This is a genomic window from Collinsella sp. TF10-11AT, assembly GCF_003437565.1.
Classification (GTDB): Bacteria; Actinomycetota; Coriobacteriia; order Coriobacteriales; family Coriobacteriaceae; genus Collinsella.
Genome location: NZ_QSQW01000016.1, coordinates 1 through 46,784, shown reverse-complemented (window position 1 = coordinate 46,784; position 46,784 = coordinate 1). Strand labels below are relative to the sequence as shown.

Here is a 46,784-nt window from a genome sequence, read left to right as displayed (position 1 = left end):
GCCATTGTGGCCCTTGACAGTGGATTGGGTCATATGAGCGAGCGGGCTCCGGGTGCCCCAGGTTGCCGCGAAAGAGGAGGGAAGCGTACTCTATGTACGCGACCGACGATTGAGGGGCAAGATGGGGTGCCCGGGGCTCGCGCAGCGTCAACAAAAAACGCGGTTCGTTAGAACCGCGTAAGATAGTTGGAGCGGACAACGGGGCGTCTGCGTATTCGCTTCGCGGATCCGCACCGGCTTCGGCCGCCTGCCGGCGTCCTCGCCAGCTCGCTACAAACGCTCCGCGTTTGCTTAACGCTCGCTCCCTCTCGGGTTCGAGCCCAAGCGATGGGTACGAAAAAGCCCGGCTACCGTAGTAGTCGGGCTGCTGCGTTTGGAGCGGACAACGGGGCTCGAACCCGCGACCCCAACCTTGGCAAGGTTGTGCTCTACCAACTGAGCCATGTCCGCATATGTAAAACAAAACGGGCGCCGGAGCGCCCGGATGTTGCCTGGAGGCGAAGCCCGGATTCGAACCGGGGGTAAAGGCTTTGCAGGCCTCTGCCTTACCACTTGGCCACTTCGCCGAAAAAGGACCGCCTAAACGGTCCGGAAATGCAATGGAGCGGACAACGGGGCTCGAACCCGCGACCCCAACCTTGGCAAGGTTGTGCTCTACCAACTGAGCCATGTCCGCTTGCGGGTTATTAATTTACGCGAGTTGTCCAAAAGACGCAAGTACTTTTTTCAAAAAACTTGTCTGCCGCATGTTCTTAGTAGCTAAACGCGCTAAAGCGATTGGCTAGGCACACGACTCCAGCGCTCCGCTAAACAGCTTCACCATCTGCACGCGCGTGCCGGCGCCGTCCGTACGACGAGCAACCTCCACGTTATCGACGAGCATACGCATAAGCTTGATACCACGGCCGCGCTCCTCTGATGCGACCGGTTCGCTCGTTTCATCGATAGAATAGCCGGCACCTCGATCAAGCACCTCAACCACAACGCGATCGCCATAGGCCTGAACCGTCAGGACGCACCCGATACCGCCCGCATGGTCATAGGCATTACCCAGCGCCTCCCCCGACGCCAATGCGACATCGTACCGCTCGTCACGGCGCAACGGAAGCGATTCAAGGAGTTCGGCGATGCGATGTCGGTAGTATGGAAGATTCTCGATACCCTGACGGACCTCGACGCTCTTACTCCAGCGAGGCAGCTCCCCCACCGGAATGGCGGGAATAGACTCCCGTGCCGGCCCCGCGACATGAAGAATATCGACAAGACGAGCAATCTCCAAAAAGCGAACAACTTCACCTGATGCATTGACGAGCGAAAGCAGGCCTTCTCGCCTCATGAGCTCACGAGCGCGCGTAAGCAGGAATGCCAAGCCCGTCGAATCGATAAAGCTGACAGCCTGACAGTTGATGACGACACGACGCACGCCGCGGCCAATCAAAGCATCCAACCGCCGACGCAGCGCAGGCACCGTGGCGATGTCGATATCGCCTGGTGGCGTCAAAACCGCTATGTCATTCCACTCATTCATACGACCATGGTTCCCCAAAAAAGCCCACTCGATGCATTCGTTTCCCCAACCGTACGGATTCAGCCCGCCCAGCGTCGTCTATGAACGACCCCGTAAAAACTCAAGGGACACCAATGCAATGTCATCGTCCAGCGCCGATTCGGTAAATCGGTCGAGCTCGCCCAAGACCTTGCCGCAAATGCCCGACACGCCCTCACCCGAGACAGAGAGCAGAAGGTCGCGAAGGCGCTGCTCGCCAAAGAAAGCACCCGAGCGGTCACGCGCTTCGATTGTTCCGTCGGTGTACATAAATAGCATGTCACCAGGAGCGAACGTAAACACGCCTGTCTCGTACACCATGCTCTCAAAGGCACCGATTACCCCCGATTGGCATCCAAGCAGCTCGACCTCTCCCCCACGAGCCTCGCCGCCACCCAGCGGCATCGACTCTGGCCTGATGACCATGGTCGGAGGATGGCCCGCCGAACAATACGTTGCGCGTCCGGCTTTAAGGTCAATCTTGGCGATAAAGGCCGTCACGAACGTCTCGACCCTCGAAAAGCCCATAAGCATGCTATTAAGGGAGCGTGCCATGCGGGCCGGTCCAGCGCCCTCCCAGGCATATGCCGTCAGGGCCGTCTTGACGAGTGCGGACATCGATGCAGCCTCAATGCCTTTGCCAGACACATCGCCCAGAATCATGACGGCGCAATCGTCGGGAAGACGGATGAGCGTATAGAAATCGCCGCCGACCAACGCCGAGTTCGTGGCCGACAGGTACACCGAATCGGCGGCGATTCCCGGAACATCCCCCAGTGAATTTCTCATGCCAATCTGGAGGGTCTGAGCGATATGGCGCTCCTCACGCTTTTGAGATTCGCCTTCATAGATCAGTTCAAAGTCATGAGCCAAGTGCACCAAGTAGTCATATTCAAGGTCATCAATCGGCTCTTGGCTACCATCACGAAGCAGCAGCGCACGCGTCGTCGGCCCCTTCGCAACAGAAGCAGGAACGATCGCGTCGTTACTGTGCTTGCCATCGCCCTCAGGGCGCGGGCGCCCCGCCTCGATGCCGGCGTCGACGTAGAGACCCTGGCAAGGCAGGCCATGCGCCCTAAGCCAGCCTCCCATAGGCATCGATTCGTCAACGCGAGTTATACGGACGTGTTTAAGGTCCTCGGCGCTCGTGCCGCCCAAAACAGATGCCTCAAAGCCATCAGGGCCAGCCCCCAGACGTGCCGCTGGCGCCGTCGTGGAAAAGAAAAGCTTCTCGGGATCGTCCGGCAAAGCAACGCGACTGCCGCCTTCAAAATCTATGACGTAGGAATCCAGACTGGCGTCATACTCAATAGGGCAAAAATGGCAGTTGAGCATATTGCAGATCTCGGACGATACCGCCTGGGTAGCCGCGGCGGAATCGTCTAGAAAGGTAAACAACTCGTCACGCAAGACATTGAGCGAGCGGCCAAGCTCGGCCGTGCGACGGGAGCGAAGGCTCGATGCCATGCCGACCAGCTGGATAGACAGGTAATCGCAAATGACCTCGAGCACATTAACGTCATAGGCGAGCGGTGCCTGAGGGCGTTTCCAACCAACTTCCAGCACGCCAAGGATCTGCGTACCGTAAAAAACGGGAAGACAGATCTCGCTGCGGTACGGAGGCATATCCTGCATGCGCAACAGGTGCTTAGAACGATTGTCCAGATCCATGAACATACCGGAGGCGACCTTATCACCCTCAAGGTCCTGTTGAATCGACAAGCGACAGGCACGCGACTCACGAAGAACATACGTCGGAATGCCAGCGCCATACGGCAAAAACTCAGGCAGGTAGCTGTCGTACAGCTCCTTGGAAACACCGCGAAGTTTAAAACCACCGCTCTCAGAAAAATAGATAGCGGCACCCGAAGCATCGAGCGTTCCTACAAGCTGGTTCAAAACGGTATCAAGTAGGCTGGGCAGCTCATCGGAGCCCACGGTACTCATAATGACCGAGAGCGTGCCAGAGAGGCGCTTGTTCGCCACTCTAAGCTCCGAAAGCGCACGCTTGAGTTGCCGGTCGTGAGAATACTGTTCCTCGATACTGTGAAGCGCCACCAGGACACGTGGTGCGCGGCGCCCAAAGATGTGTGGAGGCGTTACGGAGCCCGCACGAACCAAGACGGGAATAAAAGAGCCGTCACTCAGCTTGAGCATCAGTTCGTTCTCGGAGCCATCAGTTTCAAATGGCAGACGATGTTCCGTCGCACGTTCAAAAGCGGACGAGTACAGGACGTCTTTAACATCTCCGCCGATGACGTCGGCGCGTTCCTCGCACATCAAACCAAGTAAGCGATTATTCACATGCAGAATGGTTCCGTCGAGCTCGCAGATGATGACAGCATCGCTCGTGATCTCGACTAGTTGGGCAACGTCTGCCCACTCGTTGCGTTCAAGCGTTTCCATCGTGGACCTCACCGTCTATCGGTAACAAAAAAGCCTCCGAAGAGGCTTCTCAAATGCGATGGTGTCGGAGGCGGGACTTGAACCCGCATGACCAAAAAGCGGTCACTAGCACCTCAAGCTAGCGCGTCTGCCAATTCCGCCACTCCGACATGCTATGTTGTTGATTCGCGGTTCGTTTTGTTGGACCCGCGCGTTCAACGAGGAAGATAATAACCTATGATTCGAGAACTGTGCAAGCACTTTTTTCAAAAAAGTTTACGAATTTGTAAATGCGCAGGTAGACTGACCTGTTCGGGCCGGAATGAGGTTGCTTTCCAACGCGTCCTCGGGCATGCGACATTATTTTGATCCGCGCTTCGCGCTACAAAATAATGCCGCCCCCTGCGGAATGCGTTGGAAAGCAACCTCATTCCGGCCCTAGGAGTATGCACTCCGGGCACAGTTCTCAAATATGTTCTGGGGCTAATACAAAATTTAGTGGCTCGGCTTTGCCGAGCCCTTATATGGGGAGGCCGGAGCTAAAGCTCCGGCCTCGCTCAATTTCCTATTAGATTAAGTGAGCGATCGAGGAATCGCACTCCCTCTCTGCCGCGTTAACGTAGGGCCCGCTCTGGAGTTGCCTTTCAGAACATTCCGCAGACCAGGAAACCCCCTTATCCGCAGCTCCGAAGGAGCAGGATAAGGGGGTTTCCATGGTCGAGGACGTTCTGAAAGGCAACTCCAGAGCGGGCCCGGACGAAAACAACCGACTACAGGTCGATGTGCGATTCCTTGATCGGGAACGGCTCGGCGAAGTGGCACGCGCAGCAGTGGCCCGGGGCAACTTCCTTAAACTCAGGAAGCTTCTCGGAGCAGATGCCCTGCGCGATCGGACAGCGCGTGTGGAAACGGCAGCCGGTCGGCGGATCTAGCGGCGACGGCGGATCGCCAGCGAGGATGATGCGCTTGCGGGTCTTCTGAATATCCGGATCGGGCACCGGCACGGCAGACAGCAGTGACTGCGTGTACGGGTGGTGCGGCTCGCTATAGAGTGTCTTCCAGTCCGAAACCTCGACCATCTTACCCAGATACATAACGGCAACGCGATCGGAGATGTGCTGCACGACGGACAGGTCGTGGGCGATAAACAGATACGCCGTACCGAACTTGTCCTGAAGTTCCTTGAGCAGGTTCAGAACCTGGGCCTGAATGGAAACATCCAGAGCGGAAACGGGCTCGTCGCAGATGATCAGCTTGGGCTTCAGAGCGAACGCGCGGGCGATGCCGACACGCTGACGCTGACCGCCCGAGAACTCGTGCGGATAGCGGTTGATGTGCTCGGGGTTGAGGCCGACGACGTCCAGCAGCTCACGGACACGCTCAATGCGCTCCTCCTTGGTGCCCACGCCATGAATAGTCATGGGCTCGGAGACGATCTCGCCGATGGTCATACGAGGATTGAGCGAAGCATAGGGGTCCTGGAAGATGAACTGCATCTCACGACGCATGTCCTTGATCTCATGCTTGCTCATCTCGGCAACGTCTTTGCCCTGGAAGAACACCTTACCTGCCGTCGGCTTGGTCAGGCGCATGATGGTGCGGCCCGTGGTGGACTTACCGCAACCAGACTCGCCGACCAGGCCAAAGGTCTCGCCCGGATAAATCTCGAACGAAATGTCATTCACAGCAGAGACGACGCGCTTGGAAAAACGCTTGGCGAACATGCCGGACTCTGCGGGGAACTCCTTAGAAAGATGCTCGACCTTCAGCAGCGGAGTGCGCTCGTTATTGTCTGCCATTTACGCCTCGCCTCCCTTCTTGGAATCCTTGCGCGTGCGGGACGTCTCAGGGGCGTTCTTGAGGAACTCGGGGTCACCGGAATAATGGCACGCAGAATAGTGGCCGGACTCGGTGACAACGCGCTCGGGGCGCTGCTTGCGGCACTTGTCGGTCGCATAGGGGCAGCGAGGAGAGAAGACGCAGCCCTCGGGCAGGTTCATGAGCGAAGGCGGGTTGCCGTGAATCGGCGTCAGCGGCTTCTTCTCATCGATGGCCTGCTCCGGGATGGAGCGAATAAGACCCCAGGTGTAGGGATGGCGGCTCTCGTAGAAGATTTCCTCAGCAGTACCGAACTCGACGGGACGGCCGGCGTACATAACCATAATCTTATCGGCCATATCGGCGACGACGCCCAGGTCATGGGTAATCATAATAATGGCGTTGCCGTTCTTCTCCTGCATCTCCTGCATGAGCTCGATAATCTGAGCCTGAATGGTAACATCCAGAGCCGTCGTGGGCTCGTCGGCAATCAGGATATCGGGATCGCAGGCAAGAGCCATAGCGATCATGACACGCTGACGCATACCGCCGGAGAACTGGTGCGGATACTCATTGACGCGCTTCTCGGGCTCGGGGATACCCACGAGGTCCAAAAGCTCGGTAGCGCGCTTGAGCGCCTCCTGCTTGGAGTAGCCGCGGTGCAGACGAAGGCCCTCGCCCACCTGCTTGCCGATCTTATAGACCGGGTTCAAGGAGGTCATAGGATCCTGGAAGATCATCGCGATGTCGTTACCGCGAATGTGCTGCATCTCTTCCTCGGTCATCTCGAGGATAGAACGGCCGCGATAGCGAACGTCGCCGCCCTCAATCTTTCCCGGAGGCATCGAGATAAGACCCATGATGGTCATGGCGGTCACAGACTTACCGGAGCCGGACTCACCGACGACACCGAGGGTCTCGCCGCGATCGAGCGTGTAGGAGACACCGTCGACAGCGCGAACAACGCCATCTTCGGTGTGGAAATACATCTTAAGGTCATCGACCTCGAGCAGATGCTGGCCCTCGGGAACCGGCTGGTCCTTCAGGTCCACATAGTTCTTGTTCTTCTTCATCCTTATGCGTCCTTCATCTTGACGTCGAGGGCGTCGCGCAAACCGTCACCCAGCAGGGTGAAGGCGAGCACCGTCGAGAGAATTGCCAGACCGGGCATGATCATCATCCAGGGAGCAGTCAGAAGATACTGCTGACCGTCCTGAATCATGGAGCCCCACGAAGGCGTAGGCGGAATAACGCCCATGCCGAGGAAGGACAGAGCGGACTCGGTCAGAATAGCGCCGCCGATGTTCATGGTCGCGTAGACCACGATGGAAGCAACGGAGTTCGGGAAGATATGGCGCATAACGATACGGGCATCGGATGCACCCATGGCGCGGGCGGCGTCAACATAGTCGTTCTCTTTGACCGTGAGGATCGCGGATCTAAAGACGCGCGCAATCGAAGGCCAGCCGAGAATACCGATGGCGATAAAGACGTTCTGAAGGCCACGGCCGATAACGGCGATCATGGCGACGACGAACAGCACGTACGGGAACGCCAGGAAGATGTCCGCGCAGCGCATGATAATCGTATCCCAGATGCCGCCATAGAAACCGGCAAGGGCGCCCATGACCAGACCGATCACCGTGGAGATGGCGGTGGCCATAATACCGACGGAAAGCGAAACACGTGCACCGTAGATAACACGAACGAGAATGTCGCGGCCAAGGGCGTCGGTGCCAAACGGGTGCTCGGCACACGGAGCCAGCAGCGACGTCTCGGCCATGGTGGTCGAGTCGGAAGCCGTCGGCGAACCGAGCCAGGGCTTAGCCCACAGATCTGCGGTCAGGGCAACCAAAACGACGACGATGATCCAGCAGACACCGATAACGGCGAGCTTGTTCTTGCGAAGACGCTTAAAAGCGTCGCCCCACAGCGTGCGGGACTTGGCGGGAGCAGATGCGGCCTTGGTGGCGGTAGCCTGCTCCTGAGACTGAGAATCAGTTTCCTGCATGAGACGTACCTCCCTTAGGCCTTATCCGACGGACCGCCAAGGCGGATGCGCGGGTCGAGGAATGCATAGCTAATGTCGACGAGCAGGTTGATCACCATGACGACGACGACGATGAGCGTAACGCCGCCCATAACGATGGGCCAGTCACGCATGCTAATGGCGCGATAGACCTCATAGCCGATACCGGGCCAGTTAAAGACCGTTTCGGTCAGGATGGCACCCGAAAGCATGCCGCCAAAGTCGACACCAATATAGGTAACGACGGGGATGAGTGCATTCTTAAGCGCATGCTTGATGATGATCGCGCGATTGGAGAGACCCTTGGCCTTTGCCGTACGGATGTAATCTTGGTTCATGACGTCAAGCAGCTGTGAACGCATAATGCGGGCAGCATAAGCGGTCGAAACCGAAGCCAGCGTAATGGTCGGAAGCACATAGTGCATCCAATCCTGATACTGAGAGCTGGAACCGCCGGCACCCGAAATCGGCATGGAGAATGCGCCGCCGGTGAGATCCTTAAGGATGACGCCGAAGAACAGCTGCAGCAGCATGCCGAGCCAGAAGGCGGGAACGGCAACGAGGATCGACGTGGTGAGCGTTACCAAAATATCCCAGAAGGAATAACGCTTTACCGCCGAAATGATACCCGCACCGATACCCATGATCGCCTCGAGCACGATGGCGCACGCGGCGAGTTTGACCGTATACGGATACTTCTGGGCAAAGATTTCCGTAACCGGCAGCTTGCGCTGGTACGAATTACCCAGATCGCCATGAAGCAGACCGTTCATGTAATACAGATAACGGTCTACAAGCGACGTCTGAACGGGATCGCCGTTCTCGTCAAGGATCGCGTTACCGTCCTCGTCCGTCTGGACCAGGTGATAGCGTACGCGAAGCTGAAGCTCTACCTCGGGGGACAGAGCCTTGTCTCCACCGATCAACTTGATCGGATCTCCCGGCACGATATTCTGGAGGGCGAACAGAATCAGCGTGACGCCCAAAAACACCGGGATGAACTGAAGCACACGTTTAACGATGTACTTACCCATACCACTCCCCTATCTAGGGATTAACCTAAATGGGATGCCGATCGCCAGACCGGCATCCCAAAATTACCATCAGCCAGTTTACCCCAGGTTAGGGGGAACTGTATGTTTCCCATGAGGTCTACGTAAATACTTGACCCTCACGGAAGCTGCAAAACTCTTAGGCGAGCTCAGCGGTACCCAGATCGGCGTGCTTCTGCGGATCAACGTAGAGGTACTTGACGCGGTCGGAGCCAGCGATGGTGTGCGTGTAGAACATCACCGGGATGACCGGGCAGTCGGCGGCGACCATGGCGTCGGCCTCCTGCATCTTGGCGATACGCTCGTCGTCGTCAACCGTGGCACGGGCCTCGTCAACCTTGGCGTCAAAGTCGGGGTTGCTGTAACCGGAGCGGTTGTCGCCACCCAGGGAGTCGGAGTGGAACAGCGGATACAGGAAGTTGTCCATGATCGGGTAATCGGCGATCCAGCCCAGACGGCCGAACTGATAGTTGAAGTTCTGATACTGCTCGAGCAGGGCAGACCACTCAGGGGTATCGGAGACGGCGGTGACGCCCACCTTGGCGAGGTCGCCGATGATGGACTCCATGATCTCCTTGTGGCCGCCGTCCTGGTTGTAGGACAGGGTCACATTGATGCCACGATCGCCGTTAGCGCCAGCGGGAGCGACCTTGTCGAGGTACTCGTTAGCCTTGTCGACGTCGTAGGCGCAGAACTCCCATGCGCCCTCCTTGTAGCCGGCGATTCCCGGAGGAACGATGCCGTCAGCGGGGGTACGGGTGCCCTTGAAGATGGTCTTGCAGATGGCCTCACGGTTGATAGCCAGGGAGATGCCCCTACGCAGGTCAGCGTTGTTGAACGGCTCGGCCGTGGTGTTGCACGTCAGATAGTACGTGGAAGGCTCGGAACCGAGCAGCATGCGCGCACCATCACTCATGGTGTAGCCATCCTTGGACTCGCCGCGGTCCTTCTTGGCGGCGTCGATCTGAGCAACGGGAACGTCGCAGACATCAAGGTTACCGGCCTGGAACTCCTTGTAAGCGGTCTCCACGTCCTTGATGACCTGGAAGTGGATGGCGTCGATCTTGGCCTTGTCGCCATAATAATCGTCGAACTTCTTGAGGTTGATCTCCTGACCATCCTCCCACTTACCGTCCATCATGAACGGGCCGTTGCCGACCGGGGCAAGATAGAAGCTCTTGACATCGGTCTCGGCGCACTCGGGAACCGGGGACAGAGCCGGGTGAGAGGCGACGAAGGGGAAGTCGGCGTAGGCGGAAGTCAGCTTGACGACGAGGGTCTCGTCATCCGGGCAGGTAACGCCGGACAGCTCGGTAGCATTACCGGCAAGCAGATCGTCATAGCCCTCGACCATGGAAAGGTGGTAGGAGACCTCGGAAGGACCATACTCGGTAGCGATGGCCGACTTAGTGTTGACCAGGCGCTCCCAGCCGAGCTTGAAGGACTTGGAGGTAACGTCGTCACCGTTGTGGAACTTGGCCTTCTTGATCTTGAAGGTGAACTCGGTGGCGTCGTCGTTAGCCTCAAAGGACTCGCAAGCCAGCGGAACGATCTCGCCCTTCTCGTTATCGTACTCCGTCAGAGCGTCGAAGAGCTGGTACTCGACCTGAGTGCCCTGATCCTCCTGGACGTTGTAGGGGTCGATGCAGACCGGGTTGTTGATGTAGAAGTTCAGCGTCGAACCGGACTCAGAACCGGAAGCGTCGCCGCCCTTCTTGCCGCATGCGGCAAGAAAAGCCATGGAGCTCGCAGCGAGGGTGCCGCCAACAAAGGCGCGACGACCCATAACGGGCTGGTGGAACATAGAATCAGCCATGCCATCCTCCTTATGAGATAGGACAAAGTGAATTCGGCCGGGCAACGTCAAGACAGCCCGATCGAACCATTCAAACGCGGTCCGCCGTTATGGCTGGTTATGCAGTGCGGACCAACGTTTCGCAATACAGTAGCGCATTTTATGCACAATATGGCGCTAATTCCGGTTAACGGTCGAGAATTTCTTTAGTTAGGCGAAGTATGTGGGGATATTTTGACTCTATTACAAGTCTGTAAACAAAAAGGGCCCCGCACATGCGGGACCCTTTACAAACGTATATACGCCGATGCTTAGTAGCCGACGATGCCCTGCGGGAAGAAGAACATGCACAGAACGACACACACAGCAAAAACGACGGCCATAATTACCGTCAGGCGATCGAGGTTCTGCTCCATGACGCCCGTGGCAGAGCTGGAGTTATACAGCGAGCTAGCGATCATATCCGAAACGCCGGTGCCCTTACCGGAATGCATCAGAACGAGAATCGTCAGCGCCACGGCAGAAACAGCCCAAACGACAAACAGAAGAATCTGGAACGGACCCATAGATAAGCTCCTTAATAGAACAATTCAAACTCCAGTACTGTACCACAACCTTCAACACTCCCCCACCTGCCATTTAGGGACGGGGTAGAAATGGCAGAAATACCAAAAAGGGGGTCGTCCGGTTGTGGACAACCCCCTTACTAGAAAACGGTATTTGTTTTCTATTAGGCCTCGGTGGCGAGCACGCGACCCGTCATCTCGGCGGAAGGCTCAATACCAGCCATGGTGAGCATGGTCGGAGCGATATCGGAAAGACGGCCGTCCTCGATACCGGTGAGCTTGGCCTTATCATCAACGATGATGAACGGCACGCGGTTGGTGGTGTGAGCCGTAAACGGATGCTTGGAACCGTCGGAAGCAACGTCAAACATGTGATCGGCGTTGCCATGGTCGGCGGTAATCAGCGCAAAGCCGCCCTTGGCGAGAATCGCCGGGACAACCTTGGACAGAGCATCGTCAACAGCCTCGACGGCCTTAACGGCGGCGTCGAAGACACCGGTGTGGCCAACCATGTCGCAGTTCGCGAAGTTCACGATGTAGAAATCAGCGCGATCCTCGTTAATAGCGGCGACGAGCTTCTCGGTAACCTCGGGAGCGCTCATCTCGGGCTGCAGATCGTAGGTAGCAACCTTGGGGGAAGCGACGAGCACGCGCTCCTCGCCCTCCTTGGGCTCCTCGATGCCGCCGTTGAGGAAGAACGTCACATGGGCGTACTTCTCGGTCTCGGCGGTGTGCAGCTGCTTCAGGCCATTGGCGGCGATAACGTCGGCCAGAACGTTCTCGGGGAACGTCTTGGGGAAGGCGACCTCGACGTCAAACGTCGGATCGTACTCGGTCATCGTCACAAAGTGCGAAAGCTTAATCTGCTCGCGCTCAAAGCCGTCGAACTCCTTGTCCGTGAACACGCGAGTCATCTGACGAGCGCGGTCGGGACGGAAGTTGAAGAAGATGGCCGCGTCGCCCTCGTGAATGCCCTCGTTGTGGGCAGCAAAGGGCTCGACGAACTCGTCGCCGCGCGGATCCTTCTCGTAGTAGGCCTTGATACCGGCAACGGGGTCGGTATCGGCATCGGACGCGTTGACCATGACGTCGTAGGCACGCTGGATGCGCTCCCAGCGGTTGTCGCGGTCCATGGCCCAATAGCGGCCCGAAACGGTGGCAACGCGAGCGTCGCAACCGGTCTCCTCGGAGATCTTAGCCAGAAAAGCGCAGAACTCGCTCATGTAGCCGGCACCGGACTGCGGGTCGACGTCGCGGCCATCCATGAAGGCGTGGACGCGAACGGTCTTGACGCCATGCTGGGCAGCCATCTTGACCAGAGCCTCGACGTGGTTCATGTGAGAATGAACACCGCCAGGGCTCATAAGGCCCATAAGGTGGAGAGTCTTGCCGTCAGCCTTGACGTCGTCCATAGCCTTGACGAAGACCTCGTTCTTGGCGATGGAGCCGTCCTTGATGGCGTTGTTGATGCGCGAAAGCTCCTGGAACACGATGCGGCCGGCACCGATGTTGAGGTGACCCACCTCGGAGTTGCCCATCTGGCCGTCGGGAAGGCCCACGTCCTCGCCCGAAGCACCGAGCGTGGTGTGAGGATACTTCTCGTACAGGCTATCAAGGAAGGGCGTCTTGGCAGCGGCGACGGCGTTCTCGCCATCAGCCGGAGCAAGGCCGCAGCCATCCATGATGATCAGGAGTGCAGGAAGATGACGCTGTGCCATATGTCCTACTCGCCTGCCTTGACGACCATAGAGGCGAAGTCGGCAGCCTTGAGCGAAGCGCCGCCCACGAGGGCGCCGTCAACGTCGGGCTTGGCGACGAGCTCGGCAATGTTGCCGGGCTTAGCGGAACCACCGTACAGGACGCGGATACCGTCGGCGAGCTCCTCGCCAAACATCTCCTTGAGGGTCTCACGGATAGCGCCGCAGACCTCCTGAGCGTCCTCGGCGGTAGCGGTCTTGCCGGTGCCGATGGCCCAGATGGGCTCGTAGGCGACGACGACCTGCTTGGGGCAGGTGATCTCAAGACCAGCAAGGCCAGCTTTGACCTGGTTCACGACGTGCTCGACATAGGTGCCAGCCTCGCGGACCTCGAGGGACTCGCCGCAGCAGAAGACGGGAACAAGACCGGCGGCAACGAGGGCCTTGGCCTTCTTGTTCTGGTCCTCGTCGGTCTCGTGGAAGTAGTCGCGACGCTCGGAGTGACCGATGATGCAGTAGGTGCAGCCAGCGGACTTGAGCATGTCGCAAGAGGACTCACCGGTGAAGGCACCCTTGGCCTCCCAGTACACGTTCTGTGCACCGAGGGCGATGGGGGCAGCCTGAATGCGGTCATGAACCGTGGTGATGTCAATGGTCGGAGGGCAGACGAGCACCTCGACGCCAGCCGGAACCTCGGGCAGAGCCTGAGCCAGCTCGTCGGCGAGCTTGGCGGCCTCGGCGACGTCGTTGTTCATCTTCCAGTTACCAGCGATAAGAAGGGTGCGATTAGGCATCGAGAAGCGCCTCCACTCCGGGCAGGGCCTTACCCTCGACGAGCTCCATGGAAGCGCCACCACCGGTGGAGATCCAGCTCATCTTGTCGGCCAGGTTGAACTTGTTGACAGCCGCGACAGAGTCACCACCGCCGATGATCGAGGTGCAGTCGGCCTCGGCGACGGCCTCGGCGATAGCCTGGGTGCCGTGAGCGAAGTTGTCGAACTCGAAGACGCCCATGGGGCCGTTCCAGAACACGGTCTTGGCGCCCTTGACGGCCTCGGCGTAGAGCTCCTCGGTCTTGGGGCCGATGTCCATGCCCTCACGATCGTCGGGGATAGCGTCGGAAGCGACAACCTCGGGGACAGCGTCCTCGCCAAAGTGATCGGCAACGCGGTTGTCGATGGGGAGCAGGATCTTGACGCCCTTCTCCTCGGCCTTCTTGAGCATCTCGCCGGCGCGCTCGACCCAGTCCTCTTCCTTGAGGGACTGACCGACGGTCAGGCCCTGAGCCAGGAAGAAGGTGTAGGCCATGCCGCCACCGATGATCAGGGTGTCAGCGGAGTCGATGAGGTGATCGAGAACGCCGATCTTGGAGGAAACCTTGGAACCGCCGACGATAGCGACGAAGGGGCGCTCGGGCTCGGCGAAGATGCCGGTCAGCGTGTCGACCTCCTTCTCGAGCAGGAAGCCGGCGACGGCAGGCAGGTAAGCGGCGGGGCCCACGACGGAACCCTGGGCGCGGTGAGCGGTGCCGAAGGCATCGAGAACGAAGACGTCACCATAGGAAGCGAGCTTCTTGGCGATCTCGGGATCGTTCTTCTTCTCACGCTTGTCGAAACGGACGTTCTCGAGAACGAGGACCTTGCCCGGCTCGACGGCGGCGACAGCCTCAGCAGCCTTCTCGCCGTAGGTGTCGGCGACAAAGGCAACATCGAGACCAGAGAGCTCAGCGAGCTTCTTGGCGACAGGCTCAAGGGAGAGCTCAGGCTGGAAGCCGGTGCCCTCGGGACGGCCGAGGTGGCTCATGAGAATGACGCGAGCGTTGTGCTCAACGAGGTAGTTGATGGTGGGCAGGGCAGCCTTGATGCGGGTGGTGTCGCCAACGACGCCATCCTTGATAGGCACGTTGAAGTCAACGCGGACGAGAACGCGCTTGCCGTCGACATCGATGTCGCGGACGGTCTTCTTGGTAAAGGCCATGTTTGCTTCTACCTTTCGTACGTGTCTGCCTCCCATTACGGCAGACGATTTCCTATAAAAAGGGCGCGACCCTAGGGTGTAAGCCCTATAAGGCCGCGCCCTTCTTTAGACGCTCAACGAGCTATTCGCTAAAAGCTAAATTAAGCAACGAACTTCTCGAAGTACTTGATGGTGCGGACCATCTGAGAGGTGTAAGAGTTCTCGTTGTCGTACCAAGAGGTGACCTGAACGAGGGTCTGGCCGTTGCCGAGATCAGAGCACATGGTCTGAGTGGCGTCGAAGATGGAGCCGTGGGTCTCGCCGATGATGTCGGTGGAGACGATGTCGTCCTCGTTGTAACCGAAGGTCTCGGAGATGGTGGCAGCGTAGGCCTTCATAGCGGCGTTGACCTCGTCGACGGTGACCTTCTTGTCAACGACAGCGTAGAGGTTGGTGATGGAGCCGGTCGGCGTCGGGACGCGCTGGGCGGCACCGATGAGCTTACCGTTGAGCTCGGGGAGAACCAGGCCGATAGCCTTGGCAGCACCGGTGGTGTTGGGGACGATGTTGACGGCGCAGGCGCGGCTACGACGCTTGTTGCCCTTGCGCTGCGGGCCGTCGAGCGGCATCTGGTCGCCAGTCCAGGCGTGAATGGTGGTCATGATGCCGGACACGATGGGAGCGAAGTCGTTCAGACCCTTGGCCATCGGGGCGAGGCAGTTGGTGGTGCAGGAAGCAGCAGAGATGATGTTGTCCTCAGCGGTCAGCGTCTCGTGGTTGACGTTGTACACGATGGTGGGCAGATCGCTGCCGGCCGGAGCGGAGATGACGACCTTCTTGGCGCCAGCGTTGATGTGGGCCTGAGCCTTAGCCTTGCTGGTGTAGAAGCCGGTGCACTCGAGAACGACGTCGACGTCGAGGTCGCCCCAAGGCAGGTTGTTGGCGTCGGCCTCCTTGTAGATCTTGATCTCCTTGCCGTCAACGGTGATGGAATCCTCGCCAGCAACGACCTCGTGATCGCGAGCGTAGTTGCCCTGCGTGGAGTCGTACTTCAGCAGGTAAGCGAGCATATCGGGAGAGGTGAGGTCGTTGATAGCGACGATCTCGGAGCCCTCATGACCGAACATCTGACGGAAAGCCAGACGACCGATGCGACCGAAGCCGTTAATAGCAACCTTTACTGCCATTGTGTCTCCTTTCGTAAGGCCCCCGCAAGCTACAGCGCCCGCCGTTGAGGCCCACAAACTAACCACTCGCCTAATATACCTTTTTTTTGACTTGAATTTCACGAGAATAGTCGAAATTGAAAATCAAATTTACGTTAAAACGTTTTAAAGAATAAAATAGCAGCTAAATCCGTATATAAGTCGATACTTTAAACTACCGGTTTGCTTCAATGAGCTTTTCAAGCCTCAAAACTCGATGGTAGAGGGCCGACTTCGACAAGGGAGGGTCAGCCATCTCACCTAAATCACGCAGCGACAGATCGGGATAGCGCTCGCGCAGGTCGCAAAAGACCGCCAAGGCATCCGGAAGCGCATCGCGAAGGCCGCGCTGCTCGAGCTCATCGATAAGCGCAAGCTGATGTTGGGCAGCACCGGCGCTTCTGGTCTGGTTGGCGAGCTCGGCGTTCACGCGACGGTTCACATCGTTCTTAACCAACTTGACCGCGCGCGCCTCCTCAATCTCGGCAACGCTGCGCTTGGCACCAATCAGCTTTAATAGATGCTCGATTTCCTCGGCGCTCTTAATGTACACGGCATATGACCCCCGCCGTGCATTAACACGAGCATGGACCCCAATCTGCCCCAACAGGTCGCAAAGCCCCTTAGCATATTGCTCGCCCTGCACCGCGATCTCCAAATGAAAATCGCCGCGTGGATCGGCCACGAAGCCGCCCGCGATGAGCGCGCCGCGGATGTAGGCAAGCCTGCAGCAGGGACGGGCAACGATGTGTCGGGGAACACCAGCGACGAGCCCTCCCCTGCGGTCTAGAATGCCCAGCAGCACCAGAGCCTTGTCCAGGTCGGGTTGATCGGGCAGGGTAATGAGATAGTTACGGACCTTATGCAAGACCGATTTACGAACGGTGAATTCCGTTTTGAGCTTAAGAATGCGATGCGTCAGCGTGATCATCGTGCGCGCGACGGCTCCCGTCTCGGTCGCGACCGTCAAACGATACCGCCCGGAGCCGGCCAACGAAAGCGTACCGCTCACACGCGTCAGGGCGGCAAGCGTCGACAAATCGCAGTATTCACATTCGGGTTCGCAGCGCGCAAGCTCGTCACGCACCTCGGCGGTAAACGACATGCAGGCCTATGCCTTCGTGTTGGCGCGCGACAGGTCGCGGTGGGAGATGCTCACGTGATACTGGGCGCCTTCCAGGTAACGGGCCGTGGCCTCGGCGATGGCGACGCTACGGTGCTGTCCGCCCGTGCAGCCGATGGCGATAGAAAGCTGCGGCTTACCCTCCGCGATATAGCCCGGCATCACCGTATCGAGCAGCTGCGTCCAGGCCTTCCAGAACTCCTGGGTCTTGGGATGGTCCAGAACAAAGTCGGAGACCTTTTTATCGAGACCGGTCATGGTGCGCATCTCGGGATCGTAGAACGGATTGGGCAGGAAGCGAACGTCGATCATAATGTCCGCCTCGACGGGCATACCGTGCTTAAAGCCAAACGAGAACACGTGAACGTCCATGAGCTGCTGGTCGGACAACTCGGAGAACGCCATGCGCAATTTGTTGCGCAGCGCAGAGGTGCGTAGGCGGCTCGTGTCGATAATCATATCGGCTCGATCGCGCACACCCTGCAGCTGCAGGCGCTCGCGCTGAATCGCATCGGCCGTAGTCTCCCCCGGCTTGGCAATGGGATGACGGCGGCGATTTTCGCTGTAGCGACGAATCAGTACCTCGTCAGAAGCCTCCAGGAACACGATGTCGCAGCTCATCTCGCGCTCTTCGAGCGCGGCGACCGCATCGAGCAGCTCATCGAACAAGCCCTGGCTACGCAAATCGCAGGTGACGGCGAGATGCCTGCCCACGCCCGTATTAATGCCGACGAGCTCGGCAAGCTGGGCGATCAGACGCGGAGGCAGGTTATCGATGCAAAAATAGCCCATGTCCTCGAACACGTGCATGGCCTGCGTGCGGCCCGATCCGGACATTCCGGTGATGATGACGATATCGGGGATGCGCTCCGAGCGCTCCGCCGCATCCATGGCATCTCCCTTTTGCATGTGCTGCCTCCCGAAAACAAGCACGGGACCCAGCAACCCGGATCCCGCGCGGTCAATTGCCTTTATTGAGTATACCGCCCCGAGCGGATACGAGGCCTGTCTTACGCCTCAAGCGCAGCCTTGAACCAACTTGTAATACTCGTGGGGTGCGTGATGGCGGTGCCGACGACAACGGCCCAGGCGCCAGCATCGATCGCGGCGCGAGCCTCCTCGGGCGTATGCACGCGACCCTCGCAAATGATGGGAAGGCCGGGGAATTCCTCGGTCGCCTGACGCAGGAGCGGCAGGTCGGGGCCATCGGCCATGGTGCAGTCGATGGCGGCGACACCGTGAGAGAGCGTGGTAGATACCAGGTCGAAGCCCATATCAACCGCACGGCGAATGTCCTCGATGGTGGCACAATCCGCCATCAGGAGCACACCCTCCTCGTGCAGCGGACGGAAGGTATCCTCGACCGTCTTGCCATCGGGGCGCGGACGATCGGTGGCATCGATCGCCACGATATCGGCACCAGCAGCAACGCAGGCGCGGGCGTGACGCAGCGTCGGCGTGATGTAAACGCCCTCGTGTCCATCCTTCCATAGGCCAATAACAGGAACCTCACAGCGACCCTTAATGGCGGCAATGTCGGCAAGGCCCTGGCAGCGAATGGCGGCGGCGCCGCCGAGTTCGCAAGCGCGAGACATTTGAGCCATGGTCTCGGGCGTACGAAGCGGCTCGCCCATATACGCCTGAACGCTCACGACGAGCTTTCCCTTCAGGGATTGAATCAAAGGATCAACGGTCATGTGCGACTCAACCTTTCTCAAAACAGCCTTCTGAGACACCGCACCTTGACGTTCAAACCGTCGCTCGCGTACCGAAGTACGCTTCGCTCCTCTTTCACGTCAATCTGCGGCACCTCAGAAGGCGCACTTGGTAGTTATGTTTACTTCAACGACGCAAGAAGGTGTTCGGCGGCACCGATAAGCGGCGCGTCGCCCTCCAGAGAACCGATGAGGATCGGCGTGTCCTGAAGCGGGTCGAGCGCCTGGCTGGCATAGCCCTCGTGCACCGAGTCCTTCCACGTCTGCGAACGCCAATCGGGACCCTGATGAATTACGCCGCCCGAAAGCACGATGACCTCTGGATCCAGAATATTGGCAAGCGAGCCCAAGCTGGCGCCCAGCGCAAAGCCGGCGTCATGGATGACCTCGGTCGCCTTTGCGTCGCCAGCACGACACAGGTCGTTCACATCGCGACCGACCGAAGGACGGCTGGGGTCGACGCGGCCAAAACGCTCATCGTACATTCGACCAATGGAAGTGCCCGAAGCAACCGACTCCAGATGGCCGGAACGCCCGCAGGCGCAGGGAATGCCGGCGGCAGCCGAGCACTCGATGTGGCCCATATGGCCGGCAGCACCATGGAAGCCCTGCATCACGCGGCCGTTCTCGACATATGCGCCGCCGATGCCCGTGCCGATGCCAAGACACAAGACGGAGAACTTGCCCTTGCCGACGCCCCAGTGGGCCTCGCCCAGAGCATGAGCCTGCACGTCGCCTACGACGGCAACGGGAAGACCGAGGTCCTCGCGCAGACGCGGCCCCAACTGAACGCCGGACCAGCCGGGCATGATCTCATTGGCATACGCGATGGCGCCCGTCTTGGGATCGACGACGCCGGCGGCACCGATACCGACGCCAAGGACCTCGACATCGGGATTCGACTCGAGAGCAGCCTTGATGGACGCCTCGATACGCTGGAATACGGCCTCGCCGCCCTCCTGGGCCTCGGTAGGAACCTCGGCCTCAAAAACGGGATGGGGCACGCTGCCGTCAGCCGGGTACTCCATGATGGCAGTCGCGATCTTAGTTCCGCCGATATCGACAGAGCAGACGTACTTGTTCTCCATGTCGCTCTCCTTAGGAGATAAAAAACAACTACAGGAAATGCGCCGTCAGGCTAGCCGTCACAGCGCGGTAAAGGTTTTCCAGGTGCCCGAAATCGCCGAGAAACCGTGTGGCCATTGACCTAATGGGTCATGGCCGCACGGTTGAGGCGCGAGGTTGGGCGCCTGGGAAAGCACTACAGCAGACCGTTGTCCTGAAGGACCTTCTTAATCGCCTCGACGTTCTCGCCGGTCATGGCCTTCACCGGGCGCGGCATGGTCGGGCTGTCGAAGATGCCCATGAGGTTCATAGCAGTCTTGAAGGCGCCAACGCCACCGGCATAGCCCTGGACGCCAGAGGTGACATCCCAGATGTGCGAAATCTCATTGAGGCGATCCTGCTCGGCCTTGACGGTAGCCCAGTCACCAGCCTGGGCGGCCTTCCACTGACGCACGTAGCCCTCGGGCTCAACGTTGGCGAGACCCGGGACGGAACCGTCGGCGCCACCGAGGTAGGCGCCGTCGACAACAACCTCATGACCGGTGAGGATGCTCATCGGATGTCCGTTCTTCTCGTTCTCCTGAACGAGGTAGCGGAACGAGATGTCATCACCCGAGGAATCCTTGACGCCGGCCAGAACGCCCTCGGCGCCGAGCTTGGCAAGGAGCTTCCAGGGGAGCTTGGTGTGGACGCACACGGGGATGTCGTAGGCGAAGATGGGCAGGTCGAGTTCCTCATGCAGGATGCGGAAGTGCTCCTCGACCTCGGTCATGCCCTGCAGAGCATAGAACGGGCAGGTGGCGACAAGCGCATCGGCGCCCAGCTCCTGAGCGACCTTGCCGTGCTCGATCATGCGCTCGGTCTCGGTGTCGATGATGCCGACCAGAACGGGAACGCGGTGGTCGACGATACGGACGGCCTCGGCGATGATCTGACGGCGACGCTCGTCGGTGGAGAAGACAACCTCGCCCGAGGAGCCCAGGAAGAACAAGCCATCGACGCCGGCATCGATCATGCGGTTGATGCTGCGCTCAAAGGAGGCAACATCGAGCTGGTGGTCTTCGGTATCGGGAACAACGACGGGAGGGATAACGCCGGTGAATTTCTGAGTTGCCACAAGAATCTCCTTAGCTGTCTGGCGGGCAGCCCTATGCCGCCCACTCTTGTTGGCAGTGTCCAGGCCGTCTAGGCCAAAGAACACGGGTAGAACGTTTGGTTAAAGAAGTCGACGACTTTGTTTTCGAACGCATTGATGCGCTCGTGAGCGTATTTTGCATAGATGATATGCCTCCGGTCACACTCAAGACCGTTGAATACGGCAAACTGATCCTTGGGATCGCTCACGGTATCCATAAGCGATGTGCCCATGAGCACCGATCCGCGCACCCGAGACGACAGCGCCTCGAGGCCGCCAGGAAGCGGATTGGCAACCGCCGTGCAGGCGAGGCCCCGCTCGTCCAGAGCAGAAACCGCCAGCGCGACTCCGCCGCCAAGGCCCTCGCCCCATGCAAAGATGCGGTCGGGGTCCACGCCATCAAGATTGCGCGCCACCTTCGCCATCGCGCAACCCCAACGGACGCGCTTGACAAAAGCAGGAGAGGCAATCCCCTGCTGCAGCTCGCTGGATCCAATCGCCTCATCGTCCAGCGCAAGCACGGCATATCCCATGGCCGCAAACCTCGTCATGTGATGCCATCCCCGCACGGGTCGGTCGATGTCGTGAAACATCAGACATAGCGGCACAAGCTCGGATGCTCGGGCGCGACCGGCAGGCTCAATCAAGCGTGCGTGGACCACATCGCCACCAAGCTCAAAGGAAACCTCGGAGTAGCGGGCATACGGATTGGCGAAATCGATCACCGTAATACTCGGCCCGCAAACCTCAAGGTCCGAAGCGGCTATCTCTAATTCGGAAACATCCGCAGAAGCATCACCGCGCCAATCCCGGAAATCAGCGAGCCTTGACGAGACCGTTCCGGGAATCCCCACAAGGTCGGAGACAATCAGCTCATTGACATTGCTCTCGCACTTAGACATAAGCCTCCCCTCCCTTGCAGAAAAACGGAATGATCAGATCGTCAAAATCCTGAATCTCCTCGTGGCCAAAGCCTTCAAAGAACTCATGACGCTTTTCACAGGTCAGGTTGTTATAGACCGCAAACTGCGTCGCTGGCGGACAGACGGTATCGGCTGTGCCGGTGCCAAACAGCACGGGGCATTTGACCATAGGGGCAAAGTTCTTGGAATCGAAGTACGCCAGCTTGGCATAGGCTACGTCGATACGAGTCGAGTCCTCGTCAAACCAGCGAGACCAATAGCGCAGGCCCTCGTAGGCAATGTCGTCGGCATCCAAATCCCAGACCAGGCGGAAATCCGACAGGAAGGGATAGAGGATGGCGGCGCGATTGATAAGCTCGCTGTTAAGTGCACAGGTCGCAATGCCCAAACCGCCGCCCTGCGACGCGCCGTTCACAAACACACGGGCAAGATCGATGCCCTCGAGCTCGCGAACGATGCGGCACAGGATGCGAATATCTTGGTGCAAGCGGACATAGTAGAGGTTGGCCGGGTCGCCGTCGATACCGGCGACGATATGGCCCGCGACCGTTGTGCCCTCAAATCCACCAATGTCCTCGGAGGGACCTCCTTGGCCGGGGCAGTCGAGGGCGATGAGTGCCATGCCCATGCCCGCAAACGACGCCTGCTCAAACCAGCTGCGGCTTGCACCCGGATACCCATGGAACTGAAGTACCAATGGCACGGGCTCGTCCGAGACGGGTTTAAGGTACTTGGCATGCAGGCGAGCGCCACACATGCCGGTATACCAGAGGTCGAAAAGCTGGCAGGTCACGGCATCGGTGACCGATGCCGTCTCGATCGCATAGTCAAGCCCGACGGCGTCGGCCTCGGCCATGCGATCCTTCCAAAAGAGATCGAAATCTGATGGACGGGGCATGGCGCCTCGATATTCACCAAATTGCTGTTGCAGCTCCTGAGCACTTGGCATGGCTCGTGAACCCAACCTTTCGAAATCGCAACGGAGGTGCGCCCGGCAAGGGAACCGGGCGCACGGGAGGGAAAGCGAGACTACTCGCCGAGCTTGGGATGCAGCAGCGACGGCGCAGCGCCGAGCAGCATCTTGGTGTAGGGGTCCTGGGGGTGCTGGAAGACCTGCTTGGCCTCGCCCTGCTCGACGATCTTGCCGCCATTCATAACGATGATGTCGTCAGAGATATAGCGGACCGTCTGGATGTCATGGCTGATGAACACCATGGCCAGGCCGAGCTCCTTCTTAAGGTCGGTCAGCAGGTTCAGAATCTGCGCGCGGACCGAAACGTCCAGAGCCGAGGTGGGCTCGTCGGCGATGATGGCATCGGGGTTCAGCGACAGGGCACGGGCAATTGCGACGCGCTGGCGCTGGCCGCCCGAAAGCTGACCGGGAAGAACCTCGGCGGCGGAGCTGGGCAGACCGGTGAGCTCCAGGAGTTCCTTGACGCGCTTCTCCTGTTCGGCCTCGGTGCCCAGATTGTGGACGCGCATGGGATCGAGCAGCTGCTCGCGAACGACCATGCGGGGGTTGAGCGCCGTGGCCGGGTTCTGGAACACGACCGAGATGACGCGACCCATGTGGCGACGGTCCTCGGCGGTACGCTTGGTTACGTCCTTGCCCTTAAAGTAGACCTTGCCGCTCGTGGGGGCCTGCAGGCCGCACATGACGTTGGCGGTGGTGGACTTACCGCAACCGGACTCGCCGACGATGCCGATCGTCTGACCGGGCATGAGCCTAATCGTTACACCCTGGACGGCGTGAACCAGGTTGGGGTGCAGAATCGAGCCGGTACGGGTCCTAAAGGTGACGTGGACGTCATCAAGGAAGATGATCGGCTCGACGCCGTTGACTGCGGTCTCGCTCATCTACATCACCTCCGCGTGAGGGGTCAAACCATTTGCCTTGAGCACCTCGTCGGGGAGCTCGGAATAGAAGTGCTCGGTGCCGGGCACGCGCTTGAAGACCGGACGGGTGTCCAGGCCAATGCGCGGATGGCTCGAGCGGGGCGCGAAGCGATCGCCCTTGGGGAAATCGCGCGGGCTCGGAACGGCGCCGGGCACCTGGTGCAGACGGCCCGAACCGCTCTCGATGGACAGAACGGAGCCCAGAAGACCGCGGGTATACTCGTGGATCGGGTTAGTGAGCAGCTCCTTGGTGGGCGCCTGCTCGATAACCTGACCGGCGTACATAACCGTGATGTTATGGGCGACCTCGGCGACCAGCGCCAGGTCATGCGAGACGAAGATCATGGCAAAGCCGAGCTTGGCCTGAAGGTCGTTGAGCAGCTTGATGACCTGCTTCTGGACGGTAACGTCCAGAGCGGTCGTGGGCTCGTCGCAGATGACCAGCTTGGGGTCGCGGGTAAGGGCCATAGCGATCAGGACACGCTGACGCTGGCCACCGGAAAGCTCATGCGGGTAGCTCTCGAGCGTACGCTTGGGGTCGAGGCCCACGAGCTCCAGGAGTTCCTCGGCGCTGCGGGTGCCGCCGCGCTTGGTGAGCTGCTTCATCTGGGCAGAGATGAGCATGGAGGGGTTGAGCGAGGACAGGGCGTCCTGATAGACCATAGCGATATCGGTACCGCGCAGGCCGAACCACTCCTTCTTGCTCATCTTGAGCAGGTCGCGGCCCTCCCAGAGGACCTCGCCGGAAAGGTGCTCGTCATCGTCGGTCAGGCCCATGATGGCCAGCGTGGTGATGGACTTACCGCAACCGGACTCGCCCACCAGGCCCATGGTCTGACCAGGACGGACGTCAAAGTTGACATGGTCGACGACGTTGATATCGCCGTGATGCTCAAACTGGATGCAGAAATCGCGGACCGAAAGGATCGGTTCGACAGACTCGTCGGGCACATGGCGATCGTCACGCTTGAGCTCGACATCGCGCAGGGCGCCAAGGCGAGCGGAGAGGGACTGGGCCTGCTCCTTGTAGGCGCGAACGGGGTCAGAGACCAGCAGGTCGGCCTCGCGACGCTTGGAGGAATCGGTCGGATCCAGGGCGGCGGAGGGAGCAGCGGCCATGGCGTCGGTAATGCCCTCGGAGAGGATGTTGAGTGCCAGGCAGGTGATCATGATGGCCAGGCCCGGGAACAGCGCCTGCCACCAACGGCCGGCGAGCACGCCGCCGCGGGCGTCGGCGAGGATGTTGCCCCAGGTAGCGGTGGGCTCCTGAATACCAGCGCCGATGAAGGTCAGCGAGGCCTCGAAGATGATGGCGTCGGCGACCAGGGTAACGGTGAAGACCATGATCGGGGCGATGCAGTTACGCAGAACATGCTTGATCAAAATCCACGGAGCCTTGGCGCCGGAAACGATGACCGCGCGGACATAGTCCTCGCCGTACTCGGACACGATGTTGGCGCGCACGATACGGGCAATCTGCGGAGTGTACATAAAGCCGATGGCGAAGATGATCGACGGCACGGAGTTGCCCAGGATGGAGACGAAGACGGCCGCGAGGGCGATGCCCGGGATGGACATGATGATGTCCAAGATACGCATGATCGTCTCGGAGACGGCCTTGCGCGAAACCGCTGCAAGGGCGCCCACGACCGAGCCGCAGACCAGAGCCATAGCAGTGGCGCCAAAGCCGATAATCAGCGAGTAACGACCACCGTAGAGCATACGCGACAGAATGTCGCGACCCTTATCGTCGGTACCGAAGATAAATCCGTTGCCGGGAGCCTGGCGAGCCGTAAAGATCTCGACCGGGCTATAGGGGGCAAGAAGGGGCGCCAGAATCGCAGTCAGGGCGACCAGCACCAGCACGACGGCGGCAATCTTAGAAGACAGCGTCATCTTCTTCCAGCCACCGAGCTTGAGCCCCTTGGAGGCAGCCTTCTCGAGCTGCTCGGTTTGCTTCTCTCGAATCTTTACCATAATCTACACCGTCCTGATGCGCGGGTTGATGAGCAGGTAGAGCATGTCAACCACGATGTTGATGATGATGAAGGCAAGAGCAACGACGATAACGACGCCCTGAACCAGGTTCGCCTCGTTGCCCTGAACGCCCTGCAGAATCGCGGTGCCCATGCCGGGGAGGTTGAAGATAACCTCGATGACGACGGCGCCGCCCATGAGATAACCGATCTTAAGACCGAGGGTGGTGACCGGGGTGATCAGCGCATTGCGAAGAACGTTGATGCCGACGACGACCTTCTCGGGAACGCCGGCACCGCGAGCCATACGGACATAGTCCTTGTCGAGTTCCTCGACCATGGCGGTGCGCACGATACGAGTCATCTGGCCCGTCAGCGGAAATGCCAAGGCGATGGCGGGCATAATCATGCGGCCCAGATAACCAGCCGGATTCGTGGTGAAGTGAGGCAGGGCACCCGATGCCGGGAGGACCTTGAGATAAGAAGAGAACAGCAGGATCAACAGAACGGCAAGCCAGAACGACGGGGTTGCCAGGCCGGCGATGGAAAAGACGCGGATCACTTGGTCCGGCCATTTGTCGCGATACAGTGCCGCGATGACGCCGAGCAAAAACGAAACGACCGCACCGATGGCAAGGCCGATGAAGGTCAGCTGCATCGTGACGGGCAGGGCCGTGGAGATGCGCTTGGCAACGGAGTTGCGAGCAGCACCATAGGTGCCCATGTCGCCATGGATCAAATCGCCCATATAGCGCACGTAGCGCACGGGCCAGGGGTCGTCCAGACCATACTTCTCATGGTACTCGGCAACCGCCTCGGGCGAGGCACCGTCACCCAACGCCGTGTAGGCGGGGTCGGTCTTGGAGAACGACATAAGGAAGAACACCAGGACGGTGACGCCCAATGCCATGATCGGCAGCGCCACAAGACGCCTTCCAATCAAACGTAGCAAGTTGTTCACGTTCTCTCCCCTTTCTTTTGTCGGTAGGACCAACTGGTATATGAGTACGGATACTCATTACAAGACCCGAGCGACATCGAGGTCGCCCGGGTCTTTGTTTCAACTATGAGGACGTTGCCTTACGACCGACGCCCTACATATGACTCAAGCGAGTCTTAGGCCTTGACGGTCGCGACGCCCCTGAAGGACATGCTCGTCGTGCCGATGCCCTTGAAGCCATCGAGGGCCTCGCCGTTGGGCGCGGTGGACGGATCGTCCCAGGAAGCGGAGACGGTCTTAACGTGGACAACGGGGTACAGAACGGCGTTGTCGGCGATGATGTCGAAGCACTCGTTCCACTTCTTCTGCTGCTCGTCGCCCTCGGCGGCAAGAGCCTCGTCCATGAGACCGTGGAGCTTCTCCCACTCAGCGGACTCCTTCCACGGGCAACGGGTCTGCATCCAGACGTTGTCACCGTACCACCAGTTAAGCAGCAGGTCGGGATCAGCGCCGAAGCAGGACGGATCGCCAGGGGCAAGGAGGATATCGTAGGCCTCGCCGCCGTCGATGGCAGCGTAGGTGGCCGGCGAGGTATCGGTCTGGATGGTCACGTCGAAGCCGAGAGCGTCGAGGTCGTTCTTGACCTGGGCGGCCATGCCCTTAATCTGCTCGTTGTCGGTGGTGCGCAGGGTGATGGCACCCGGGGTGATGCCGGACTCCTCAATGAGCTTCTTGGCCTTCTTGGCGTCGGTCTTGTAGACCGTGGAAGCCTCATGATAGTTGGTGAAGCTCTTGGGCAGGTAGCAGCTGGCAGCGGTGGCAAGGCCGGCGAAGGTGTTGCTGACCATCTTCTCGGTGTCGAGCGCGTACATGACGGCCTGACGGACCTTGACGTTGTTCCAAGGCTCCTTGGCAACGTTGAACATAATGAAGCGGGTACCGAAGCCCTGGACGTTGTCGATCTTGCAGCCGGCGCTCTCGAGCTGGTCGACGGCGTCAGCGGTGACGAGCTCCATAACGAGCGTGGAGCCCTCCTGCTGAGCGGTAACGCGAGCGGTGGGGTCGGTCAGGATGCTGTACTGGATCTTCTTATCCTCGGCAGCATACTCACCGTTGTACTCGGGGTTGGGAACCAGGGTGATCTCGGTATCGGAGATAGAGTCGTACATCCAGGGGCCGGAGCCGATCGGCTGCTTGGCGCGATCCTCCTCGGTCTGGGTGGCCGGGGTAACGCGGACGATGGCCAGACGATCCTTGAGCAGGGAGAAGTTGGGGACCTTGGTCTTGACCGTCACGGTGCTGGCGTCCTTGGCCTCGATGGACTCGAAGGGCTGGAAGAACGGAGCATAGGTAGCGGAAGCGGCGCAAGCGGTGTAGGAGGCGACGACATCGTCAGCGGTGACCTCGGTGCCATCGGAGAACTTGGCGCCCTTGCGGATGGTGACCTCGAAGGTGGTGTCGTCCACAGACTTGGGATCGTCGGTGGCGAGCTCGTTGAAGGTGCTGTAGTCGTGGTAATCGATGCCGTAGAGGCCCTCGACGACGTGCCAGTTAGCACCCAGGCCCACAGCGGAGCCGGTGCTGGCGGGATCGAAGCTGGACGGAGCGTAAGCGGAACCAGCGGTGATCACGCCGCCGCCACGGTTGGCAGAATCGGTGGAACCGGAAGCGGAACCCTCGTCGCTAGAGCTGCCACCGCAGCCGGTGAGACCAAGCCCTGCGACAGCAGCGACGCTGCCGGTGAGGCCGAGGAACGAACGCCTGGACATACCCTTGTTGATGATGGCCATGTCTTCTCCTATCAATAGAGAATCTTACCCGGGAGCACCTAGACGTGCCCCCGCGCAACTTGCGGACGATATATACCTTACCTACCGACGAACCCAACTTGGGTGCCGCGCTCGGCGACCGATACATACATCCGCTTGAACGGTATTTACTACCGTTCACCGAATTCGTTGACAAACGATACTGTAGACAGTATGTATCGATGAGGTGAGATATCAGTCTTCGTCAAACCGCAGGATAGCAGGGCTGTTCCTTGGGTTAGTCAAACGTTTTAGCGTTAATAAAACCCGAAACCAGCAGGTAATCATGGCGAAATAAATGCTTGAAAATCGCGCAAGCATGTATACCAGTTGTTTAGGCTCGTGTTGAGCTATCGGAATGGCTAGCCGATGCCTCGGCGCGCTCGGCATTCCATGCGACGAGCGTCTCGTGGACCGCCTTGGCGACATCGGCAGGTATGCCGCGAACTTCCGCGATCTCTCGCTCGCTCGCCGCGCGCAAACGCTTCATCGAGCCAAAATGGCGCAATATGGCACGTTTTCTAGTGGGTCCCACGCCTGGAACGTCATCGAGTACCGAAACCGTCATGGCTTTATCGCGCAACTCACGATGAAATGTAATTGCAAAACGGTGCGACTCATCGCGCACCTGCTTGATGAGATAGAGCGACGCGGACCCGGTCGGTAGCACGACGGGAGTCTCGTCCCAAGGCACGAAAACCTCCTCATCGGCCTTTGCCAAGCCACAAACTGGTATATCGAGCCCAAGGGCCTCAAGTTGTTTAATTGCAGCCGTCAATTGCGGCTTGCCGCCGTCGACAACGAGCAGATCGGGGCGCGAGCCAAAACGTTCGTCGGCCATCCGCTCGGGAGCATAGCGACGCCCCAAAACCTCGGACATCGAAACGAAGTCATTCGCCTCGTCCAATTCGGCCTGGATTTTAAAGCGGCGGTACTGGCTCTTGTCGGCGCGGCCGTTGGTAAACACCACCATCGAGGCGACCGTAAAGGTGCCATGCAGCGTAGAGATATCGAAGCACTCGATACGCAACGGCGGCGATGGCAGCGCCAACGCGCTTTCGAGCTCCAAGAGCGCCCGATTGGTGCGGTCGTCGGCATACCCCGTACGCATCATGTAGCGCATGAGTGCATGGCGCGCATTTTTGGATGCCATATCGAGCAAACGGTGCTTTTCGCCACGCTGCGGCCTATGGAGATGACAGGGGCGCTCGCGCTTGCCTGCAAGCCACTCCCCCAGCGCCTCCGCATCCTCAAGCTCGACAGAGAGGTTGATCTCAGCTGGAATATCAGCCGTCTCGTCGTAATAGCGCTTAAGAAAGCCCGATTGAAGCTCCTCTTCATCGACATCCAAACCCTTATCGAGAATGAACTCGCAGGTTCGAACCGTTCGACCCTCACGCACGACAAAAACGCAAGCGGCGGAAATGGTCTCTTCGCGATAGAAGCCGATAACATCGATATCGACGCTCGATGGAAAGACAACCTGTTGGCGATCGTCCAGGCCCCGAATGACGTCCAGGCGGCGCTTGACGCGGGCGGCGCGCTCAAAATCGAGCGCCTCGGCGGCCTCCGTCATCTCGGATGTCAGCTCATCGACGACATCCTTGCGATGACCCGACAAAAAGCGCTCGACACGCTTGACGTTCTTGGCATAGTCTGCCGGGGAAATCGCGCCGACACACGCACCCGGGCCGCGCCCGACATGGTAGTCAAAGCAGGGGCGCCCGTTTTGCGCGCAAATCATATTGACGATGTCTTCCTCGCCCTTGTGGGACTCGACGATGCGGCGGCAGCGACGCCACTCCGCACAGGATGCTGAGCAAATGGGAATAACCTTGCGCAGCGTATCGATGGTTTCACGCGCCGCGCGGCTATCGGTATAGGGGCCAAAATAGCGCGTCCCTGGCTTATGGCGCTCACGCGTGTATTTAATAGCGGGAAATAGATCGCTCTTGGTGATAGCGATAAAGGGATAGCTCTTATCGTCCTTAAGATCGACGTTAAAGTACGGATGGTACTGACCGATTAGATTGCGCTCGAGTACCAATGCCTCGTGCTCGGACTCCACAACGATATAGTCGAAGCTCGCCACCAGCTGCATCATAAGCGGGATCTTCTGGCGCTCGTCCTGCAGCGTCACGTACTGACGCATGCGAGCACGCAGGTTTTTCGCCTTGCCAACGTAGATGACATCGCCCTTGGCGTCTTTCCAAAGGTAGCAGCCGGGCTGCGTGGGAACGCGCGAGACCTGTTCGGCAAGGGTTGGAATGTTATCGTGACCCGTCACGTTTACCTACTTGCGGCGAAGTAACGCAGAAACCTCGGGCATCTTAAAGGCGACGGCCAGACCAAAGGTGACGGCGAGTGAGACGATGCCCGCAACGCAAACATAGCACAAGGTAACCAGAATCGAGCCGCCGAGCGCTCCGACAAAGTGCTCGAGCGCCCACATAACGACGGCGCCAGTCGCCGCACCCAGCCCTCCAAGCAAAAGGCCAAAGAAGCCTCCGTGCAGTATGGACGTAACCTGAAGGCCATGCAGACGACGGCGCAGCCACCACAGTGAACAACCGACCAAGATAACGTAGTCGACGACATACGAAAGCGCGATGGCCGGCATGCCGTAGCCGAGGGCTACCCCAAACAGCAGCACCGAACCGGCCTGCCCAATGGCGGAGTAGAGACAATAGCGGCCATAGGGCTTCATATCGAGCAGAGCAGAGAAGCTCTTCTGCATCAGCACGACCACGCCGTAGAGTGGCAGCGAGAGCGCCAGATAGACAAGGAACTCGGATACCAGCGCCACGCCGGACTCATCAAACTTGCCGGCACAGTAAATCATGTTGAGCGGACGGGCGAAAACAATCAGGTACAACGCAAACGGGATCAGGAAGAACAGCATCTGGGCGACACCGTGCGAGATGCCAGTACGAACACTGTCGTAATCTTTCTCCTGCGCATCGTGAGAGAGCTCGGTGTACAGCGCCGTCGAAAGCGAAGCGGCAATCAGCGCGTAGGGCAGCGTGTACCACAGGCGCGCATACGCGATGACAGAAGGACCGGTCTCGGGCTGTACCACCAGCGCGGCGGCATTGGTGATGGAGGTCGAAACAAACATGCACACCGTTGCAAGCAGCGTCGGAATACCGAGCGTAATCGTCTGGCGCAGCGCGGGATCCTTAAAGTCGATATGGATATGAGGATGCACGCCGTGCTTGCCGAGCGCGGGGATCTGACATGCCATCTGGACAAAGACGCCAAAGGTCGTTCCGGCTGCAATAAGAATGATGCCGGCACGCTCACCGAATTGTGCGGACACAGGAGCAAAGCCCATAAAGCTCGCGATGACAATCGCATTGTTGAGGACCGGGGCAAACGTCGACCAGAAGTAATCACGGTGTGCGTTGAGAACGCCCGAGAACACCGAGCCCAGCCCGTAGAACAGAATCTGGATGGCAAAGAAACGAAACATGAACGCGGCTGTATTTATGCTGCCGCCGTCACCCGAAAGGAACGACTGCGTCCAGATAAAGCCCGGAGCGAACACGGTGCCCAGCACCGAAATGCCGCCCAGCAGCAAAAGCAGGATGCCGAGCAGATTGCCTACGTATTCGTTTGAGGCGTCGCGACCCTGTTCACGACGCACGCCCATGTACACCGGCAAAAAGGCGGTAACCAACATACCGCCCATCACGAGCTCGTAGAGCATATTGGGCAGGTTGTTGGCGACCTGATAGGAAGATGAGAGCAGCGACATGCCGATGGCGGCAGCCATAGCCCACGTGCGGATGAACCCTGTGACGCGCGACACGATGGTCAGCGCAGTCATAAGGCCGGCAGAACGGCCAACCGTAGAGTAATCCGACGAGCCCATATCATCTACGTCGTCCTGCGATTGGGGGCTAACTTCAGTGTGTTGTCGAGAATCAACCTCGATATCGGGCTCATCGATTATCGCGAAGGGGTCGTCGACCAAAACGGCATCATCGGCAGAAAAAGCGCCGCCAGCAGGCGTGACATCGTTGTCAAACGAAGCGCCATCGTTAGCTACGGCATCATCACCAAACACCGTGTCAACTTCCCTGGCGGCAGCGGTTCGATCAGAAAACGACAAAAGGCCCCAATCATCGTCGTCGACAGCAACGCCCTCGACCGGATCGGTCGAGCCGAGCGGTGACCACTCGTCATCCATAAGCAGCTGCTCGTCATCCCCGTCGGTTGCATGCCTTGCGGAACGATCGGCTGGAGCGCCCTTCAACGTGCCCTTTCCCTGAGCCGCCATCAAGAACACTGCTGTCTCATCGGGACGCGGCGCACGAGACGCCCCAGCGGCAGCAGGCATCCGTCCGGCACGGGATTGAGCCGCGGCCAAAAACACCGCCGTCTCATCGGGGCGACCCGAAGAGAGAATCGTACGAGGAAGCGCCGCACCAGCACCGGCAGCACGCAAATACACGGCCGTCTCCCCTGGATCTGCAGCAGCGGACCAGGCGTTTCGAATCTGGTCGTCGACCGAAGAAGCCTCAGACGCGGACGCCTGAGAAGCCGAACGCTTTGCAAAGTGAGCCCCGCGCTTCGATTCTTCCTGCGGCATCGCTCAGTCCTCTCTCGTGATCGGGGCAACCGTCGCCCCGCAAAATGCAACTAAGTCGTCGGGGGCAAGCTCAAGCTGATAGCCACGCTTACCGCCTGAGATAAAAATGGTATCCCAAAGGACGCATGTCTCATCGATCAGCGTCCGAAAGCGTTTTTTCATGCCGACTGGACTGCAGCCGCCCCGGACATACCCCGTCGCGGCAAGCAAGTCCTTGACATGCATCATGGTCAGCGACTTTTCACCAGCGGCGCGCGCGGCGGCCTTTAGGTCAAGCTCGTCGGCAACGGGAATACAGCACACAACGTGTTCGTTGGACGGCGTCACGCAAACCAAGGTCTTAAAACCCTGGCCAGGCTCCTCGCCAAGTTGTTCCGAAATCGCAACGCCTAAACCCGCCGACTCATCGCCATAGTCTTCATACGTATGGAGAATATAGGAGATGCCGGCGTTTTCCAGCTCGCGCATCGCATTGGTTTTCGGCGTCTTTGCAGCCTTTGCCATGGCATGCCCCTTCCCTCGCGTTCGAACGTAACGCCTAAGTATATGTCCAATGTAGCAGCATGCGCCATCTCGACACACAGAAGCGCCACCGAATCGAAAGGAATCGGTGGCGCTTCTCGCATGACGGCGTCTCTTTACTGGGCGTCGAGTTGTGCCTGACGCTCACGGTCGCGCTCGAGCAGCGGAGCCAAGAACTTGCCCGTGTAGCTCTGCGAACATGCCGCGACCTGCTCCGGCGTACCCGAGACCACGACGGTTCCGCCGCCATTGCCGCCCTCGGGACCCATATCGATCAGACGGTCGGCGACCTTGATGACATCGAGATTATGCTCGATTACCAGAACCGTGTTGCCCGCATCGACCAGGCGCTGCAGCACGTCGAGCAACTGGCGGACATCCTCAAAATGGAGACCGGTCGTCGGCTCATCCAGAATGTAGAACGTCTTACCCGTCTGACGGCGGTGAAGTTCCTTGGCGAGCTTTACGCGCTGTGCCTCGCCACCCGAAAGCGTCGTTGCCGGCTGGCCCAAGCTCACATAGCCCAGGCCCACATCGTACAGAGTCTGGAGCTTACGCTTAATTTGAGGAATATTGCCAAAGAAAGCCAGCGCCTCGGTGACGCTCATGTCGAGCACGTCAGAGATGGTCTTACCACGGTAGGTGACCTCAAGCGTCTCGCGATTATAGCGCTTGCCGCCGCAGACCTCGCAGGGAACATAGATATCGGGAAGGAAGTGCATCTCGATCTTAATTTGTCCGTCGCCCTTGCATGCTTCGCAGCGGCCGCCGCTCACGTTAAAGGAGAAACGTCCCGGCGAGTAGCCGCGTGCCTTCGACTCCGGTGTGCTCGCAAACAGCGCGCGCAGATCATCCCACAGGCCAATGTACGTAGCGGGATTGGAACGCGGTGTACGGCCGATCGGCGACTGGTCAATGTCGATCACCTTATCGATGCACTCGATACCCTCGAGCTTTTTGTACGGGCCCACAGGACGCGTCGAGCGATGAATGGCATTCGTAAGAGCAGGCGCGATGGTGTCGGTAACCAGGGAGCTCTTGCCCGATCCCGACACGCCGGTAACGACCGTAAGCGTACCGAACTCAATCTTGGCGGTAACGTTTTTAAGGTTGTTGGCACGGGCGCCCGTGATCTTAAGGCAGCCGCGACCGGGCTTGCGGCGCTTATCGGGAACCCGAATCATTCGCTTGCCAGTCAGGTAGGCACCCGTCATCGAATCGGGGCACGCCATGATATCGGCAGGCGTTCCCGCGGCGACCACGTGTCCGCCGTTCACGCCCGCGCCAGGGCCCATGTCGATCACATAGTCGGCAGCACGAATCGTATCCTCATCATGCTCAACGACGATGACGGTATTGCCGATATCGCGCAGGCGCTCAAGCGTCTTGATCAGGCGCTCGTTATCGCGCTGATGGAGGCCGATCGATGGCTCGTCCAAAATGTACAGGACACCCATGAGGCCGGCGCCGATCTGCGTTGCCAGGCGAATGCGCTGGGCCTCGCCTCCGGAAAGCGTCGCCGAGGCACGGTCGAGGGTCAGATAGTCGAGTCCGACATCGACCAGAAAGCGCAGGCGCTCCAGGATTTCCTTAACGATGCGCCCGCCGATAAATTGTTGGCGCTCGGTAAGCTCCAGGCCCTCAAAAAACTCGAGCGACTCGCGGCACGACAGGCAGCAGACCTCGTAAATGGACTTACCGCCTACGGTAACGGCGAGCATCTCGGGGCGCAGACGAGCACCATGGCAACTCGAGCACGGCTCCTCGCGAATGTACTTCTCCAAGCGCGCCCTGGTGTTCTCATTCGTCGTCTCGTTATAGCGCTCGTACAGGATATTGCGCACGCCCGAGAACTTGGTGTCCCACTGGCTGCGACGCCCATCGAGCTTTTGATAGTCGACCGAAATCTTCTGGTCGCCCATGCCGTCTAAAAACGCGCGACGCACCCGCGGAGGCAGATCCTCCCACGGCGTATCGACGCTCACCTTAAAGTGTTTGCAGACCGCAGCGAAAATCTGCGGATAGTAGTTAGAGTTGCCAAACAGGCTGCCAAAGACCCCGTCGGCGATCGACTTCGAGGGGTCTTCGATTAGCGCTTCGGCATCGACCGTCTTCTTAAAGCCCAGGCCATCGCACTCGGGGCACGCGCCATAGGGCGCGTTGAACGAGAAATCGCGCGGCTGCAGGTCATCGATGGAGTGCCCATGCTCCGGGCACGCCAGCGCCAGCGAATACTCCAGCAACTCGCCTTCGGTCCCCTCGGGAGCGTCGCGGTCGGGCAGCAAGTATACGTTCACATTGCCGTGCGCCAGCGCAGTCGCCTGTTCAACGGACTCGGCAATACGGCCCAGGGAGTTCTCGCGAATCACGATACGGTCGACCACGACCTCGATATCGTGCTTGAATTTCTTATCCAAATCGATAGGGTCATCAAGCGAGCGAACCTCGCCGTCGACGCGCACGCGGCTAAAGCCCTCGGCGCGAAGATCCTCGAACAGCTTGGCATACTCGCCCTTACGACCGCGAACCACCGGTGCCAGCACGAACGCGCGGCGGCCCTCCCCCGCAGCCAGGACTTTATCGGCAACCTGGTCGGTCGTCTGGCGCTCGATTATGCGACCGCACTCGGGGCAGTGCGGCGTACCGACGCGAGCAAACAGCAGTCGCAGGTAGTCATAAATCTCGGTTACGGTGCCCACCGTCGATCGAGGATTCTTGGATGTCGTCTTTTGATCGATCGAAACAGCCGGCGAAAGGCCGTCGATCGAGTCCAGATCGGGTTTGTCCATCTGGCCCAAAAACTGACGCGCATAGCTCGACAGGCTCTCGACGTAGCGGCGCTGGCCCTCGGCATAGATCGTGTCGAACGCCAGCGAGCTCTTGCCCGAGCCGGAAAGGCCGGTAATGACCACGAGCTGGTCGCGTGGAATGGATACATCGATATCGCGCAAGTTGTGCTCGCGCGCACCGCGAATAACGATAGAGGAATCAGACATGGAAGCTCCTTGCCTCCTATAACTTCAAATCACACCGTCGATGAGTTTAGCGCACTCAACGCGCACAGATGTTCGTGATACAAGATTCGCAGACCTTTAGCTTTGCGTATCGGGCGCTTTGTTTCTCGAAATGCCGTGGAAAGGTTACAGTAATCTAATGCTGAACTTAATTTGCTGTACCAGAGGAACGTCCATGACCGAAGATATCCCCCTTGAAATCACTTCGAGCGACATGGCCAATCTGCCCATATTCATCGCCGTCCTTATCGTGGCCGCCGTCGTCGTGCGCGTGTATTTTTCAATCAAACGCAACGAAAAGCCACCCATTGCCCGCGTCTTTTGGTGCGCGACGCTCCTCATCCCGCTCGGCGTGGTAGCTGCATGGGTTACGAATCAATTGCTCGTAAATGAGGGCAGCTCCCTATGGGTCCTTTCTTATTCGGCGCTCGGTGCTGCCGCCGTCATGCTTCTTGTCGAGCCCTTGGTTTCGGGACTTATCGACCAAACCGACCTTGCGACGGGAACGGTTGCCTGTATTTGCCGTGACATCCTTGTCATCGCCGCTGTTTCAGCGCTCTCGTTCGTTTCACTCGAAATTGCCTGCAACGAAACGTTCTATCGCATTCCCGCCAACTCATTCGGGTTTTCCGTCGGGCTGCTCGCGACGGTTCTGCTCTCCCTTTATTTGGTGGGGCAGCGTCATGGAGGCGTCATGGCCCTCGTGCCCGTCGTCTGTTGCATCCTTGGCATTGCCGAGCACTTCGTCATAACGTTTAAAGGCGAAGCCATCCTGCCAAGCGATATCTTGGCCCTTGGCACCGCAATGGAAGTGAGCGAGGGATACGAGTTTACCTTTACCGCCGGAATCGTAACCTCTCTCGCCCTGCTGGAGATTTCCCTGGGGCTTCTTTCGCTCATCCGACCGCGAAAGCTCCGTACGCCCACCCATGTCTTCCCCGCTATCGCCGCTAACCTCTGTGCTTTTCTGCTAGTGACCGTTGTGGGGCTCTCAGGCTTTTCCAACATCGACTTGGAGCAGGCGCTGGATTTTGGATTTGACCGTTGGCAGCCCATCACCACGTATGCGTCTCAGGGTTTTATCACTTCGTTCACCGAAATGGTCAACGAGTTGCCCATTGAGAAGCCCGAAGGCTATACGCCCGATGAGGCGCAGAGCATCGAGCAGGAGCTCGCCGCCGCCTACGACAGCGCATACGGCTCGAGCGAGCAGCGCGCGGCGGCCGTTGCCCAGTTCAATGAAATCAAGCCGACGATTGTTGCCGTCATGAACGAGAGTTTTAGCGACCTTTCGTGCTTTGAGCAGCTCCAGGCGGCCGGGTACACCGGCCCCGCATTCTACAACTCGCTTCCCGACACACTTGTTCGCGGCACCATGCTCGCTTCGGTCGCCGGTGGCGGAACGGCGAACTCCGAATTCGAATTTTTGACCGGAGCGACAACGGCCTTTGTCGGATTAGGCAAGATCCCCTATCAGCTGTATCAGATGAATGGCGTAAACAGCCTGGCAAAGGACCTTAAAGAGCTTGGGTATACCGCTACCGCTATGCACCCGCAAAACCCCGTCAACTACCATCGAGATAAAATCTATCAGCAGCTGGGCTTTGGAGACTTTCTTTCAATCGGCGATTTCGAAGGTGCGCCCTATTACCATGCCGGCGTATGCGACTACGCCACCTACGACAAGATACTCGACCTGCTTAGAACCGACGAAGCGCCGCAGTTCATCTTTGACGTCACGATGCAAAATCACGGCGGCTACGACCATGGCACCGTTCCCGCCGAAGAGCTGACAAACTATTGGGTCGAGGGAGCCAGCGAAGGCGCCAACAGCGCGCTCAACACCTATCTCACCTGCATCAACGCATCCGACCGGGACCTCGAGTACTTTATCAACGAGCTCCGCAACATCGGCAGACCGGTTGTTCTTGTCTTTTTTGGCGACCATCAGCCGAGCGCCGCAACGACTCTCAACGACGAGCTGTACCCTCAGGAAGATACGGCAAGCCACGCTTTCCGTATCTATCAGTCGACATATCTCGTCTGGGCTAACTATGAGATCGCCGGCAATACCGAGCTCAACGTCTACGACACCGTCGGGGCAAACGAGATTGCAGCCATTACCCTTAATAAGATCGGCGCCCCGCTCACCAATTACCAAAAGGCCCTGCTTGCGACAAGGTCAGATGTGCCCACCATCAATGTCGCCGGCTATCTCGGTGCCGACGGGCTGCGCTACGACTTGGAATCGGAAGACAGCCCCTACGCCTCGACGATCGACAAGCTGCAGCGCATGCAATACCTCGAGTTCGCCAGCAAAGTTCAGTAAGCCCGCCCATTCGCTTGGGCCCATCGTATTGCAAGCACGCTCGGCCCAAACGCATCGCAAATGACTCCCGCTCGCAAACGAGGGTACAATGACGCTCGTGTCACATCGCGGGGCCCCGGCCCCAGCATATACAAAGGAGTCATACATGGGTTGCGAACACGCACAGGCCGCCGGCGGACAAACGTCGCCGTCGCAATTTGAGGAGAACACGCTGTCCGAGGTCAAGCGCGTCATCGCCGTGCTTTCCGGCAAGGGCGGTGTCGGCAAGTCATTTGTCACCGGTGCCATCGCCACCGAGCTTGCCCGTCACGGCCACAAGGTCGGCGTCCTCGATGCCGACATCACCGGTCCCTCTATCCCCAAGATGTTCGGTATGAGTGGACGCCACGTCCATGCCCTTGGCAACCTTATGCTGCCCGAAATCTCCGAGCACGGCGTCAAGGTCATGAGCTCCAACCTGCTGCTCCAAAACGAGACCGACCCCGTCCTTTGGCGCGGTCCGGTCATCGCAGGCGCCATTAGGCAGTTCTGGAGCGAGACCTCGTGGGGCCCCATCGACTACCTACTGGTCGACATGCCTCCGGGAACAGGCGACGTCGCGCTCACCGTCTTCCAGTCGCTGCCGGTCGACGGCATCGTCATCGTCACGAGCCCGCAGGATCTGGTCTCGATGATCGTCGCCAAGGCGGTCAACATGGCCGAGAAGATGAACGTCCCCATTCTGGGCATTGTCGAGAACATGAGCTATATTGAGTGCCCTGACTGCGGCAAGAAGATCGAGGTCTTTGGCAAGAGCAAGCTCCCCGAGGTCGCAGAGCGCTATAACCTCGACATCTTGGGCCAGCTTCCCATTAATCCGGTACTCGCCGAGGCCTGCGATAAGGGCGAGGTCGAGACCGCGCTGCCCGATGGCATGTTGCCCAAGGCAGTCTCTGCCGTCGAGGCTATTACCCCGCACGAGACCGACGAGGCCTAAGTGAACGCGAGCGCCCTCTATGACGTCTTGGTAATCGGCGGCGGGGCTTCAGGCCTCGCCGCCGCCATTACGGCCGCACGCGCTGGCAAAAGCGTCTGCATCGTTGAGCGCGATGTCGCCTGCGGCCTCAAGCTCCTTGCGACCGGTAACGGCCGTTGCAACCTCTCCAACGAATCGATTGATCCTCAGCGGTATAACCACCCCGCATTCGTCGAATCCGTCATGGGCCCCCAGCCCGAACAAGAGCTTATGGGTTTCTTCTCCTCGCTGGGCATCATGACAACCTCCGAGGAAGGCCGGCTGTACCCGCGCTCCCTTCGCGCCGAATCGGTGCGCGACGCGCTTCTCAACGTTTGCGACCGCCTAGGTATCACCTTAATCTGCGGAGCCAACGTTGCCACGGCGCACAAAGCTTCCGAAGGCTGGGCACTCCAAATAGACCGTCCAGCGCGGGCGCTCAAGGCAAAAAAGCACGACGACCGAAAATCGGAGCTCCGCTCGCTTCGGAAAGCGCTCGCCGATGTCCCTCGCAAGAACGAGGCCCTGCAGGCACATGCCGTAATTATCGCTACGGGCGGCAACCCCACCGGTATCGCCGATACGTTTCGCCTCCCCCTCACTTCGCTGCACCCCATCCTCTGCCCCGTATCGGCAACGGTCGTTGGCGATCGGGCGGCACTCAAGACGTTGGATGGCCTGCGCGTCCGTGTCCGCTTGACGCTCGCCCACAATCATAATGAGCTCTGGCACGAAGACGGTGAAGTGCTGTTTCGAACCTTTGGCATCTCGGGTGTCGCTGTCTTCAACCTCTCCCGTCGTATCCAGCGCGGCGATACGATCCTGCTCGACGTTTTCCCCGACCTCTCCAAAGACGAGTTGCTCGATATGCTCAACCGGCGCGTTGAGCTGCTCGGCGGCTTTTCGCCCCGCGATCCCCGTTGGCTCGACGGCATGCTCGCCCCGCAACTCTCCCGCGTCGTCTGCACAACGTTCGAGCAGTGCCATCCAGGCTCCAACGATGTCATCCACCTGGTCTCGATCCTCAAACACTTTAAGTTGCTCGTCGAGGGAACAGCCGAGGAGCGCTCAGCACAGGTCACGCGTGGTGGCATATCTGTCGAGAGCATCTCAACACCCAGCCTACGCGCGCGCAGCGTTGTCGACGCCCCGCTTTACGTCTGCGGTGAAGCGCTCGACATCGACGCCGATTGCGGAGGCTTTAACCTTGCGTGGGCCTGGATCTCGGGCATTCGCGCTGCAAGCAGCCTGTAGCCGCGCAGTCTATAATCAAAAACGCATTCGGGCCGTCTGGGATACCGGACGGCCTCTTTCTTGCCTCTAAGGAGACCTCGATGGTTGAAATCACCCAAGTCAACGCGTCGCTCGATGAAGCCGGCGATGAAAATGCCTGTCTCATTGTTGGCAAGCGAGTCGCCAAGTGCGTCCTACGTTGCAAGGACTCCGAGATCAAGTCCATCGAGCTCCACCGCAAGTCAATCGACGCTCGCAAAAAACGAGACGTCCATTTTATCCTGAGCTTTCGTGTTGAGCTGACTAGTCCCCACCTCGAGCGAGAAGCGATCGACAGCGTTGCCGAGCGTGACCGCTCGCGCGTACGCGCGATAGAAGACGATGAGCCTTCATTCCCCTCCCCCGCCTCCGACGCACCTCAAGAACGCCCTGTCGTTGTCGGCGCCGGATGCGCCGGCCTTTTCGCTGCGCTTACGCTCGCCGAAGCAGGTCTTAAGCCCTTGCTCATCGAGCGCGGCGACCCGGCATTTCGCCGCTCGCGGGCGATCGACCTCTTTCTAAAGGAGCGCATCCTCGACCCCGAGAGCAATATCCAGTTTGGCCTGGGCGGCGCGGGGACCTTCTCGGACGGCAAGCTCAATACGGGAACCAAAAATCCCGCCCATCGCCTTATCCTCGAAACCTTCGTCGAGGCGGGTGCGCCCCGCGATATTCTGTGGGATGCCAAGCCGCACATTGGCTCCGACATCCTCCCCACCGTCGTCACCAACATTTCCCAGCGTATCGAGCAACTCGGCGGAACCGTCCGCTATCGAACAAAGCTCGTCAATATTCGAACCGATGGATCTGGCGCCATCACCGGCATCGATGTCCAAACGCCCCAAGAAACCACAAGCGAGGCAATCGCCACAAAACACCTCATTCTCGCCTGCGGCCATTCCGCCCGCGACGTATTCGAGCTTCTCAAGGAACATAACGTTGCCCTCGCGCAAAAGACCTTTGCCATGGGCGTGCGCATCGAGCATCCACAGCGCGACATCGACCGTGCCCAATATGGCCCTTCGGCGGGGCACCCGGCACTCGGAGCAGCCCCCTACAAGCTTGTCGCCCATCTTCCCAACGGCCGCAGCGTGTTCTCGTTTTGTATGTGCCCCGGCGGGCAGGTTGTCGCTGCCTCTTCCGAGCAGGGCCACTTGTGCGTCAACGGCGCCAGTCTCAATGCCCGCGACGGACACAACGCAAATGCCGCCCTGCTCGTTAACGTCACGCCAGAGGACCTTCCCGACGATGACCCGCTCGCCGGCATCGAGCTCCAGCGTGCCTGCGAGGCGGCCGCCTATCGCCTGGGCGGTTCCAACTGGAACGCACCGGCACAGCTCGTCGGAGATTTCCTCGCAGGACGCGCCAGCAAGGCGCCCGGAAAGGTAAAGCCCACCTATCCGCTCGGTGTGACCTGGACGGCAATTGACGAAGCCCTGCCGCAGCATATCGTCGAGTCGCTCCGCCTGGGACTTCCCCTACTCGGAAAAAAGCTACGAGGCTACGACCGCCCCGATGCCGTTCTTACCGGCGTGGAGACTCGTTCGAGCTCACCGGTCACTGTCACCCGAGATCGCGCGTGTCACGCCGTGGCGACTCCAGGCCTCTACCCTTGCGGCGAGGGAGCAGGATATGCCGGCGGCATCATGAGCGCCGCCACTGATGGCATCCGGTGCGCCGAAGCCCTGATTGCAGACCTCTAGCACACTAAAGACACAGACCCCGAGCTCAACGAGAAGCGCGGGGCCTGTACCCTATTTCTTAAATCGCGCGCCCTGGCGTTTTCTGCCCGAAGCGAACGTGGAACCCTTGCGGGCCTGCGAGCGCAGGCGCTCAATCGTTTCGTCCTCGGGCGCGCCCTCGAGCATCGCCCGAATCTGAACGACGGCATCACGCAGGCGCGCCGCCTCCTCAAAGTCCATGGCGGCGGAGGCATTACGCATGTCTTCTTCCATGGTCTCGACGATCCGCACCAGCTCGTCATGCGGCAGCCCTTCCAGCTGCTCGGTAAGCGTCTGTTCAGGCGTCACCGTCTCTGGCACCTCGCCCTCGCCGTTTTCATCGGGTGTATAGAACGCACCATGGCCCAGAGAGTCGCCCTTCGAGCGTCCCTTGGACCCCACGGTCTTTTCGGCCTCGGCAATAAAGCTCGAAATATCGTTGATGGCCTTGTGCACCGTCTTGGGCACAATGCCGTGTTCTTCGTTGTAGGCCATCTGGATCTCACGACGGCGCTGCGTCTCCTCGATGGCTTCTTTCATCGAATCGGTCACGACGTCGGCGTACATGATGACTTCGCCGTCGGCATTGCGGGCCGCACGGCCAATCGTCTGAATCAGCGAACGGCGGTTACGCAAGAAACCTTCCTTATCGGCATCGAGAATTGCCACCAGCGAGACCTCGGGAAGATCCAGACCCTCGCGAAGCAAGTTGATGCCAACCAAAACATCGATCTTGCCCTCGCGCAACGTTCGCAGAATCTCGACACGGTCCATCGTCGCCGTATCGGAGTGCATGTAGTTGACCTTAATGCCGGCATCGAGCAGGTGATCGGTCAGATCCTCGGCCATGCGCTTGGTCAGCGTGGTCACCAGCACGCGCTCCTTGCGGGCCACGCGCTCGCGAATCTCGTCCTCAAGATCGTCAATCTGGCCTCGGACCGGACGAACGTCGATTTTGGGATCGAGCAGGCCGGTCGGTCGAATAATCTGTTCAACATCGTTTTGACTCACGCGCAACTCATAGTCACCCGGCGTAGCCGAAACGTAGATGAACTGCGGGATCCTCGCCTCAAACTCATCGAAGCGAAGCGGACGGTTGTCGAGCGCCGAGGGCAGGCGAAAACCATGCTCCACCAGGGTCACTTTACGCGATCGGTCGCCTTCGTGCATACCGCGAATCTGCGGCACCGTCACATGGCTCTCGTCGATGATGCAGAGCATGTCCTTGGGAAAGTAGTCAATCAAGGTAAACGGCGGCTCGCCCGGTTTACGTCCATCCAGATGGCGCGAGTAGTTCTCGATGCCGTTGCAAAAGCCCATCGTCTCGAGCATCTCGAGGTCATAATCGGTCCGCTGCTGCAGGCGCTGTGCCTCGAGCAACTTGTCGGTCGCTTTGAGCTCCGCCACGCGCTTTTCGCATTCTTCGCTGATCGATTTCAGGGCCGCCTTCACCTTTGGCTTCTCGGTCACGTAGTGCGAAGCCGGCCACACGGGAATCGCTTCGTACTCACGCAACATCTCACCGGTAACCTCATCGATCTCGGCAATCAGCTCAACCTCGTCGCCAAAGAACTCAAACCGCAACGGGTGCTCCGCATAGGGCGGATACACATCGACGACATCGCCACGTACGCGGAACGTACCACGCGCCAGGTCATAGTCATTACGGTCGTATTGAATGTCGATGAGCGCATGGATAAAGTCATCGCGCTCGAGCGGCACCTTCTTATCGACGTTTGGTGCCAAGCCCGCATAGTCCTCGGGAGAACCGATGCCATAGATGCACGAGACCGATGCGACGACAATCACATCGCGTCGAGAAAGCAACGATGCTGTCGCCTGATGGCGCAACATCTCGACCTCTTCGTTAATCGACGAGTCTTTCTCGATATACGTATCACTCTGCGGTACATATGCCTCGGGTTGATAATAGTCGTAGTACGAGACGAAGTAGACCACAGCGTTGTTGGGAAAGAATTCTTTGAGCTCGCTCGCAAGCTGTGCGGCGAGGGTTTTGTTGGGGGCCATGACCAGCGTTGGCTTACCGAGAGCTTCGATGGTCTTGGCCATGGTAAAGGTCTTGCCCGAACCGGTCACGCCAAGCAAAACCTGATAGCGGTCTCCGTCCCTCACACCCTTCACAAGCGACTCAATGGCCTTCGGCTGGGAACCTGCAGGCTCATAGGGAGACACGACCTTAAACGGCACATCAGAGCCCTCAACGCCAAAACGTTTGAGCTCTCCGCCAACACGCTCAACTTCAAAATCCGCCATGGATACTCCTAACTCATATATCTGCAGTATACGCAGGCGGCAGGCATAGTCCTATACGAACCGGTCGGGATAGAGGGTCTTATAGCGAACCCAGGCATTATTGACACGAATCAAATAGGCTTGTGTCTCGGGGAAGGTAATCGCGTTGTGGAGCGATGTGTTTTGCTGCGCCCACCCATCGACATTGCCCATTCCGGCATTGTAAGCAGCAATAGCACTATCCGTCGAGCCATTGAAATACGTCAGCAGGTACGAGAGGTACGCGCACCCAAATTCGATATTCGTAGCGGGGTCATTCAGGTTATCGGCAGAATACTCGTCCCCGTCGACAAGGCCCTTGGCGATCATATCCTGAGCGGTTTCAGGCATAAGCTGCATGAGACCTTGGGCGCCCTGGTTGGATTCCGCCTCGGGATCCCAGTTTGATTCCGACTTGATGACGGCACACACCAGATACGGATCGAGATTATGCGAAATACTGGACTGCTTTACATACGCCTCATAGTCAATCGGATAAAGCGGTTTAAAGAAAGCGGCGGGAGCACACGAGTAAACGAGCGAGATAAGGCCAAAGACGAAAACGAGAGCCAGCGGCACAAAGCGATACCACGTAAAGAAACGCGTCTTAGGCATCTGTCGCCCCCTTATTCGTAGCGTCCATAAGGCCATGGCGAGCAAGCCATGCATCCAGTTGTTCAAAGAGCGTGTTGTCGCCCGCTGCGTTATCAATCACGGTTGTGGCGAGACGGCAAAGCGAAGACTCATCGGGTTGGCAAGCGCAGCGAGCATCAAAATCGGATGGCTCCATACCACGGTGAATGGCACGTTCGCGACGGACCGCCAAAGGAGCACTAACAACCATAATTTCATCCGCAAGGCCAAAGGCGTCCTCAAAGCCAGTCGGAGCAGATACTTCGACCGCAGCGAAGGGATAGCGGGGAGACGAAACCGTACAGCAGACAGGATCGAGAATCCTCAGCGAAAGCTGCTCAACGAGAACGGGGTGCACAATGCTATTGAGCCTTGCAACCGCATCAGGAGAGACAAAAGCTCGAGAAGCGAGGATGTTACGTCGAACGCCGCCCTCCTCGTCCAAAATATCCCAGCCAAACTCTTCAGCAAGAGCATTGACGATATCCGACCCCGGCACGTACAGCGATTTGGCAAGCTCATCCAGATCGATAAGCATGGCGCCATGAGATTCGAGATAGCGGCAGGCAGTCGACTTACCCGAAGCAATATTGCCCAAGACAAAAACGGTAAACATCAAGTCCTCCCTAACGCCAATGGGAGTTATTATCGCGCAAATACAAAAGAAGGACTCAAAATACAGCCAAACAGTAAGACAAGCTAAACGAAGGCGAGTTCTTGTATTACAGCTCTCTATTAAACGCAAAAAAGGGGGAGGCCGCGAGGCCTCCCCCTCCTTCAATC

At 58.9% G+C, this 46,784-nt stretch carries 34 protein-coding genes and 4 tRNA genes; 4 read left to right on the top strand and 34 right to left on the bottom strand.

The features are described from left to right. Window positions 1-374: 374 nt before the first annotated feature. The 31 genes from DXC99_RS09460 to uvrA all read right to left on the bottom strand — a co-directional run bounded on the left by DXC99_RS09460 (window position 375) and on the right by uvrA (window position 36,742). A tRNA-Gly gene (locus DXC99_RS09460) sits at window positions 375-450 on the bottom strand. Between the two features lie 42 nt (window positions 451-492). Further along, window positions 493-566, bottom strand: a tRNA-Cys gene (locus tag DXC99_RS09455). A 34-nt stretch (window positions 567-600) separates the two neighbouring features. Beyond that, window positions 601-676 (bottom strand) — tRNA-Gly (locus tag DXC99_RS09450). Between the two features lie 105 nt (window positions 677-781). After that, on the bottom strand, window positions 782-1,528 hold the full coding sequence (locus DXC99_RS09445) for an anti-sigma factor antagonist (protein ID WP_055286928.1): 747 nt from the start codon (window positions 1,526-1,528) through the stop codon (window positions 782-784). 78 nt (window positions 1,529-1,606) lie between these two features. Then, window positions 1,607-3,952, bottom strand: coding sequence for a GAF domain-containing SpoIIE family protein phosphatase (locus DXC99_RS09440; RefSeq protein ID WP_117584283.1), 2,346 nt, complete (start codon window positions 3,950-3,952; stop codon window positions 1,607-1,609). Window positions 3,953-4,011: 59 nt separating this feature from the next. Continuing rightward, window positions 4,012-4,101 (bottom strand) — tRNA-Leu (locus tag DXC99_RS09435). 600 nt (window positions 4,102-4,701) lie between these two features. Beyond that, window positions 4,702-5,730, bottom strand: a complete 1,029-nt coding sequence (locus tag DXC99_RS09430) for an ABC transporter ATP-binding protein (RefSeq protein ID WP_006236139.1) — start codon at window positions 5,728-5,730, stop codon at window positions 4,702-4,704. Continuing rightward, a complete protein-coding gene (locus DXC99_RS09425; protein WP_117564867.1) occupies window positions 5,731-6,822 on the bottom strand; it encodes an ABC transporter ATP-binding protein in 1,092 nt (363 codons plus the stop codon). It lies immediately after the preceding gene. Between the two features lie 2 nt (window positions 6,823-6,824). Further along, window positions 6,825-7,760 carry an ABC transporter permease gene (locus tag DXC99_RS09420; protein WP_117584279.1) on the bottom strand — a complete coding sequence of 312 codons (936 nt, stop codon included), beginning with the start codon at window positions 7,758-7,760 and terminating at the stop codon, window positions 6,825-6,827. A gap of 14 nt (window positions 7,761-7,774) precedes the next feature. After that, the gene (locus DXC99_RS09415; RefSeq protein WP_089572952.1) at window positions 7,775-8,812 is read right to left on the bottom strand and encodes an ABC transporter permease; all 1,038 of its coding nucleotides are present in this window, start codon (window positions 8,810-8,812) and stop codon (window positions 7,775-7,777) included. A gap of 157 nt (window positions 8,813-8,969) precedes the next feature. After that, window positions 8,970-10,646, bottom strand: a complete 1,677-nt coding sequence (locus tag DXC99_RS09410; RefSeq protein ID WP_117584278.1) for an ABC transporter substrate-binding protein — start codon at window positions 10,644-10,646, stop codon at window positions 8,970-8,972. A 290-nt stretch (window positions 10,647-10,936) separates the two neighbouring features. Then, window positions 10,937-11,191, bottom strand: coding sequence for a preprotein translocase subunit SecG (gene secG, locus DXC99_RS09405; protein ID WP_006236144.1), 255 nt, complete (start codon window positions 11,189-11,191; stop codon window positions 10,937-10,939). Between the two features lie 164 nt (window positions 11,192-11,355). Further along, window positions 11,356-12,909, bottom strand: coding sequence for a 2,3-bisphosphoglycerate-independent phosphoglycerate mutase (gene gpmI, locus DXC99_RS09400; protein WP_117584277.1), 1,554 nt, complete (start codon window positions 12,907-12,909; stop codon window positions 11,356-11,358). Between the two features lie 5 nt (window positions 12,910-12,914). Further along, window positions 12,915-13,682 carry a triose-phosphate isomerase gene (gene tpiA / locus DXC99_RS09395; RefSeq protein WP_089572945.1) on the bottom strand — a complete coding sequence of 256 codons (768 nt, stop codon included), beginning with the start codon at window positions 13,680-13,682 and terminating at the stop codon, window positions 12,915-12,917. Beyond that, window positions 13,675-14,865 carry a phosphoglycerate kinase gene (gene pgk / locus DXC99_RS09390; protein WP_099431437.1) on the bottom strand — a complete coding sequence of 397 codons (1,191 nt, stop codon included), beginning with the start codon at window positions 14,863-14,865 and terminating at the stop codon, window positions 13,675-13,677. The genes tpiA and pgk overlap by 8 nt, the downstream gene beginning before the upstream one ends. Window positions 14,866-15,005: 140 nt before the next feature. Beyond that, window positions 15,006-16,031 carry a type I glyceraldehyde-3-phosphate dehydrogenase gene (gene gap, locus DXC99_RS09385; RefSeq protein ID WP_022094880.1) on the bottom strand — a complete coding sequence of 342 codons (1,026 nt, stop codon included), beginning with the start codon at window positions 16,029-16,031 and terminating at the stop codon, window positions 15,006-15,008. Window positions 16,032-16,224: 193 nt separating this feature from the next. Continuing rightward, window positions 16,225-17,154 (bottom strand): DNA-binding protein WhiA, encoded by a 930-nt coding sequence (gene whiA / locus DXC99_RS09380; protein ID WP_099431435.1) that lies wholly within the window; start codon window positions 17,152-17,154, stop codon window positions 16,225-16,227. Window positions 17,155-17,160: 6 nt separating this feature from the next. Further along, window positions 17,161-18,081 (bottom strand): RNase adapter RapZ, encoded by a 921-nt coding sequence (gene rapZ, locus DXC99_RS09375; protein WP_022094878.1) that lies wholly within the window; start codon window positions 18,079-18,081, stop codon window positions 17,161-17,163. 101 nt (window positions 18,082-18,182) lie between these two features. Then, on the bottom strand, window positions 18,183-18,869 hold the full coding sequence (locus DXC99_RS09370; protein ID WP_022094877.1) for an N-acetylmannosamine-6-phosphate 2-epimerase: 687 nt from the start codon (window positions 18,867-18,869) through the stop codon (window positions 18,183-18,185). Between the two features lie 140 nt (window positions 18,870-19,009). Continuing rightward, complete coding sequence (locus tag DXC99_RS09365; RefSeq protein WP_117584276.1) at window positions 19,010-19,975, bottom strand: ROK family protein; 966 nt, start codon at window positions 19,973-19,975, stop codon at window positions 19,010-19,012. Between the two features lie 173 nt (window positions 19,976-20,148). Continuing rightward, window positions 20,149-21,069, bottom strand: coding sequence for a dihydrodipicolinate synthase family protein (locus tag DXC99_RS09360; protein WP_035138887.1), 921 nt, complete (start codon window positions 21,067-21,069; stop codon window positions 20,149-20,151). A gap of 68 nt (window positions 21,070-21,137) precedes the next feature. Beyond that, window positions 21,138-21,989, bottom strand: a complete 852-nt coding sequence (locus DXC99_RS09355; protein ID WP_117584275.1) for an acetylxylan esterase — start codon at window positions 21,987-21,989, stop codon at window positions 21,138-21,140. Then, window positions 21,982-22,959: an acetylxylan esterase gene (locus DXC99_RS09350; protein WP_117584274.1), complete on the bottom strand. Its 978-nt coding sequence runs from the start codon at window positions 22,957-22,959 to the stop codon at window positions 21,982-21,984. The genes DXC99_RS09355 and DXC99_RS09350 overlap by 8 nt, the downstream gene beginning before the upstream one ends. Window positions 22,960-23,039: 80 nt before the next feature. After that, window positions 23,040-23,867, bottom strand: coding sequence for an ABC transporter ATP-binding protein (locus tag DXC99_RS09345; RefSeq protein ID WP_089573612.1), 828 nt, complete (start codon window positions 23,865-23,867; stop codon window positions 23,040-23,042). Continuing rightward, on the bottom strand, window positions 23,868-25,883 hold the full coding sequence (locus tag DXC99_RS09340) for a dipeptide/oligopeptide/nickel ABC transporter permease/ATP-binding protein (RefSeq protein ID WP_035138893.1): 2,016 nt from the start codon (window positions 25,881-25,883) through the stop codon (window positions 23,868-23,870). 3 nt (window positions 25,884-25,886) lie between these two features. After that, complete coding sequence (locus tag DXC99_RS09335) at window positions 25,887-26,843, bottom strand: ABC transporter permease (protein WP_055251823.1); 957 nt, start codon at window positions 26,841-26,843, stop codon at window positions 25,887-25,889. A gap of 155 nt (window positions 26,844-26,998) precedes the next feature. Then, window positions 26,999-28,612, bottom strand: a complete 1,614-nt coding sequence (locus tag DXC99_RS09330) for an ABC transporter substrate-binding protein (protein ID WP_117584273.1) — start codon at window positions 28,610-28,612, stop codon at window positions 26,999-27,001. A gap of 352 nt (window positions 28,613-28,964) precedes the next feature. Further along, window positions 28,965-30,917, bottom strand: a complete 1,953-nt coding sequence (gene uvrC / locus DXC99_RS09325) for an excinuclease ABC subunit UvrC (RefSeq protein ID WP_117630012.1) — start codon at window positions 30,915-30,917, stop codon at window positions 28,965-28,967. Between the two features lie 6 nt (window positions 30,918-30,923). Then, the gene (murJ, locus tag DXC99_RS09320) at window positions 30,924-33,224 is read right to left on the bottom strand and encodes a murein biosynthesis integral membrane protein MurJ (protein WP_233505719.1); all 2,301 of its coding nucleotides are present in this window, start codon (window positions 33,222-33,224) and stop codon (window positions 30,924-30,926) included. A gap of 3 nt (window positions 33,225-33,227) precedes the next feature. Then, a complete protein-coding gene (gene ybaK / locus DXC99_RS09315; protein WP_117584271.1) occupies window positions 33,228-33,728 on the bottom strand; it encodes a Cys-tRNA(Pro) deacylase in 501 nt (166 codons plus the stop codon). 134 nt (window positions 33,729-33,862) lie between these two features. Further along, on the bottom strand, window positions 33,863-36,742 hold the full coding sequence (gene uvrA, locus DXC99_RS09310; RefSeq protein WP_117584270.1) for an excinuclease ABC subunit UvrA: 2,880 nt from the start codon (window positions 36,740-36,742) through the stop codon (window positions 33,863-33,865). 193 nt (window positions 36,743-36,935) lie between these two features. On the opposite strand from uvrA, the gene DXC99_RS09305 reads away from it, so the two are divergent. The 4 genes from DXC99_RS09305 (at window position 36,936) to DXC99_RS09290 (ending at window position 43,058) form a co-directional block, all read left to right on the top strand. Further along, window positions 36,936-39,089: an LTA synthase family protein gene (locus DXC99_RS09305; RefSeq protein WP_158551695.1), complete on the top strand. Its 2,154-nt coding sequence runs from the start codon at window positions 36,936-36,938 to the stop codon at window positions 39,087-39,089. Between the two features lie 145 nt (window positions 39,090-39,234). Next, complete coding sequence (locus DXC99_RS09300) at window positions 39,235-40,065, top strand: Mrp/NBP35 family ATP-binding protein (RefSeq protein WP_117630010.1); 831 nt, start codon at window positions 39,235-39,237, stop codon at window positions 40,063-40,065. Further along, on the top strand, window positions 40,066-41,337 hold the full coding sequence (locus DXC99_RS09295) for an NAD(P)/FAD-dependent oxidoreductase (RefSeq protein ID WP_117630009.1): 1,272 nt from the start codon (window positions 40,066-40,068) through the stop codon (window positions 41,335-41,337). Window positions 41,338-41,417: 80 nt separating this feature from the next. Next, window positions 41,418-43,058, top strand: coding sequence for an NAD(P)/FAD-dependent oxidoreductase (locus DXC99_RS09290; RefSeq protein WP_117630008.1), 1,641 nt, complete (start codon window positions 41,418-41,420; stop codon window positions 43,056-43,058). A gap of 51 nt (window positions 43,059-43,109) precedes the next feature. On the opposite strand, the gene uvrB is transcribed toward DXC99_RS09290, so the two are convergent. The 3 genes from uvrB to coaE are packed head-to-tail and all read right to left on the bottom strand — an operon-like array spanning window position 43,110 to window position 46,617. Beyond that, window positions 43,110-45,350, bottom strand: coding sequence for an excinuclease ABC subunit UvrB (gene uvrB / locus DXC99_RS09285; protein WP_117584266.1), 2,241 nt, complete (start codon window positions 45,348-45,350; stop codon window positions 43,110-43,112). A 51-nt stretch (window positions 45,351-45,401) separates the two neighbouring features. After that, window positions 45,402-45,983, bottom strand: coding sequence for a lytic transglycosylase domain-containing protein (locus tag DXC99_RS09280; RefSeq protein WP_117584265.1), 582 nt, complete (start codon window positions 45,981-45,983; stop codon window positions 45,402-45,404). Beyond that, window positions 45,976-46,617 (bottom strand): dephospho-CoA kinase, encoded by a 642-nt coding sequence (gene coaE / locus DXC99_RS09275; RefSeq protein WP_117584264.1) that lies wholly within the window; start codon window positions 46,615-46,617, stop codon window positions 45,976-45,978. Before coaE ends, DXC99_RS09280 begins: the two co-directional genes overlap by 8 nt. Between the last annotated feature and the right edge of the window lie 167 nt (window positions 46,618-46,784).

Excerpts from the sequence above, each read along its gene's own strand:
- whiA (WP_099431435.1), bottom strand. The coding sequence starts at position 17,154 with ATGTCGTTTACCGCCGAGGTGCGTGACGAGCTTGCGCGCTGCGAACCC.
- DXC99_RS09440 (WP_117584283.1), bottom strand. The coding sequence starts at position 3,952 with ATGGAAACGCTTGAACGCAACGAGTGGGCAGACGTTGCCCAACTAGTC.
- DXC99_RS09370 (WP_022094877.1), bottom strand. The coding sequence starts at position 18,869 with ATGACCGTTGATCCTTTGATTCAATCCCTGAAGGGAAAGCTCGTCGTG.
- DXC99_RS09345 (WP_089573612.1), bottom strand. The coding sequence starts at position 23,867 with ATGAGCGAGACCGCAGTCAACGGCGTCGAGCCGATCATCTTCCTTGAT.
- pgk (WP_099431437.1), bottom strand. The coding sequence starts at position 14,865 with ATGGCCTTTACCAAGAAGACCGTCCGCGACATCGATGTCGACGGCAAG.
- DXC99_RS09300 (WP_117630010.1), top strand. The coding sequence starts at position 39,235 with ATGGGTTGCGAACACGCACAGGCCGCCGGCGGACAAACGTCGCCGTCG.
- DXC99_RS09415 (WP_089572952.1), bottom strand. The coding sequence starts at position 8,812 with ATGGGTAAGTACATCGTTAAACGTGTGCTTCAGTTCATCCCGGTGTTT.
- tpiA (WP_089572945.1), bottom strand. The coding sequence starts at position 13,682 with ATGCCTAATCGCACCCTTCTTATCGCTGGTAACTGGAAGATGAACAAC.
- secG (WP_006236144.1), bottom strand. The coding sequence starts at position 11,191 with ATGGGTCCGTTCCAGATTCTTCTGTTTGTCGTTTGGGCTGTTTCTGCC.
- coaE (WP_117584264.1), bottom strand. The coding sequence starts at position 46,617 with ATGTTTACCGTTTTTGTCTTGGGCAATATTGCTTCGGGTAAGTCGACT.
- uvrA (WP_117584270.1), bottom strand. The coding sequence starts at position 36,742 with ATGTCTGATTCCTCTATCGTTATTCGCGGTGCGCGCGAGCACAACTTG.
- DXC99_RS09340 (WP_035138893.1), bottom strand. The coding sequence starts at position 25,883 with ATGGTAAAGATTCGAGAGAAGCAAACCGAGCAGCTCGAGAAGGCTGCC.
- DXC99_RS09410 (WP_117584278.1), bottom strand. The coding sequence starts at position 10,646 with ATGGCTGATTCTATGTTCCACCAGCCCGTTATGGGTCGTCGCGCCTTT.
- DXC99_RS09355 (WP_117584275.1), bottom strand. The coding sequence starts at position 21,989 with ATGTCTAAGTGCGAGAGCAATGTCAATGAGCTGATTGTCTCCGACCTT.
- DXC99_RS09445 (WP_055286928.1), bottom strand. The coding sequence starts at position 1,528 with ATGAATGAGTGGAATGACATAGCGGTTTTGACGCCACCAGGCGATATC.
- ybaK (WP_117584271.1), bottom strand. The coding sequence starts at position 33,728 with ATGGCAAAGGCTGCAAAGACGCCGAAAACCAATGCGATGCGCGAGCTG.
- DXC99_RS09350 (WP_117584274.1), bottom strand. The coding sequence starts at position 22,959 with ATGCCAAGTGCTCAGGAGCTGCAACAGCAATTTGGTGAATATCGAGGC.
- DXC99_RS09420 (WP_117584279.1), bottom strand. The coding sequence starts at position 7,760 with ATGCAGGAAACTGATTCTCAGTCTCAGGAGCAGGCTACCGCCACCAAG.
- DXC99_RS09280 (WP_117584265.1), bottom strand. The coding sequence starts at position 45,983 with ATGCCTAAGACGCGTTTCTTTACGTGGTATCGCTTTGTGCCGCTGGCT.
- murJ (WP_233505719.1), bottom strand. The coding sequence starts at position 33,224 with ATGCCGCAGGAAGAATCGAAGCGCGGGGCTCACTTTGCAAAGCGTTCG.
- DXC99_RS09430 (WP_006236139.1), bottom strand. The coding sequence starts at position 5,730 with ATGGCAGACAATAACGAGCGCACTCCGCTGCTGAAGGTCGAGCATCTT.
- DXC99_RS09425 (WP_117564867.1), bottom strand. The coding sequence starts at position 6,822 with ATGAAGAAGAACAAGAACTATGTGGACCTGAAGGACCAGCCGGTTCCC.
- rapZ (WP_022094878.1), bottom strand. The coding sequence starts at position 18,081 with ATGCAAAAGGGAGATGCCATGGATGCGGCGGAGCGCTCGGAGCGCATC.
- DXC99_RS09290 (WP_117630008.1), top strand. The coding sequence starts at position 41,418 with ATGGTTGAAATCACCCAAGTCAACGCGTCGCTCGATGAAGCCGGCGAT.
- DXC99_RS09330 (WP_117584273.1), bottom strand. The coding sequence starts at position 28,612 with ATGGCCATCATCAACAAGGGTATGTCCAGGCGTTCGTTCCTCGGCCTC.
- gap (WP_022094880.1), bottom strand. The coding sequence starts at position 16,031 with ATGGCAGTAAAGGTTGCTATTAACGGCTTCGGTCGCATCGGTCGTCTG.
- uvrB (WP_117584266.1), bottom strand. The coding sequence starts at position 45,350 with ATGGCGGATTTTGAAGTTGAGCGTGTTGGCGGAGAGCTCAAACGTTTT.
- DXC99_RS09365 (WP_117584276.1), bottom strand. The coding sequence starts at position 19,975 with ATGGAGAACAAGTACGTCTGCTCTGTCGATATCGGCGGAACTAAGATC.
- DXC99_RS09305 (WP_158551695.1), top strand. The coding sequence starts at position 36,936 with ATGACCGAAGATATCCCCCTTGAAATCACTTCGAGCGACATGGCCAAT.
- gpmI (WP_117584277.1), bottom strand. The coding sequence starts at position 12,909 with ATGGCACAGCGTCATCTTCCTGCACTCCTGATCATCATGGATGGCTGC.